At 54.3% G+C, this 57,671-nt stretch carries 49 protein-coding genes, 4 tRNA genes and 2 pseudogenes (2 of these 55 cut by a window edge); 22 read left to right on the plus strand and 33 right to left on the minus strand.

Annotated elements, in window-relative coordinates:
• On the minus strand, positions 1-508 hold the 5' portion of the coding sequence (locus BBOH_RS03725) for a PHP domain-containing protein (RefSeq protein WP_033521347.1). Its footprint begins 377 nt before the window's first position; 508 of the gene's 885 nt are visible here — the first part of the coding sequence; the start codon lies at positions 506-508; its stop codon lies beyond the left edge, outside the window.
• Between the two features lie 58 nt (positions 509-566).
• On the opposite strand from BBOH_RS03725, the gene BBOH_RS03730 reads away from it, so the two are divergent.
• Positions 567-1,271 (plus strand): vitamin K epoxide reductase family protein, encoded by a 705-nt coding sequence (locus BBOH_RS03730; RefSeq protein WP_081930317.1) that lies wholly within the window; start codon positions 567-569, stop codon positions 1,269-1,271.
• 217 nt (positions 1,272-1,488) lie between these two features.
• Here BBOH_RS03730 and dapF read toward each other — a convergent pair whose 3' ends face one another.
• Positions 1,489-2,394, minus strand: a complete 906-nt coding sequence (gene dapF, locus BBOH_RS03735) for a diaminopimelate epimerase (protein WP_033521348.1) — start codon at positions 2,392-2,394, stop codon at positions 1,489-1,491.
• Between the two features lie 464 nt (positions 2,395-2,858).
• Between dapF and murI the strand changes: the two genes are divergently transcribed.
• Both murI and BBOH_RS03745 read left to right on the plus strand, forming a co-directional pair.
• The gene (gene murI / locus BBOH_RS03740; RefSeq protein WP_033521399.1) at positions 2,859-3,641 is read left to right on the plus strand and encodes a glutamate racemase; all 783 of its coding nucleotides are present in this window, start codon (positions 2,859-2,861) and stop codon (positions 3,639-3,641) included.
• Positions 3,642-3,902: 261 nt separating this feature from the next.
• Complete coding sequence (locus tag BBOH_RS03745) at positions 3,903-4,748, plus strand: patatin-like phospholipase family protein (protein ID WP_033521349.1); 846 nt, start codon at positions 3,903-3,905, stop codon at positions 4,746-4,748.
• Between the two features lie 432 nt (positions 4,749-5,180).
• Here the strand turns inward: BBOH_RS03745 and BBOH_RS08235 are convergent, their stop codons facing one another.
• Entirely contained in the window at positions 5,181-6,230 is a 1,050-nt protein-coding gene (locus BBOH_RS08235) for a fluoride efflux transporter FluC (RefSeq protein ID WP_052118170.1), read from the minus strand.
• A gap of 460 nt (positions 6,231-6,690) precedes the next feature.
• Here BBOH_RS08235 and BBOH_RS03760 point away from each other — a divergent pair, with 460 nt between their 5' ends.
• Positions 6,691-8,088 carry an FAD-dependent oxidoreductase gene (locus BBOH_RS03760; RefSeq protein ID WP_033521350.1) on the plus strand — a complete coding sequence of 466 codons (1,398 nt, stop codon included), beginning with the start codon at positions 6,691-6,693 and terminating at the stop codon, positions 8,086-8,088.
• A 237-nt stretch (positions 8,089-8,325) separates the two neighbouring features.
• Here the strand turns inward: BBOH_RS03760 and BBOH_RS03765 are convergent, their stop codons facing one another.
• The 4 genes from BBOH_RS03765 to BBOH_RS03775 all read right to left on the minus strand — a co-directional run bounded on the left by BBOH_RS03765 (position 8,326) and on the right by BBOH_RS03775 (position 13,554).
• Positions 8,326-9,360, minus strand: coding sequence for a PLP-dependent transferase (locus tag BBOH_RS03765; protein WP_237743121.1), 1,035 nt, complete (start codon positions 9,358-9,360; stop codon positions 8,326-8,328).
• Positions 9,245-9,733, minus strand: a complete 489-nt coding sequence (locus tag BBOH_RS09220; protein WP_237743122.1) for a PLP-dependent transferase — start codon at positions 9,731-9,733, stop codon at positions 9,245-9,247. The genes BBOH_RS03765 and BBOH_RS09220 overlap by 116 nt, the downstream gene beginning before the upstream one ends.
• A gap of 436 nt (positions 9,734-10,169) precedes the next feature.
• A complete protein-coding gene (locus tag BBOH_RS03770; protein ID WP_033521351.1) occupies positions 10,170-13,052 on the minus strand; it encodes an ABC transporter ATP-binding protein/permease in 2,883 nt (960 codons plus the stop codon).
• A gap of 127 nt (positions 13,053-13,179) precedes the next feature.
• Complete coding sequence (locus BBOH_RS03775) at positions 13,180-13,554, minus strand: winged helix-turn-helix transcriptional regulator (protein ID WP_081930360.1); 375 nt, start codon at positions 13,552-13,554, stop codon at positions 13,180-13,182.
• 341 nt (positions 13,555-13,895) lie between these two features.
• Here BBOH_RS03775 and BBOH_RS03780 point away from each other — a divergent pair, with 341 nt between their 5' ends.
• Together BBOH_RS03780 and BBOH_RS03785 are read left to right on the plus strand one after the other, a co-directional pair.
• Positions 13,896-14,510: an NADPH-dependent F420 reductase gene (locus tag BBOH_RS03780; RefSeq protein WP_033521403.1), complete on the plus strand. Its 615-nt coding sequence runs from the start codon at positions 13,896-13,898 to the stop codon at positions 14,508-14,510.
• Between the two features lie 160 nt (positions 14,511-14,670).
• On the plus strand, positions 14,671-15,300 hold the full coding sequence (locus BBOH_RS03785) for an NAD(P)-dependent oxidoreductase (protein ID WP_033521352.1): 630 nt from the start codon (positions 14,671-14,673) through the stop codon (positions 15,298-15,300).
• A gap of 413 nt (positions 15,301-15,713) precedes the next feature.
• On the opposite strand, the gene BBOH_RS03790 is transcribed toward BBOH_RS03785, so the two are convergent.
• Together BBOH_RS03790 and trmB are read right to left on the minus strand one after the other, a co-directional pair.
• Positions 15,714-15,785: transfer RNA gene (locus BBOH_RS03790), tRNA-Glu, on the minus strand.
• A gap of 251 nt (positions 15,786-16,036) precedes the next feature.
• The gene (gene trmB, locus BBOH_RS03795; RefSeq protein WP_044098118.1) at positions 16,037-16,879 is read right to left on the minus strand and encodes a tRNA (guanosine(46)-N7)-methyltransferase TrmB; all 843 of its coding nucleotides are present in this window, start codon (positions 16,877-16,879) and stop codon (positions 16,037-16,039) included.
• 163 nt (positions 16,880-17,042) lie between these two features.
• Here trmB and BBOH_RS08240 point away from each other — a divergent pair, with 163 nt between their 5' ends.
• The 4 genes from BBOH_RS08240 to msrB all read left to right on the plus strand — a co-directional run bounded on the left by BBOH_RS08240 (position 17,043) and on the right by msrB (position 20,185).
• On the plus strand, positions 17,043-18,383 hold the full coding sequence (locus BBOH_RS08240; protein ID WP_161786417.1) for a DUF4190 domain-containing protein: 1,341 nt from the start codon (positions 17,043-17,045) through the stop codon (positions 18,381-18,383).
• Between the two features lie 188 nt (positions 18,384-18,571).
• Positions 18,572-18,645: transfer RNA gene (locus tag BBOH_RS03805), tRNA-Asp, on the plus strand.
• A gap of 45 nt (positions 18,646-18,690) precedes the next feature.
• Positions 18,691-18,766 (plus strand) — tRNA-Phe (locus BBOH_RS03810).
• Positions 18,767-19,192: 426 nt separating this feature from the next.
• Positions 19,193-20,185: a peptide-methionine (R)-S-oxide reductase MsrB gene (gene msrB / locus BBOH_RS03815; protein WP_044098198.1), complete on the plus strand. Its 993-nt coding sequence runs from the start codon at positions 19,193-19,195 to the stop codon at positions 20,183-20,185.
• A 144-nt stretch (positions 20,186-20,329) separates the two neighbouring features.
• On the opposite strand, the gene BBOH_RS03820 is transcribed toward msrB, so the two are convergent.
• The 5 genes from BBOH_RS03820 to BBOH_RS03840 all read right to left on the minus strand — a co-directional run bounded on the left by BBOH_RS03820 (position 20,330) and on the right by BBOH_RS03840 (position 25,007).
• Positions 20,330-21,061: an MIP/aquaporin family protein gene (locus BBOH_RS03820; RefSeq protein WP_033521353.1), complete on the minus strand. Its 732-nt coding sequence runs from the start codon at positions 21,059-21,061 to the stop codon at positions 20,330-20,332.
• Positions 21,062-21,623: 562 nt separating this feature from the next.
• Positions 21,624-22,223, minus strand: a complete 600-nt coding sequence (locus tag BBOH_RS03825) for an NAD(P)H-dependent oxidoreductase (protein WP_033521354.1) — start codon at positions 22,221-22,223, stop codon at positions 21,624-21,626.
• A gap of 61 nt (positions 22,224-22,284) precedes the next feature.
• Positions 22,285-23,250: an IS3 family transposase gene (locus tag BBOH_RS03830; RefSeq protein ID WP_081930319.1), complete on the minus strand. Its 966-nt coding sequence runs from the start codon at positions 23,248-23,250 to the stop codon at positions 22,285-22,287.
• A gap of 5 nt (positions 23,251-23,255) precedes the next feature.
• Positions 23,256-23,633, minus strand: coding sequence for a hypothetical protein (locus BBOH_RS03835; RefSeq protein ID WP_033521355.1), 378 nt, complete (start codon positions 23,631-23,633; stop codon positions 23,256-23,258).
• Positions 23,634-23,876: 243 nt separating this feature from the next.
• Positions 23,877-25,007, minus strand: coding sequence for an IS256 family transposase (locus BBOH_RS03840; protein WP_044098119.1), 1,131 nt, complete (start codon positions 25,005-25,007; stop codon positions 23,877-23,879).
• A 201-nt stretch (positions 25,008-25,208) separates the two neighbouring features.
• Here BBOH_RS03840 and BBOH_RS03845 point away from each other — a divergent pair.
• Positions 25,209-25,508: pseudogene (locus tag BBOH_RS03845) on the plus strand (transposase); the annotation flags it as partial.
• A 498-nt stretch (positions 25,509-26,006) separates the two neighbouring features.
• Here BBOH_RS03845 and BBOH_RS08765 read toward each other — a convergent pair.
• The 6 genes from BBOH_RS08765 to BBOH_RS08520 all read right to left on the minus strand — a co-directional run bounded on the left by BBOH_RS08765 (position 26,007) and on the right by BBOH_RS08520 (position 31,352).
• The gene (locus BBOH_RS08765; protein ID WP_143242524.1) at positions 26,007-26,399 is read right to left on the minus strand and encodes a hypothetical protein; all 393 of its coding nucleotides are present in this window, start codon (positions 26,397-26,399) and stop codon (positions 26,007-26,009) included.
• Positions 26,396-27,619 carry a radical SAM/SPASM domain-containing protein gene (locus tag BBOH_RS03855; RefSeq protein WP_081930320.1) on the minus strand — a complete coding sequence of 408 codons (1,224 nt, stop codon included), beginning with the start codon at positions 27,617-27,619 and terminating at the stop codon, positions 26,396-26,398. Before BBOH_RS03855 ends, BBOH_RS08765 begins: the two co-directional genes overlap by 4 nt.
• Before the next feature lie 443 nt (positions 27,620-28,062).
• Positions 28,063-28,572: a hypothetical protein gene (locus BBOH_RS03860; protein WP_033522615.1), complete on the minus strand. Its 510-nt coding sequence runs from the start codon at positions 28,570-28,572 to the stop codon at positions 28,063-28,065.
• An 8-nt stretch (positions 28,573-28,580) separates the two neighbouring features.
• Positions 28,581-29,786 (minus strand): ABC transporter permease family protein, encoded by a 1,206-nt coding sequence (locus BBOH_RS03865; RefSeq protein ID WP_143242526.1) that lies wholly within the window; start codon positions 29,784-29,786, stop codon positions 28,581-28,583.
• Between the two features lie 110 nt (positions 29,787-29,896).
• The gene (locus BBOH_RS03870) at positions 29,897-30,682 is read right to left on the minus strand and encodes a hypothetical protein (RefSeq protein WP_033522612.1); all 786 of its coding nucleotides are present in this window, start codon (positions 30,680-30,682) and stop codon (positions 29,897-29,899) included.
• Positions 30,672-31,352, minus strand: coding sequence for an ABC transporter ATP-binding protein (locus BBOH_RS08520; protein ID WP_074428620.1), 681 nt, complete (start codon positions 31,350-31,352; stop codon positions 30,672-30,674). Before BBOH_RS08520 ends, BBOH_RS03870 begins: the two co-directional genes overlap by 11 nt.
• A gap of 413 nt (positions 31,353-31,765) precedes the next feature.
• On the opposite strand from BBOH_RS08520, the gene BBOH_RS03880 reads away from it, so the two are divergent.
• The 4 genes from BBOH_RS03880 to BBOH_RS08245 all read left to right on the plus strand — a co-directional run bounded on the left by BBOH_RS03880 (position 31,766) and on the right by BBOH_RS08245 (position 35,683).
• Positions 31,766-32,896: an IS256 family transposase gene (locus BBOH_RS03880; protein WP_044098119.1), complete on the plus strand. Its 1,131-nt coding sequence runs from the start codon at positions 31,766-31,768 to the stop codon at positions 32,894-32,896.
• Between the two features lie 990 nt (positions 32,897-33,886).
• Positions 33,887-35,053 (plus strand): ImmA/IrrE family metallo-endopeptidase, encoded by a 1,167-nt coding sequence (locus tag BBOH_RS03885; RefSeq protein WP_052118210.1) that lies wholly within the window; start codon positions 33,887-33,889, stop codon positions 35,051-35,053.
• A gap of 83 nt (positions 35,054-35,136) precedes the next feature.
• Entirely contained in the window at positions 35,137-35,343 is a 207-nt protein-coding gene (locus BBOH_RS09540; RefSeq protein ID WP_420305082.1) for a DUF4411 family protein, read from the plus strand.
• Positions 35,309-35,683 carry a DUF4411 family protein gene (locus BBOH_RS08245; RefSeq protein ID WP_052118209.1) on the plus strand — a complete coding sequence of 125 codons (375 nt, stop codon included), beginning with the start codon at positions 35,309-35,311 and terminating at the stop codon, positions 35,681-35,683. Before BBOH_RS09540 ends, BBOH_RS08245 begins: the two co-directional genes overlap by 35 nt.
• Before the next feature lie 15 nt (positions 35,684-35,698).
• Here the strand turns inward: BBOH_RS08245 and BBOH_RS03895 are convergent, their stop codons facing one another.
• The 7 genes and pseudogenes from BBOH_RS03895 to BBOH_RS03925 all read right to left on the minus strand — a co-directional run bounded on the left by BBOH_RS03895 (position 35,699) and on the right by BBOH_RS03925 (position 43,592).
• On the minus strand, positions 35,699-36,301 hold the full coding sequence (locus tag BBOH_RS03895) for a TetR/AcrR family transcriptional regulator (RefSeq protein ID WP_033521817.1): 603 nt from the start codon (positions 36,299-36,301) through the stop codon (positions 35,699-35,701).
• Between the two features lie 150 nt (positions 36,302-36,451).
• Entirely contained in the window at positions 36,452-37,720 is a 1,269-nt protein-coding gene (locus tag BBOH_RS03900) for an MFS transporter (RefSeq protein ID WP_033521815.1), read from the minus strand.
• 263 nt (positions 37,721-37,983) lie between these two features.
• Positions 37,984-40,251 carry an exo-alpha-(1->6)-L-arabinopyranosidase gene (locus BBOH_RS03905; protein ID WP_033521813.1) on the minus strand — a complete coding sequence of 756 codons (2,268 nt, stop codon included), beginning with the start codon at positions 40,249-40,251 and terminating at the stop codon, positions 37,984-37,986.
• Positions 40,252-40,735: 484 nt separating this feature from the next.
• Positions 40,736-40,993 carry a hypothetical protein gene (locus BBOH_RS03910; RefSeq protein WP_033521811.1) on the minus strand — a complete coding sequence of 86 codons (258 nt, stop codon included), beginning with the start codon at positions 40,991-40,993 and terminating at the stop codon, positions 40,736-40,738.
• A gap of 368 nt (positions 40,994-41,361) precedes the next feature.
• The gene (locus BBOH_RS03915; protein WP_033521809.1) at positions 41,362-41,871 is read right to left on the minus strand and encodes a low molecular weight protein-tyrosine-phosphatase; all 510 of its coding nucleotides are present in this window, start codon (positions 41,869-41,871) and stop codon (positions 41,362-41,364) included.
• Positions 41,872-41,910: 39 nt separating this feature from the next.
• Complete coding sequence (locus tag BBOH_RS03920; RefSeq protein WP_033521807.1) at positions 41,911-42,576, minus strand: dihydrofolate reductase; 666 nt, start codon at positions 42,574-42,576, stop codon at positions 41,911-41,913.
• A gap of 145 nt (positions 42,577-42,721) precedes the next feature.
• Positions 42,722-43,592 (minus strand): annotated as a pseudogene (locus tag BBOH_RS03925) (thymidylate synthase).
• Positions 43,593-43,921: 329 nt separating this feature from the next.
• Between BBOH_RS03925 and BBOH_RS03930 the strand changes: the two are divergent.
• Positions 43,922-44,338 carry an OsmC family protein gene (locus BBOH_RS03930; protein WP_033521803.1) on the plus strand — a complete coding sequence of 139 codons (417 nt, stop codon included), beginning with the start codon at positions 43,922-43,924 and terminating at the stop codon, positions 44,336-44,338.
• 276 nt (positions 44,339-44,614) lie between these two features.
• Here the strand turns inward: BBOH_RS03930 and BBOH_RS03935 are convergent, their stop codons facing one another.
• The 3 genes from BBOH_RS03935 to BBOH_RS03945 form a co-directional block, all read right to left on the minus strand.
• A complete protein-coding gene (locus tag BBOH_RS03935; RefSeq protein ID WP_033521801.1) occupies positions 44,615-45,616 on the minus strand; it encodes a universal stress protein in 1,002 nt (333 codons plus the stop codon).
• A gap of 153 nt (positions 45,617-45,769) precedes the next feature.
• Positions 45,770-46,492 (minus strand): C40 family peptidase, encoded by a 723-nt coding sequence (locus BBOH_RS03940; RefSeq protein ID WP_033521799.1) that lies wholly within the window; start codon positions 46,490-46,492, stop codon positions 45,770-45,772.
• A gap of 110 nt (positions 46,493-46,602) precedes the next feature.
• Positions 46,603-47,541 (minus strand): CHAP domain-containing protein, encoded by a 939-nt coding sequence (locus BBOH_RS03945; RefSeq protein ID WP_033521797.1) that lies wholly within the window; start codon positions 47,539-47,541, stop codon positions 46,603-46,605.
• 566 nt (positions 47,542-48,107) lie between these two features.
• Here BBOH_RS03945 and BBOH_RS03950 point away from each other — a divergent pair.
• Together BBOH_RS03950 and phoU are read left to right on the plus strand one after the other, a co-directional pair.
• Positions 48,108-48,365: a hypothetical protein gene (locus BBOH_RS03950; protein ID WP_033521795.1), complete on the plus strand. Its 258-nt coding sequence runs from the start codon at positions 48,108-48,110 to the stop codon at positions 48,363-48,365.
• Between the two features lie 58 nt (positions 48,366-48,423).
• Positions 48,424-49,098 carry a phosphate signaling complex protein PhoU gene (gene phoU, locus BBOH_RS03955; protein ID WP_033521793.1) on the plus strand — a complete coding sequence of 225 codons (675 nt, stop codon included), beginning with the start codon at positions 48,424-48,426 and terminating at the stop codon, positions 49,096-49,098.
• Between the two features lie 426 nt (positions 49,099-49,524).
• Here the strand turns inward: phoU and BBOH_RS03960 are convergent, their stop codons facing one another.
• The 3 genes from BBOH_RS03960 to lysS form a co-directional block, all read right to left on the minus strand.
• Positions 49,525-50,271: a phosphoglyceromutase gene (locus BBOH_RS03960; protein ID WP_033521791.1), complete on the minus strand. Its 747-nt coding sequence runs from the start codon at positions 50,269-50,271 to the stop codon at positions 49,525-49,527.
• Between the two features lie 221 nt (positions 50,272-50,492).
• A complete protein-coding gene (gene menA, locus BBOH_RS03965) occupies positions 50,493-51,545 on the minus strand; it encodes a 1,4-dihydroxy-2-naphthoate octaprenyltransferase (RefSeq protein ID WP_033521789.1) in 1,053 nt (350 codons plus the stop codon).
• 113 nt (positions 51,546-51,658) lie between these two features.
• Positions 51,659-53,323: a lysine--tRNA ligase gene (lysS, locus tag BBOH_RS03970; RefSeq protein ID WP_033521787.1), complete on the minus strand. Its 1,665-nt coding sequence runs from the start codon at positions 53,321-53,323 to the stop codon at positions 51,659-51,661.
• A 164-nt stretch (positions 53,324-53,487) separates the two neighbouring features.
• Here lysS and BBOH_RS03975 point away from each other — a divergent pair.
• The 4 genes from BBOH_RS03975 to BBOH_RS03990 form a co-directional block, all read left to right on the plus strand.
• Positions 53,488-53,564, plus strand: a tRNA-Pro gene (locus BBOH_RS03975).
• Positions 53,565-53,792: 228 nt separating this feature from the next.
• Positions 53,793-54,980, plus strand: coding sequence for an MFS transporter (locus tag BBOH_RS03980; RefSeq protein ID WP_033521835.1), 1,188 nt, complete (start codon positions 53,793-53,795; stop codon positions 54,978-54,980).
• Between the two features lie 333 nt (positions 54,981-55,313).
• Positions 55,314-57,386: a DUF4037 domain-containing protein gene (locus tag BBOH_RS03985; protein ID WP_420305084.1), complete on the plus strand. Its 2,073-nt coding sequence runs from the start codon at positions 55,314-55,316 to the stop codon at positions 57,384-57,386.
• 99 nt (positions 57,387-57,485) lie between these two features.
• On the plus strand, positions 57,486-57,671 hold the start of the coding sequence (locus BBOH_RS03990; protein WP_237743123.1) for a DUF4125 family protein. 525 nt of this gene lie beyond the right edge of the window; 186 of the gene's 711 nt are visible here — the first part of the coding sequence; the start codon lies at positions 57,486-57,488; the stop codon falls past the right edge of the window.

Genomic DNA, 57,671 nt, shown 5'->3' on the forward strand with positions numbered 1-57,671 from the left:
CCGCCCCCCGGAAAGCTTCGGAACGAGTCCGATACACTCCGGCGGCCACCAGCGCATCAGCCATATGTGGGCGTCCTATCGTTGTCTGTGACCCCTCCTTGACCTGTTCAAGCACGCTCTGCCAGCTGATTGGAAAATCTTCCGACAGAAGTCCGACCATATGTTTGGCACGTTTGAGCCTGGCCTCGCGCGTGCAGCGGAAAAGCCCGGAAATGCCCTCATTGTTTGGATCGTATTGGTAAGCCAGCATATGTACCGAAACCGGACCGCATTCTGCAGTCACTTCAGTGCCACGTAAGACAGGAAACCCAAAACGACGCGAAGCCGCGGACGCATTTCGCCAGCCTGCTGTGGTGTCATGGTCGGTGATGGCCACGCCCTCGAGACCCTTGGCAACAGCTTGCTCCACCAATTCGACAGGGGTGTTGGTACCATCGGAGTAAACAGTATGGCAATGGAGATCCCATCCATGTTGCAACACAGTGCATACTCGCGCATTATTGTTCATACGACTATGGTAGGTCATTGGAACAAAAAACGTCAGTCTGTTGGGAGGCAAAGACGAAATGTCCACTAAACACACGCTGAATGCTGTCCGCAGCTCACAGCACAGTCAACGTGATCACGGGTCCTCGGAAATCTATGCCGCGTTGGATGCCGAAAGACGTCCATCGGGATTCTGGCACGGCCCGATTTCATACGTTGTAATGTGCATTGCCGCGGCCGTAGGACTCTTCGCCTCATTAATGCTCGCGGCCGACACCCTGAAATTGGCCCGTAACCCCAACAAAGCCCTCGGATGCGACATCAGCTCGGTTTTGTCGTGCTCAAGAGTCGCGGACTCCCCGCAGGCCGAAATCGTCAAGTTCGGGGGTCTGAGTTTTCCAAATGCATTCTTCGGCATAGCGGTTTTCAGCGTATTCGTCACGGTGGCCGTGGTCGGCATGTGCCGCATCATGCTTCCCCGCTGGTTTGCGTTCTGCACATGGGCCGGTTGCGCAATAGCGATTCTGTACTCATACTGGCTTTTCACTCAGTCCATGTTCGTCATCAAAGCGCTGTGCCCTTGGTGCATGACAATGATGTTTGCTTCGACGATTATGTTCATGGCCTGCTCACATGCCACGGTGACCATGCAACACATGCCACGCGAAGCGGGATGGCTCAATACTTACTATCGCATGCGCTACGACCTCATGCTCGACATTGTGTGGATTCTTGCGATCATAGCCTTGATCTTCGTCAAGGAGGGCGCAGCGATTTTCTCTTGATCTCAATCAAGGGACCTCAATCAGGGCATCGGTTGATGGCGGTCAATGACCAACACCAATGAGTCAAACGGCGGGATTGCTTCAAGGGAACACCATTCCCGCCGTTTGCTTTGCCGCGGGTCGAAGCGGGCAGATCACCGTCTCACATCCTGCTGTTTACAATGGCGACCAAACGATACCTAATCATTTTTACCGATACACCAATGGCATAAACCTATTACAGCAGCGAGATTTCGGCGACGATCGTGGCCGAACCGGTCAGAACGACTCCGGTATCGGTGACATCGACGCGCAACAACCCACCTCTTACGCTAATGTCCCAATGACTCACACCGGTCTTAGCCCGCAACGTCACGGCCGTGGCGCATAATCCGGTGCCGCAGGATAGCGTCTCGCCGCAACCCCGTTCGTAGACACGCATCGTGGCCTTGCCCGTTCCATTGGATACCGCCGTGTCATCGATTCTTACGATTTCAACGTTCTGATCAGATTCGATCATCGGAGTCACCACAGGCTTAACCGCCAAATCGAGATTCTCAAGTTCCGGCAGTGCACTGTTTTCGTCTCGCTCATTCAACACAGCCACCACATGCGGGTTACCCATGTCGACGAATGTGCCCCGCAACCGCCCTTGTAACCCGGAAATCGAAACCCGATAAGCGTCAGGCTCACCCATGTGCCATTGGCCGACTTCCACATGGAACACGTCTTTCCCGTACGGTTCAAGGTCACCCAGTGCCCGCAATTGCTTGACACCGGCACGTGTTCCCAACCGGAATGCCGCGCCGTGCGATAGATCGATCACACTTTCCCGTGCCGCAAGCAGCGTAATCGCACGTGTGCCATTCCCGCACATCTCCGCGTAACTGCCATCCGCATTGCGATAGTCCATGAACCACTGGGCTCCCCCGTCGGCGCAAGCCGCAATCTGCTCGGCAGTCAGGTCACTTACACACCCCACAGGCGCAAGGCGAATCAGCCCATCACCACCGATGCCGAAGTGCCGGTTGCATAGATGCCGTACTTCGTCAGCCGTGGGTTCACAATCCCCCTCACGGTCGACGTAAACGACAAAATCATTACCGGTGGCGTGCGCCTTATAGACTGTTTCAGGAAGGGTCATGGCACCAGTTTACCCATACCGCGAGGCCGAATGACGCGAATGGCCATAAAGCTCAACGCGAAGGCCATTGGTTTGCACCGCCGTAGAGCTCACCTCGTCGCAGTCTGCCCTATCGTCGTCGTATCGCCATTTAAGGCGCATTGAACCCATCGGGCACAACTCTGGAATTTGAATACATTGCAAGCTTTCGCAAACCGCCAAGAACCCATCAGACAAATGCGAGACATGGCAGCTTTTTGAGCGCATTCGTCGTGGCGACCCGTGCTATGACACTTTGCCCCACGCACATCGGCGTCCAATCCGACCACAGACGAAACCACAAATGAACGAAACATAGACATATCAAGACTATATTGTGTGAATTCGCGATGAGAGAGCAGCGAAAGTGCGTCGGTCGAGTATGCTGTAGCTCAGATTATCATCCATTCCGTCGCGTGACGGCAACCATGCAGGGAGAGGCAAGCATGACTTCCAACGCTCCGATCGGCGTCTTCGACTCCGGACTGGGCGGCATATCAGTAGTGCGCGAAATAAGACGGCAGATGCCCAATGAAAGCATCATCTACTTTGGGGATTCGGCCAATGCACCCTACGGAACCAAGCCCACCGAAGAAGTTCGTACACTTACACAAAACGTGGCCGAACACCTCGCCTCACAAGGAATCAAAGCACTCGTCGCAGCCTGCAATACGGCATCATCGGCGGCCGATACCTATCTGCATCAAACCTACGACTTCCCCATTGTCGAGATGGAGCCGGCATTGAAAGTGGCCTGCGATCGGGGTCACGGCAAACCTCAGCGTGTGATCGTTGCGGCCACGGAGCTGACGCTCAATGAACGGAAATTCTCCGCCCTCATGCAACGCTTCAGTTCCAAGCACACCGTCTACCGGCAACCTTGCCCGGATCTTGTAGAAATAGTGGAAAACGACCAGCTAGAAAACCATGACTTGGTAATGGCTACACTGCATCGTTATTTCGATGAATATGACCTCGCCTCAATCGACGCTGTGGTGCTCGGTTGCACACACTTCGTTTTCTACCGCGACTACTTCCGTGAGCTGCTTCCCGGCCACGTGGCCATTGTGGACGGAAACGCCGGCACCGTTCGCCAATTGCATCATCTGCTCGAAATTAACGACACATTGGCTGACGCGGAAGCACAAGGCGGTGCAAAGCTCGAGAATTCGGACACCAGCACGGCAATGGCGACCCTCATGCACAAGCGTTTTGAAGGCGACAGCTGAACGCCGCCGACCCCGCCCGCCCCTAACGTCCACCAATGTCCGCCAAGGTCCACGGAGACAGCTCGTCAGGTCGGTCGGGTGATACCCATACCCTTGTCAAACAGGGTTTCACCCGGCCGCGAACAGGACTCCCGCAATACGCTGAACCAGGCGGCATTGTCCGCGAGCGCGGCGTAAGCTGGAAACAAGTTTGCGGTTAACTTAAGTGTGCCATAGTCCAACCCGCCATGGCACGCGTGGGATTCCATATGAGGGGAAACAATGACAAGAACAGCAATGATCGACGTCGGCGGAGGCTATCGTTCGATTTTCGGCGCAGGTATCATGGACCGGATGTTGGATGAAGGCGTCACGGTCGACAAATGCTTCGGAGTTTCCGCTGGAACGGCAAACATGATTAACTATATGTCCGGTCAGCGCGGCCGCACCTATACGTTCTACACTGATTTTTCGACGCGCAAGGAGTACGCGAGCGCAGAGAACTTTGCCAAAATCCACAGTTACGTCGATCTGGATTATGTGTACAGCACTCTTTCGAACTCCGATGGGGAATTCCCGCTCGACTACCCCGCTTTCGCCGCAAACCCCACCGACTTTACTGTGGTGACCTGCGACGCAAGGAACGGTCATGCCGTCTATTTCAACAAATCCGATATTTCCCAAGACAACTACGACGTGCTGAAAGCCTCAAGCGCAGTGCCAGTGGCTTGCGAGCCATACCTGATTGACGACGTGCCATATTACGACGGCGGCATCGCCGATCCGATTCCGGTCGAAATGGCCGTGAGTGAAGGATACGACCGTATAATCCTCATTCTGACCCACCGTCGTGATTTCATTCGTCAGCCCAAGAAAGACGCGGCGCCGGCACGTATCCTTAGGCACCGCTACCCGGCGGCGGCCGAACGTCTCAAGAACCGGTACCGCACCTACAACGAAGAGATGCAGGTGGCTGCACGTCTGGCGGCTGAAGGCAGGCTGCTCATCCTCGCACCGGAGGACCTGCACGGGTTGAACACGTTGAGCAAGAACCTCGACGGGCTGAACGCCATGTACCAGGAGGGTTTGAGCGCAGCCAAGGCCATTCCGGGGTTTCTAGCCAGATAGCCGCTAGCTGAGGATTTCTCTGGCCCGTCTCCCATTGCATGGATGAGCCGATCAATGCTCTTGCCGGATGGTCGTTACTTGGTTCCCTCGGCCGTCGCCATCGACTTGGTCACCTCTTCGTACCGCTGCTGCGACACGACAGACCGACCGAAGACCACAATAACCAAGCAGGACAACCGATATGATTAGCCCAACCAATTGGCCATTCCTTTACGTTCTGGCCATCCAAGACTCAACCGGAAACCTAAGATGGAGTAGTATCAGAACCCGTATGCCATACATCAATCCGCAACATCTTCCCGAACATGACGGGACACCAAAAATGGCCGGATAAGTCACCGTGGACGTCAACCAGTCGCCGTTCCAAACGGGTGACAACCGCCATATCCACCCAAATAAAGCGACATTCCCCATTCACTCAAGGGCAAAGTTCTAACCAAGCGTCAACCCGGTAATCGTCGCCACAACACTGACCGCCAACATGCCGCCCGAATGAACCAAAACGCCCCAGCATCTGCCAGAACGAGCCATTCGTGCACCTTCGACGCCGGCAGTACTGAATGTCGAATAGCCTCCGAGCAACCCGGATGCAAGCAAATAGCGAATCACATCGAAACCGGCATGTCGGGCCGCCCATCCAAACACCAAACCAATGGCGAGACACGCCGTCACATTGACCACAAACGTCCCCACGGGAATGGAACCGGAACAATCGCGAGACACCCAGCCATCCACGGCATAGCGTATCAAAACCCCTAGGCCACCCAGTAATGACGCCGCAATCAATCGAACCAACGCACAGGGGTCACGCCAGCGGCCAACGCCGAAACCGAATGCCGGGATCGCCAATACAATCAAACCGATCATGCCGGCCTCTAGAGGGACACGCCAATCCGCCGTATAAGAAGCGACATCTTCTCCGACTTCGTCGCGGGCCGCCCCAACATCAAATGCGTCGGACGCAACACCGGCGTCCGCCAATCGAACATCGTGGGCCAAGGCACGATGACGAATGGTTTTAGGGCGCCGATTCAGAAAAGCATGCAATGCGCGTGCCAGCACGCCTCCGACTACAAGGCCAGCCCAAGCACAGACAAGCCCCAACCCCACACACGCCACCAAGTACGCCAAGCCCTGCGCCACGGCTCCGCTCATGACACGAGTGGTTCCTTCGAGCACAAAGGTGCTGTAGGTGGTAAAACCGCCGATCGCACCGGTGCCGACAACCAACCGGACCCGCCTCCAGGCACCCGAATCGGCTCCGAACGAAGCCATTACGACCGTCAGACATCCGAGCAGGAAGCAGCCCACGAGATTGACCATCATGGTTATCCAGGGCCAGTCCACGACACGCCCCTGCAAGGCAAAATATCCGAGACGTACCGCCGAACCACACGCTCCGCCTGCGAACAAACCGACGAACGTCCAAAAAATCATGCGCTTGGACGACCGATGCGACGCCACGATCGCCTTCTTACCCATTCGGACCATGACGCCATCCCTCCACCTATCGTATCAACATTCGACAGCCTCGCGTCCGCGATTCCATAAACCGGCTTGCTGCCACAAGCATGAAAACGGCAACGCCAACAGTGTAACATAATGCATTCTTGGAGTCGGAATACCGGACGGAAAAAGCGGCATGTACCATCAAATACCACCACCGGGTCGTTGAGTGGTTCGACGCACCGCATCCCCGGACCAGCCATCCGGAATGCCACCCGATATAACCATGCTCAACCATCAGACAAAAGGTCAGAAAACGTTTTCCACCACCCTCAATTAACCTTGGAAAGACAGTAGATAAAAGCTTTGAAAATAGATTGCTCGCCCATTGTACCGTCTCGTCTACCAGCTAATCTTGAATGACAGACTAAGAACCGCATGAAGGATTGGCCCCCTGACAGCAGACCAATATCGACCATCAAATACAGGAGTTCTCATGACCACAGTCGCCGTCATCGGTTGCACACACGCCGGAACGTTCGCCATCAAGTCGATTTTGGAGCAGCATCCGGACTGGCAGGTCGAGGTTTTCGAACGCAACGACACCATCTCCTTCCTTTCATGCGGGATCGCCCTTTGGGTCGGTGAGCATGTCAGTGACCCGAAACGCATGTTCTACTCCTCCCCGGAGGAGCTTACCGAAGCCGGCGCGCACATGCACATGCGCCACGAGGTCACCAACGTTGACATCAAGCGAATGACCTTAACGGCAAAGGATCTGACCAATGGCACGGAACGACGTCATGGCTTCGACAAACTGGTGATCACCACCGGCTCCGTGCCCGCCAAACCGTCAATCCAGGGCCTCGACGAGCTCATGGCAAGCGGTCATGTGATGCTCTGCAAGGACTATGAAGACGGCAAACGTATCGTAGATCGCTCCAAGCGCATCAAATCGGTAATCGTGGTGGGCGGTGGCTATATCGGCAGTGAATTGGCCGAACAGTTCAGCACACGAGGCATCAAAACGACTCTGGTGGACGCCCTGCCGCATGTGCTCGACCACAACTACGACAGCGTGGTCACCGACGCCGCCAACAAGGCGTTCGAGGAACACGATGTGACACTGGCGATGGGTCAGAAAGTTATCGCCTTCCGGTCTGCCACAGGTAGCGACGGCGTGGAGGACTCCGGGGTGACCGTAGTGACCGAGCTTGGCGAATACACCGCAGATTTCGCAATCATGGGCGTGGGACTGGTACCCAACACCCGACTAGTCTCTTCACAGCTCAATACCCTCGGCTACGGCGCAATCATCGTGGATGAATACATGCGGGCCTCCAACCCCGAAGGAGAAATACTCGAAAACGTCTTCGCCGCCGGAGACTGCGCGACGACACGCTTCAATCCTACCGGAACGAACGAATACCAGCCATTCGCCACAAATGCGATACATCAAGCCGGTCTCATCGGAGCCAACATCGAGCATCCGACGGTTGCGTATATGGGCACACAGGCCACCAGTGCCGTTCAACTCTACGACCTTTCCATGGCCTCAACTGGCATGACACTCGACTTGGCGCTTCGTCGACACAAGGACGTGACCGCAACCACCATCGAAGAGGACTACCGGCCAGACTTCATGCTTTCAACCACGCCCGTGCGAGCCACCCTCGTGTGGGAAAAAGGCAGCGGGCGGATCCTCGGGGCACAATTCGCCTCACGGCACGACATCTCAATGGCAGCCAACGCGGTGTCGATAGCGATTCAAGCAGGTTTTACGATCGACCAGCTGGCCGGCACGGACATGCTCTTCCAGCCGAATTTCGACCAGCCAATCAACTTCATCAACTCACTGGCGATGGCTGCGGTCTCGGAACGCAACGGTCAGTAGACAACGTTCACGTCGCCGGATACCGCACTCACGGCCGGCTCGAAGGCCGTGTGCACAAAACCCCGCATGAATCGCATTGCATCAGTGTCCAGCTTGCCTCGGATCGAACCTTGACCTAGTCACTCGTGACCCGTTTTCGCGAATGTCGTGAAAACGGACGGAATTTACCGGCCAGACAGGTCGGTCGGCGATGTCACGGACAAATTGAAGCCTTGGAACAAGGGTAGCGCGAATCGATCAATCGCAATAAGCCACGACAATGGCTTGGTCGAGGTCCGCGATGAGGTCTTCAGCGGATTCCAAACCGATTGACAGGCGCAACAGTCGATCGTCGACTCCCGCAGCCTGACGAAAAGCGCACGGCACCTCGCGATGCGTAATGCGAGCAGGATTGACGATTAACGAGTGAGTATCTCCAATATTGGCCGCATAGCAGAACACTCTTACCGCCTCGACCACACGCGCCACCCGAGATTCATCGCCTTCAAGTCCGAAAGACAGCACCTGGCCAACGCCATTGGGCGTGTAACGGTCGGCAAGAAGCTTGTCCTGACTGGAATCCAGACCGGAATAGTTTACACGGGTCACGTGAGGCACATGCTCAAGATGCCGGGCGATGCGCAACGCACTGTCAACCTCCTGAGTCATACGCTGCGGCAACGTCTCCAGGCCAATCAATTGCAGATACGCATTGGCAGGCGACATCACCGCGCCCAGATTATGCAGGTACGCGTTGCGAACTCGCCCCGCGAACATGGATGCGCCATAGCGTTCGGCGTACGTACACCATACGCCGCCCCGCTCGTCGCTGACCCCTAACTCCTTACGGGTGAACTGCGGGAAACGGCCATTGGCCCAGTCGAACCGTCCGGAGTCGACAACCGCCCCGCCCAGTGCGTTGCCATGCCCTCCGATACCCTTGGTCGTGGAGTGCACCACGACATCCGCACCGAATTCGATGGGACGCAACAGGTACGGGGTGGGCACGGTGTTGTCAACGATAAGTGCCACGCCATGGCGGTGCAACATGGCCGCCAAAGGCTCGATATCGAGGATCTTGGTGGAGGGGTTTGCGACAGTCTCCGCGAAAACCGCTCGAGTATCCGGTCCGATCCTCGACTCGACCTCCGCCAGATCGTTGATATCGTTTACAAAATCAGTGTGGATACCGAACTGCGGGAAGAAGTCGCTCAACGCATCCACGGAGGCACCGTACAGATCCTTGGCGGCGATGAGGCGACCGCCCCCCCTCCGCCGCGCACAGCAGAGCATAGGAAACCGCCGCCATCCCCGACGCGAGCGCCACCGCTTCGACCCCTCCTTCCAGGCTGGCGATTCGACGTTCGAGGGCGTCCACAGTGGGGTTGCCACAACGGGAGTAGGAAAAACCGTCAATGTCACCGGAGGAAAGCCCGTCTCCACGATCGGCATCATGCAGTGTGAATGCGGCGCTCTGATAGACAGGCACACTCACCGCGGCACCATGTTCGTATGGATCGTAGCCGGCGTGCAAGGCTCGCGTGGCGAAGCCGGGTACGTTGTGGCCTAGGAGGTTTGCCGCATCGTCGACCGCCGATTGTCGCTCGTCCTTGCCCAAGTACGCGTTGCCTTGACATCCTGTCTTGTCATGACTTTCACCAACCATGATCGCCTCCTGAACCCCTCAATGACTCCGATGACCCCAAACCACACCGATCGTAGGCAATTACCGATGTCCCACATTTGGCAATCAGCATATCTCGCCGCACCGGTAGGACGCGACGCGGCATCATCGTTATAAGTTATAGGCAGTTCTCAATTCCAAGGAACACAATGCCGCTGAAATCAACATCACTGCTCAGAAGCCGCAATCGACAAGTAACGTCCCATGCCCGCCGTTGCATGACATAACAGCTGCTCGAGGAAACTGCAAGACACCGGATGAACCGCGAAACCGGCGACCCGGACCAACCTCGGTTGAACCTCGACCCGACCTAAGCCGCCTTTGCCTGATCCTCCCAGAGCAGAATCGTACGACGGCGGTTAATCAAACGCCTGCGACACAACACGCCGCCGACGTCGATAACGATTTCCGCGTCGTCTCACTCGGTGCGCAACGCCGTGGCCGGATCCTGTCTGGCGGCCTTGCGCGACGGAATAAGCCCGCCTATCAGGGTGAGCACCACCGAAAGCACGATGAGGATGATCGCCCCGGAAACCGGCAACATGGCGTTGACGCGGTTAGTGCCCATGAAATGATGCATCACCGCATTGCCCGGAACGATGAGCAAAAGCGTGACGGCTATGCCGATGAGACCCGCGCAAAGGCCAATGATGCCCGTCTCGGCGTTGAACACGGTGGAAACGTTGCGCTTCGACGCGCCCATTGCACGCAGAATGCCGATTTCCTTGGTGCGTTCGAGCACCGAGATATAGGTGATGATGCCGATCATGATCGAGGAGACGACCAACGAGACACCGACGAATGCACTCAACACGTAAGTGATGACGTTGATGATCGTGGTCACGGAGTTCATCATCAGCCCCGCGTAATCGGTATAAACGATGCGGTCCTTCTTTTTGGCTCCGTCATTGTATTTCCTGATCGCGTCCTCGATGGCGTTCTTGGCCTCGAAACTGTCGGCGTAGATCTTGATGGAGCTCGGCGCATCACGGCCGATGACGCCGAAATCCGCCAAATTGCCGTCGTATGTGCCAGTGGAGACGTATTGGTTATAAATCGACACCAACACATTTTCCGGAGCTGTGGCGAGATAACGGTTGAAGGCATCCGCGGTCTGCTGCTCGCCCATGCCGGAAGCGGCGTTCTGCGGATTCGCAGCAGCCGCCGGGTTGCCCGCGGCACCAGCCGCTGAGTTGCGTTGCGCGGTGACATCGGCCGGTTGCGAGGGGCCGGCCGCCCCCATGCCCCCGGGGGTTTGGGTCATAATGTTCTTGGCCATGCTCGCCTGTTGGGAAACCGACAGCGAGGCGACGTACGCCTTGGCGTTCGCGGCCTTGGTGGAATCATCGGAAGGAGCGAAGGTCATGCCGTTAAGAATGTTGCGAGTGCGGTCGGCCTTCTGACTGGCGACGATCTGGCTTGAGTCGGCGTGCGCAATCAACTCGTCGGTAAGCATGCGCGTATAACCGATGCCGGGCGTCAATGGCGTGGTCTTGGCGTCCTCGTTGGCTCGGATGACCCCCACCACGTGTAGTTTCATGGCATTGGGCGAATCCATCAGTTTGCCGACTTCGGTCGCGTCGTCGCCGACGTACCTGTAGCGGCCGTCCCCGTCTTTGACGTACTGGTCCGCGGCGGGCAGCAGGGTCAGCGGCTGATCCATCGCCTTGGCGTAATCGATGCGATCGGTGTTCGTTTTGACCTTTTCGCCGCTTTGCAGCCGGTTCATCATATCGTTGTAATCGGCGCTGGGAAGCAGCCCCAGTTCGTAGATCTGAGCCAGCGGAATCTGATTGCTTTTGTCAAGCACCAGCACGACTTGGTCGCTGGACTTGGGCCAGTGCCCCTTGACGACCTGATAGTTATCGGTAATCACAGAACTGATCGGCTGCTTGTCGGGATGCCGACCGGGCATGATTTCAGCGAACGCGGCCGGCGCCTTGTTGTTGTCGGCCTTGCCTGTGAGCTTGGAAATCTGAAGCGATTGGAAGTGACCAATGTCGTTCGACGAGGAATCCAGACCGGCCAAAGTGCTGGCTCCGGACTCCGTGGTCACGGAGCTTCCCCCTACTTTCACACCGTCAACATCCACAAGTGTGCCTTTGGCATCGTGAGTGAATACGGAGAATTTGGGAGCATAGGAATATTGGATGCCCACATCACCCACGTGTGCGCGCACCTCGTTGCCGGGTTTGTCGAGATATTGTTTGAAGGGGCTGAGATTGTTGCTGGCGATGCCATTGGTCAGCGAGGCCGCGCCTTTGATGCTCGAATCGTCAGGATAAATGCCGTTACGTGGTTTCGCATGCTCCTTCGAATCGGCTGTTGCCTGGGCGGTATCCAGGATCTTGTTCATGTCGAAGGTCTGCTCGTTGATCTCGATGGGATACGAGGTCAACGTCTCCTTCTGAATATCGGTGATATAACGGTTCACGCCCGTGGAGACCGAAAGGATCAGAGCGATCCCGATGATGCCGATTGAACCGGCGAACGAGGTGAGGATCGTCCTGGCCTTCTTGCTCCTGAGATTGTTGAAGCTCAAGGCGACGGACGTGGCAAACGACATTGACGCCTTGCCCATCCTACGATGCATGGCTGCCGTCTCGTCGCCCGTCTCCTCGCGCTCAACGGGCCGGGAGTCACTACGAATCACGCCGTCCTTCAGCTCGACGATACGGTTGGCGTACTCGTAGGCAAGCTCGGGATTGTGAGTGACCATAACGACCAGACGGTCCTTGGCCACCTCTCTCAACAAATCCATGATCTGCACCGAGGTTTCCGAATCGAGTGCACCGGTGGGTTCGTCGGCCAGGACGATACGCGGATCATTGACCAAGGCTCTGGCGATGGCCACACGTTGCATCTGTCCGCCGGAAAGCTGATTCGGCTTCTTATTAATATGTTCGCCCAGACCGACCTTGTTCAGCGCCTCCGTGGCGCGTCTACGCCGATCGACCCGGGAGACACCGGAAATGGTCAAAGCGAGTTCGACGTTGGACAGAACGCTCTGATGCGGAATCAGGTTATAGCTTTGGAACACGAAACCCACCGTGTGATTACGATATGAGTCCCAGTCCCGATCCTTATATTGCTTGGTTGAAATGCCGTTGATGACAAGATCGCCTTGATCGTACCGGTCCAGTCCGCCGATGATGTTCAGCAACGTGGTCTTGCCCGAACCGGACGGACCCAGAATGGCGACGAACTCATTGTCGCGCAATGTCAGGCTGACATCGTCAAGCGCACGTTGGACGAAGTCACCCGTCTTGTACTGTTTGCTGATGTCTTTGATTTGCAACATTTCATTCCCCTGCCGCTCACGGTCCAAAACGCCTTACGCCTACGTGTGCAACTTTACTCTGATACCCCCCCCTTAAGCCGCGAATTGTTCAAACCGCAAGAAACCGGCCACCTCGGATTCGTTTCGTTCAACGACCCATGGCTTGCTGATAACCCCTTCCCCAATCTGCCATGGCTTTGATGACCGTTTCAAGACTGCGGCCTGTTTCCGTCAAAGAATACTCGACGCGCGGAGGCACCTCGGCGTAGACCTTGCGGTTAACCAGGCCGTGAGCCTCCATTCCACGCAGATTTGCCGTGAGCACTTTCTGCGAGACGTTGCCGACCGAGCGACGCAATTGGCTGAATCGCTTCGTTCCTTGCAACAAGTCACGCACGATCAGGACGGTCCACTTATTGCCGATCAGCGTCATCGTCGTCTCGATTGGGCAGGCGGGAAGTGCCTTGAACGGTTTGGCCGCACCTCCGTCTCCTCTTGTCGTCGCATTCGCGGCATTATTCATTCCAGCACCTTCCACGCGCATTGTTTCCTTAGGTTTATCGCGAACATCAAACCATACTCAACCTTGGGTTCGTATCCTGGTTGCTTTTTGTCACTTGCATTTTCCCGACTCCATATCCGCATATCACCATTCATCCTGTAGCATATTTTATACAATTCTAGGTTCGCTTCCGTTGCAATCAGGCTAAGGGTCCATTTAGGTTACTAAGAGACAATATTGTAACTACAGACTTTCATTGCCGTTCTCCGGTATAGTTACAGTTAACGCATATCAGATTGCAGGAATCCAAAGACTCTGATATTACGCGCCGCAAAAATTCGTTGCACGAAAGAGAGCGCATCATGACAAGCATTACCGTTTTGGGATCAGGAAGCATCGGCACGGCCGTGGCAGGCATCGGCGTTGCGGCCGGAGCGGACGTACAAGTCATTGACCGAGACAAAGCGAAAGCGGCGGCGATCTCAAGCGTCACGGCATCAGAGTGGGGTGAGCCCATCACCGGCGAAATCGTCGTTCTGGCGCTGCCCTACCCAGCCCAAGCCAGTGTTGCGGAGCAATATGCCAGTCAGCTTGCAGGCAAAATCGTGGTCGATCCGAGCAATCCCGTCGATTTCAGCACCATGGATTCGGCGTTGCCGCAGGGTGCTCACTCCGCAGCCGAACAGTTGGCGAACAGCCTGCCCGATTCCAAAATCGTCAAAGCCTTCAACACCGATTTCGCCGCAACGCTGGCGAGCCGCACCAATGACGGCGCACCCACCACGGTGATGGCCGCCTCCGACAGCGATGAGGCGAAACGGGCACTGCAAACCATCGTGGAGAAGGCAGACCTTAGATTCGTGGATGCGGGACCACTGAAGCGGGCCTCCTACTTGGAAGGCTTCGGAGCGTTGCAGATGGCGGTCGCCACGAGCGGCGGCACGCAGTGGACCAGCGGTTTCAAAGTCGTCAAGTAGACATCCCCACCTAACCCGACATCCGTATGGCGATCGCGAAACATGCCCAAAGGTGCAAAAATCCTCGATGGCCGCAACCCGGCGCAAAGCCTTCGCACGTCAAGAAAATCGATAACCAATAACTGATAGGCGTTCACCAACTATCGGAAAGAACAACATTATGAGCAAACACATCGCAGTGGTCGCCGCAAACGGCAAAGCCGGAACGGCAATTGTCGAAGAGGCGACCCGACGTGGCATGGACGTAACCGCCGTGGTTCGCGGTGGCAACAAAACCAATGCCCAGCATGTCATCATCAAGGATCTCTATGATCTGGGTGCCGGTGATCTGACCGGTTTCGAGGCGGTCGTCGATGCATTCGGCGTCTTCGACCCCGCAAAACTGAGCGAGCACGGCACATCGTTAATGCTTCTGGCCGATGCGCTCTCAGGCAGCCAGACACGACTGCTGGTGGTCGGCGGGGCGGGCAGCCTTTATACCGACAAAACCCATACCCACCAGCTTTCCGACTCGTTCCCGGAGAGCATCAAAGGAGTGCCGTTGGCGATGGGCGCAGCCCTTGACGCATTACGCAAGCGCGACGATGTTCATTGGACGTACGAAAGCCCGGCAGGCGATTTCCAACCGGATGGTCAACGAACGGGAACATACGTTCTGGCTGGCGAGGAATACACCACTGATGAGAACGGCAGGAGCGCAATCAGCTATGCCGACTATGCCGTTGCGATGGTCGACGAAATCACCACGGACAAACCGCACGATCACGAACGTATATCCGTGCGCTGGTGAAAAGCAGGAAACGAACCGTTCCCCCGTGTGTTCCCTACAGGTTGAACCGCCCACTTGCCGTCAGATCGTTAAGGAGTTTACGAGTTCAAACGCGTTTTTGCGATCAGGTTCCAGTGCGACAAACACACGGTCGGACTGGGGCCTGATCGCATTCGGGGAGGCCAACAACGGCGCTTTGCCGACGTAGACGGTTACGTTTCTCCGCCATTTGGGCTATCGACCGCATGCTAGTCGAAACGGAATCCAGTCGAGTCTTTAAGTACATGACGGGTCATTCAGACTGCTTTCGAGTGATCTGACCTGTCAGCGCCTATTATTCGTACGCCCGAATATGGACTTTTATGTGACGCAAAGTCTATCAAAAGGAACCAACACAGGCTCCTGTCTTTTAGTGGCCGAACCGGCCTTGGAAGTACCCCCTGAGAGAGTCGAACTCTCGTTGTCAGATTGAAAGTCTGGTGTCCTAACCGTTAGACGAAGGGGGCCAACAACCTTTTAAGCATAAGATATATAGCGAACGGATGCAAGTTATGGCGTGTTGAACCGACTTAGAGCCCAAAATCAAGCCTATGCCCACCGCATGCGAGGCCGCGCCCTGAAAGGAAACTACCGGCGCAATCGCCCTACTCCCAGCTGAAACAAGACAATGCGCCGCAAATCATGTACAACATTTGCATCGGAGCAGTTCGTAAGCCGCTGCTAGCGTTTCGCCATGACGAGCCGGTTCAAGCCACCATCACAGTGCACGGTATTCAAAATCATGAATGACGCGGCCAGCTTCCATTCCCTTGCGTTCGAAATTCGTCACGACCCTGCCATCGAACCGCTGCGACTCCGCAAAATCCGCATGATGCAACGCATCCGCTCGATCCGCCGTACCCTTGCCCACATGCTCGACAGGCAGCGATACCACAAGATCACCGGCATTGCAAAAATCGTCGCGGGAATCCATCACCTCATGTATATGCAATGCGTAATCCTCGATGTCGGTGGCGATCCGCCACGCCCCTCCGGGGCGCAAAATCGCGTGCACCTCCTTCGCGAACGCCGGTTGCACGATGCGCCTTTTATGATGCCTCATCTTAGGCCAAGGGTCAGGGAAAAAGGTCCACACCTCTTCGGCGATGTCAGGAGCGCACGTCTCGAACAACTCCGGGGCGTTGGCTTGCGCGATGCGCAGGTTCGCCAGCCCCAGCTTGCCCGCCATAAGCATCGTGTGCGCCACTCCAGGTCCATAGACTTCGACCGCCAGAAAATTAACGTCGGGATGGGCCTGTGCGGCAGCCACGACGTTCTCACCCTGACCGGTGCCGACCTCCACAATAAGCGGTGCCGAGCGCTTCCATACATCGGCAATGAACGTAGGATCAAGACTAAGGCCGGACCGCAGGTCAAGCGAATTCGGATTCACGTTGACATCCAGCAGATATTCAGGTGCATACCGACTCCAAGCGCGTTTGAGACGCTCGTCGAAATGACCCGAACGTCTTACAAACGAAAGCACCTGACGGCTGTGCGATGATGTATTTTCTTCCACCGTACCAGTGTAACCGACGGCCGAACGAAACGGCTTGCACATGAGCCGCTACACCCACTTGCGCTCCGGGAGAAGCCCCTGGTCGACCAGCCAGCCAACGGCGGGAATGCCGCTTTAGGTATCACGCGCGAATTCCTAAGCCACGTCGCGCAAACCGACGATGAAAGTACGACACGAATCACCCATAGCAGGTAGACTCGAAACCATGAACGAAAACGATATGGACAACATCTCCGGGCCTGACGACTCCACGACAGACGCGGATCATAAGCCGGACCAACCGCCAAGCGAAAACCATACTATTGACACCCCTGCCGACGACAACAAAAACAGTACTGCAAACACTGTCGTCAACCCTCCTTCAGAGCCCCCGAAAACCTCGGGTGCGGGCGAACAGGTGGACAACCAGGCATACCCCACCTCCCCGGATTCCTTCAGTCCACAGAACCACGCCAAAAGCGACAAGCACCGGCACGGGCAAAGAAAGGATGATTGGAGTCATTCACCATACATTGCTTCACACACGGCATCGGAGCCGACACCGATTTTCGCAGTGCCGCAACAATCTGCACCATATGTGACAAATCAGCTACCGCCGCAAACACCGATTCCAAACGCTCCGACGGGCACACCGAATCACGGCACGGCACAGGCCGACACCGCTCGACCGCAGCAAACTCCGAACCAGTACACCGCTCCTCCAGCGCCATACAACACGCCACAGCCGTATGACACCATGCCCACGGCGCCCGGCACCTTTGGCGACGCCTATCAGCGCGCTTCCCGACACGCCATGCGCACTGCCGTTCAGCCGCCTGCGGCCTACCCCCATCCGGGCAATCCCGCAGGCTCCGTTCACTACACGACCCCGGGGAGCACCGGATACCAGACTGCTGAATCCAATGCGTTCAATGCCGCGCGCCCCGCTATGGCCAATTACGGCAACCCGAACACGCCGACCTATGGCAGCTCCTACGACAACACGCCCTCAGGCTACCCAAACGGCCTTCCACCCTACTCCGGGCATGGAAACAAAGAGCGATGGAACGTGCTGTGCATCATCGGCTTCATACTTGCGTTCTTTTTCCCTATCACGGGTTTGGTACTTTCGATCGTCGCCTTGGTGCAGATGAAACGCACTCACGAACGCAGCAAAGGGATGTCCATCGCGGGAATCATCATCAGTGCACTCAGGTTATTGTTGAATATTGTAATAATCGTCATCCTTTTGTCTTCCGTTGGCGTTTTCGGCAACCAGCACTCATACGGTTACACCTACTCCAACGATGATTGCGACACCTACGGGGACTGCCGTGAAGACTCGCGACCTGATTTCAACGACAGGGACGACGAGGACAACGAGAAAAATCAAGACGATGATAACCAACACAACGAGGACAACGACCAGAGAGACGACAACAGCGACGATTACAATGGTGAGGACGAAGAGGACATCTCGCACGAGGCGTCCAGTTCAACCCGCGTGAACGACACGGACACCGGACGTACCGTGTTTCATCAAGTCCGACCCAATGCCGTGCACTAACGAAAGACGTTCGCAAGGATAATCACCGGCGACGCACGATTCGAGCGAGTTTCCCTTCACGTTAACGTTCGGCCATCGGCCAGAGAGCCCCGGAAAATCAGGTTTTTCAGGGCGACACGCTGGAATGTTGCAAGTATCCCAGTTCTCGGGTATTGTAAACATTCGGTTGCTTGATGAAAGCAAGCCACGGCTCCGTAGCTCAGTTGGTTAGAGCGCCGCCCTGTCACGGCGGAGGTCACCGGTTCAAGTCCGGCCGGAGTCGCTTGAATAATTAATGCCCGGTTTATCCGGGTTTTTGATTGTTCATGGCTCTGTAGCTCAGTTGGTAGAGCGAACGACTGAAAATCGTTAGGTCAGCGGATCGACGCCGCTCGGAGCCACCACTCAAGCCTCGAAGTCTTGCCATCGCAACGGTTTCGAGGCTTTTGTTTTTCGTTGTTTTTCGTTGTTTTTGGTTTTCAGTCACCGATCCAGCGTTTACCCAACAGCTTCGCCCTGAGCGCTACTCCACGCTTGGACAGCTCCCCTGACCATGCTCGGTGGTTACGCTTCACAACTGACGAATAACGAGGCACGACCCGCTTTAGGAGCAACGATGATCTCTGATATTTGAGCCGCTACCAGCATGAAGCCCCTCAAAACATTCGTCTTAGCGTCTGCAACCGCTCCTAACGCCGTTTTGGCGACACAACACCGAGTATAGGAGTGTCACTGAATGATGTCTTTCACCTTTCAGCAAGGATGGCTGAAAAGGCAACGAATCTGATGTAATGTCAACAGCAATCGGCATGAACAGAAGCAGGTGGGAAATGGCACAACCAATAAACTCAGTCACACCAATTCCATCGTCGTCTCTATCGACCGCATATATGGCCGGTGGTTGTTTTTGGGGCATCGAGCGCTACTTCCAAGCCCTAGACGGTGTAATAGACACGCAGGTTGGATATGCGCAGTCCAAACTTCCCAATCCCAGCTACGAGCAGGTCTGCTCCGGCACGACGGACGCCGCGGAAACCGTCAGAGTTGAGTTTGACCCGCAAGTACTGCCCCTGCGAACCCTGACGTTACTTTTTCTGGACGTCATCGACCCATTCTCCATCGACCGCCAAGGCCACGACGAAGGCCGTCAATATCGCACAGGCATGTTCTTTACCAACGACGACCAGCATTCCTGCTACCTCAAGGCCAAAGACGAACTGACCAAGCTCAGCGGGAAACGGGTTGAGGTCCTTGTGGAAGGACTACGGAACTTCTACCCCGCCGAGAAGGTTCACCAGGATTATCTGATGAAGAACCCAAGTGGATACTGCCACATCCCGATCACTAAGATCGCCAAGGCGCCCCAACGGCAAACAATGATAGAACGAATCTGGCAACTGAGCCCGGAACAGTACCAGGTGAGCCAGCTTTCCGCCACAGAGAGACCTTTTATCAATGCGTATGACCAGACTTTTGCCGATGGTATCTACGTGGATGTCGTAAGCGGGCAGCCTTTATTCGCTTCAACGGACAAGTTCGACTCGGGCTGTGGCTGGCCGGCGTTTTCCAAGCCGATTCAGTCCGATTCGCTCACCGCACACAAAGACCTGAGCCTGTCCAGTCAGACACGCGTCGAAGTGCGGTCAGCCGAGTCGGGCATCCATCTGGGGCATGTCTTCGACGACGGACCGGCAGCCGGCGGAGGGTTGCGTTACTGCATCAATTCGGCCTCTTTGCGGTTCATACCTCGAGCCGACATGGAGCAGGAAGGGTACGCCGAACACCTTCCTCTGCTCGACAATGAAGATAACCCGGAACGTTAGCACCTGGGCGTTACCGAGGGAAAACGTCATCACGTCGACATGACACGGTCCGGTCTCTGACTGCTGAAAACAAGTCAGAGACCGAACCGTTAATGTTTCCGTTTCACTTCAGAAGACTTAGCCTACTGCATTAATCCTGCGCAATCAGGCGAATAGGCTCTTGAAGAGGAAAGCACCGACGATGGCGCCCAGAATCGGGGCGACGACCGGAATCCAGGCCTCGTCCCAACGAGATGTCCCCTTGTGCTCAATCGGCAGAAGCTGATGTAGTATACGCGGCACCAAGTCACGCGCGGGATTAAGGCCGGGGCCCGTGGGCCCGCCCAGAGAGGTGACCAGACCCCAGACGATGAACCCTACGACGATGGCGGCCGAAGCCTTGTTCTTGGAGCCCCATGCGCCTTCCAGGCAGCACAGGGCACCGAGTACCAGAACCAAGGTGCCGACGAACTCGTTGATGAAGTAGTTGCTCTTGGACTCACTCGCATCCGTGGTGCAGAAGGAGGCAAGAATAGCAGCAGGACTGTCCGTCTGATTGTAGTGAGGGTAGTAAGCGGCGTAAACGATCAGCTGGCCGACGGCGGCGCCCAACAGCTGAGCACTGACGAACGGCAAAACCTGACCCCACGGGAACATGCCGTTGACCGCTTGGGCGATGGTCATGGCCGGATTGATCTGGGCGCCTGAAATGCCGCCGAACATCAACACCGGGAACATGACGCCGAATCCGTAGCCCATGGCGATGGTCAGCCAACCGGAGTGGTGACCTTTGGTTGCGTTCAGCTCGACATTAGCCACAGCACCGTTGCCGAAAATCATCAGAATTGCGGTTCCGACGAATTCGGCCGCCAGCTTGGTCATCAACGAGTAACCCATAATAGTTCTTTCCCTTGCACATCGTCACTGATATTCATCATTGAAGGAACGAGCCGGTATTGAACGGAGAACAATAACGTCACGTCCGTGTATCGATTGTACATGATAAAAACGGTAGCAGGTGACAATATAGCAAAACGTTCTACGTCTAGTTGATATTTCAGTCGTTATTCACCGTGCCACTCGGGCGTTTCGTGAGCTGTCATAGGTTGGATGGGCAACGATGGAAGCCGAAACGATTGTAACGTTTGACGACCTTCGAGATCGGAGATACCCCTGCGTGCCGTGCCCTCCCGAATTTGTCGTGCACGCTCGGACTCAACCCTCACGTAACGGTCAAAAGATTTGCTCCCTCGGTTTGAGACGACGCAAGGGCTGGATCCGGTAATCCATTGCAACGACCGAAAACCTGATCTTCATAGGACCATGAGGACCTTATCGACGTCAACATTGCATCCAGAATCGCGATTCTGAGCCGTACCGACGACCGCTTGCACATCTTAAAACGACGACCGACGGCACTGAGTCAACAGCATCTCGAAATATGTCGTCAATACCCTTTTCACACCAGCGACGAGCCCAAAGCCTTGATACGCTCCAAGTGCCGGGCCGCAGCTTGGCGCGCCTCGGGCGAATCATCGCCCATCTGAAGGTTGTCCACATAGACCAGCTCGGCATCGTCTACGCCGCAATAATGATGGAACATGTAGTAGATGATCTGCTTGTATAAGGCGTCGTGGATGCCGTTGTCGCGGTACCACTGCTCCGAACTGCCGGTCAGCGCGATGAACCGGAACGTCTTGTCGGCTATCGCCGACTTGCTGTGGTCGAGGTTGTAACCGAAATGACGGCAGAGCACGCGCTCCGTAAAGCCCTTCATCATCGCGGGCATCTGGCACCAGTAGATTGGGCATACCAGCGCAATGACGTCCGCGTCGAGAATCTTGCCTTGCAGTTGCTCCACATCCTCCGGCATTGGCCCTTGCGCGAGGTACTGCCTGCGGTCCGCCATCGTGTAGGTCGGGTCGAAGCCGATGGCGTGCAGGTCGACGAACTCGGTGCCCGCTCCCCCGCTGACCGCGCCCTCAAGGAACGCCTTGCCGACCGCCTGGGTCATTGAGTCAGGATCCGGATTTGCCGTGATTGCCAGAAAATTGCTCATACGGTTCATTGTAGGGGTGCGGACGGAAAGTTGGAGATGTTTTCGTTGTTTCGATGCTTGATTATGCCATGAGGCCGAGAGACCGGCGGTGCTCGTCCGGGCCTTGGTAGCCCAGGCCGGCCTTGACTCGGGTCGTGTTGTACCAGCTGATGTATTCGCCGGTCTTGTCGATGACCTCCTGGCAGGTGAGCTTCTCCCGGTGCTCGGGGTAGGTGGCCTCGGTCCTCATCCTGCCGAAGAGCCCCTCCATCGCGCTGTTGTCCGGACTGCATCCTTTTTTGCTCATCGACCGGCGCAGCCCGGCCTGTTCCATGAGCCTTATCCAGCCGGGCCACCGGTAGTGGCAGCCCCGGTCGGAGTGCACGACCGGCCGCCAGCCGCACCGGGGCAGCGTGGCTATCGCCTTCTCCAGGGACGAGTTCGCCGGCTCCGCCGTGGGGTGCAGGCCGATGCCGAAGGCCACGATCCGGCCGTCATGGCAGTCAGGCACGGGACTCAGATACACCTTGCCGTCGCTCGCGTTGATCCGGGTGATGTCGGTGAGCCGCTTCTGGTTCGGCGCCTGCGCATGGAAGTCGCGGTTCAGGAGGTTCCGGGGCGCGGGCGAGCACTCGCCCGGATACGAGCTGTAATGGAGACCCTTTCGTGACGACCGGGCCTTCAGGCCATCCTGCTTCATGACCCGACGCACGACCTTCTCCGAGACTCTCACCCCGTCCCGTTTCAGCATGGCGTGTATGCGCCTGGAGCCGTACCGTTCGTTGGAATCATCGAACGCGGCACGGACCAGCGGCCGCAGCCGATTGTATTCGTCATGTTCGAGCCGCTTGTGGTGGCAGTGGTAGGAGCTCAACGCGAGCTTGAGCCTAGAGGCCAAACAGGTCGGCGAATGCGTCGGGCGCAGCCGGTCGGCCATCATCGTCTTCTCCCGGTTGGTCAGCCGCCCCGGGTCGGCGGCCGGGTCTTTTTTTACCGGATCCACCACCTCCCGCATCAGATCCAGCTCCAACCGCTGGTCGCGGACCATGCGCCTCAACGCGGCCGGGTCGTCGGCAGGCCGTCATCTTCGCTGTCGGTCGTCATGGCAGCGCCCTCCGTCGTCGGGCCGGCCACGGCCGGCGAACCGTACTCGTCGGCCCGCCGCTCCACCGACGCCTTGCTCACGCCATACTCGCGCGCGGTCTCGCGCAGGCCCATGCCATTACGATACGCCACGGCCACGGCGTTCCTCACCGCCATGGGCGTCCGAGGCCTGCCCCGCCGTGGACGGAACCGCGGGTCGGCACGCACCCAGCCGGCCAGCGCGTTCGTGCCCGGACGGCCACCCAACCGTTCCACCGTCGCCCTCAGACCGACGTCCCACTCGAAATACGCGTCCACCGCGCGCCGCCGCTCGGACTCGCTATACAAGACCAGACCCTTTCATCCAGTCTCCAACTTTCCGTCCGCATCCCCGTTATATCAATAGATTACAAAAATCTGGTATGAAGTAACTTAATAGCTTTAAAAAGAATATTTAATTAGTTATTTTAAAAAGTAGATAACGTCCGGTTTGTTGCGCACTTTCGGTTTTCAGCCTTGATCGCCTGCGTGCGGGTTTTCGACCGTTGGTTCGATTGTGGGTTCGAGTAGGGACATGTCCAGGTAGCGGCGTTAGGGCCAGTTTTGGGTGACGTGGCGGATTCTCCGGGTGACGAGCATGAGGGCGCTCCTGCCGTCGGGGAACTGGCCGACGACCCTTGTCCTGCGGCGTATCTCGCGGTTGAGGCGTTCGACCATGTTGTTGGTGCGGACCGGCCGCCAGTGCTCCATGGGGAATTCCGGCAGCTGGTAGGCCGTCGCCTCGCCGATGCCCTCGCGCAGGCAGGACGCCGCCTCCTTCGGCTTTTCCGAGTCGAGCTCGGCGGCGACTGATCCCGCCTTCTCGAGCGTCCTGGCCCTGTCCTCCATCGCGAACACGGCCTTGAGCTTGGCGGCGACGGGCTTGCGCCTCCGGCGGGGCGTCTTGGCGAGCACGTTGCGTTCGAAGTGGACCATGCACCGCTGGCGGCGCGCCCCGGGCAGCAGCTCGCCGACGGCGTGCAAGAGGCCGGGGTTCCGGTCGCCTATGGCCAGGCGCACGCCTTTCAGACCCCGTTCCAGAAGTCCGCGGATGAACGACTCCCAGCTGGCGGTGTCCTCCTTCATGCCCTCATCGACGCCGATGACCTCACGCCGCCCGTCGTCGCCCACGCCGATGGCGACCAGCACCGACACGTTCTCGATGCTGCCGCCCCAGCTGCGTTTCAGCCAGATGCCGTCCATGAACACATACGGGAACGTCCGCTCCAGCGGCCTGTTCCGCCATTCGTCGATGTCCTTGTAGACCCTCTTCAGATCGTCGGAGAGGGTCTGGGGCGGCATCCGGTCGCCCCACAGCCGCTCGCCGACCGCGTCGACCTGACGCGTGCTGACCCCGCTGAAGTACATCTCCATGAGCGCCTCCTCGACGCTCGACTCGCGCGTCCGGTGGCGCTGGATCACCGCCGACTCGAACAAGGCGCCCTTGAGCCTGGGCACTCTGACGGTCATGCCGCCGGCCTTCACCGTCAGCCTGCGCTCGTAATGGCCGGCGAGATAGGCTTTCCTGCCGTCGGAACGCTCGTACCTGCCGGCCCCGGCGACCCGTTCGGCGTCGGCGTCGAGCATCGCGTCCAGAATCTCCTCCACCTTCCTTGACACCATCCTGTCGAGCTCCGTCTCGAACATGGCCTGGTCGACCTGTATTATCTTCTTATCGGGCATGGCACCCACCTACTTTCCAATAGGATCGTTCTTTCTTGGCGATTGAAAATCCTACACAGGAAAAAGGCGCTATGCCCCCTTCAAAGTCCAAAACCTATTTGCGCAAACTACCGGACACTACCCCGTCCACGGCGGGGCAGGCCTCGGACGCCCATGGCGGTGAGGAACGCCGTGGCCGTGGCGTATCGTAATGGCATGGGCCTGCGCGAGACCGCGCGCGAGATAGACGAGGCGACCGCCTACATGCTGGACGAATACCCGCCGGAGCGCTGGCGGCTGATCCGCACCAACAACATGATCGAACGGCTCAACAGGGAGATACGGCGGCGCACCCGCAAGATCGGCGCGTTCCCCGACGGCACCAGCGCCTTGATGCTCATCACGGCCAGGGTCAGGGACGTCACCCGGGACTGGGGCGACAGACGCTACCTTGACATGTCCCTGCTACAGCCCACAATCGAGGAGACGAACGAGAACCCGCACACCGGCAGCCAAGGCTGAAAACCGAAAGTGCGCAAAACTCCGGACGTTATCCTATATAATCAGAGAATTGAGATTAAAAATCAATCTTTTTGCCCAATCATAAAAATCATTCACAATAGACACAAGTCTTATATAAATTTTAAGATTATAGCACAAACTTTCACCACTATAAAAATCCAAGAAACAATAACAACAATGTAATAGCCAAAAATAACTTTACTCTGCTTAAAGATTACTTGTGGCTTGAAGAAATTTCCAAGAACTATCCGACGAAGATTATAGATTTCCAACAACTCTTGTAATATATTAAAGCCGTCAGTAAATAAAAAGGGATATAAATTAAACACAAAAAGAATCAGATTTGTCTGAAAAACAACTCGCAGCAAGTAAGGATCAAATTTACTGCTTACAATAAAAGAAAGACCCCAAGCCAACAAAAAAATAATTAAATTTGTGGTTATTCCTGCCGCATAATAGCAAATACGCTGAATCTTTGTTCGTTCATATATCGTTTTATTAGATATATAAAACATAAAAAAAAATAACATATTTAATTTTACAGCCAAATATTAATCTATCTGATCCAGTAAAAGCCGCAACTGCCATATGAGTAAATTCATGTAAGTTCATGCTCCAAAGCAACACAACAAGATATACGCTAATATTCACTAACCACATTGACAGAATAGCGCAAATACCTATATATATTAATAATTTTACAGGCGTAATTGCAAATTCGAAAAACTTTATATCCCCATCTGATTTAATCTTGATACTTGGAATATTCTTATTATATAAGACCGAAGGATCAGAAATCTTGCTTTTTGGAACTAAAAAGTACTCTCCATCCTCACAACGAATATAGTTATATTTATTGCTAAATTTTCCAAATTTAATTGCCTTACTCATCGTTTAACGTCACCAACCAATTGCGATACGCCTCTAAAATATCCATTACGAACAAAGGCACATTGTGTTTTCGCGGATTTACGAAAATCCCCATTCTCAATATAGTTCGCTCCAATACACATATTACAAATATCCTTAACTGGACAAGCTCGGCATCCCGGCTTCTGATTTTTTGTATTATTTTCCAATTCAACAAGAAGCTGCTTATTGGTTATTCCATTATCAATATTTCCAAGAAGGAAACTTTGTTTATTAATAAACATGAAACAGGGATATATATCCCCATTTATATCTACAGTGATTTCATCCAAACCCGCTCCACAATAGGCATTATTGCAGAGCTTTTGAGACAAAAAATGACTAGCTTCAACTGTCTTATTATCTTGAATCTTATTACGCCGCAAAGCAAGCATTAAATCACGCTGAAACTCCAACAAAAGAATTTTTTGTTCTCTGTTAAAAGCGAACTTGCTTTTCTTCTCCGCCATTACCGGAGCAAGATGAACATATCTAATTCCTAAATCTTTAAGACTTTCGGCAATCTTTTTAGGATCCAATTCACCCTTCCCGTAATCAGAAACCATTTGATTACTAATTGTAAATTGGACAAAAACCTCTATTCCATTCTTCCTAAATTTTTGTATATTTTTGGTAACTAGGTCATATGAACCTTTCCCATTAATCTTAAAAGTCCGGAATAAATCATGATATTTTCTAGTGCCATCTACACTGACAGTCACTAGAATATTGTGCTTTTTTAGCATAGAAATAATAGCATTATTTGCTATTGTTCCATTGGTTACTATTGTCTTATTAGCATTCTGTAAGATTCGAGAAGATTCCATATAAGTACAAACAAACTCAATAGCTTTAGGCTCTAGAAGAGGCTCTCCACCGAAAAATTGAAGTTGCTCAATACCTTCAGGAAATTGATTCTCAAGATAATTTAAAATCTGCTCTAAACGAGCTTGCTTAATCCTGTTAATACAATCTTTCCCATACCCACCTTGTGCAGCATAACAATAGGAGCAACCTAAATTACACATGTTCGTTAACACTAATACCACTCTATGAGCATGTTTCTTTTTTGTTATTTCAGAGCGATCTTTCCATTTTTGATGAAACTCATCTTTTTTATTTCTTAGTTCATAAGGCAAATTATCTTTATAGACTCTATGATTTCTAGTATCGTAATACAGTTTGCCATCTAGATGTTCCATAATTACCTCCCGATACCCGCTAAAATAATTTTATTTTTAATTAACGATGTTTTTTTACAAGTTTTGAATAAAACCTCAGTTCATAGCGAAGTATCAACGCATATAAACGGCAAAATGATTTCCACTGTTTTTCAGTTGTTTTAGTAGTCTTGTATACGCCAATAAACAAATAAGCTAATAAAACATAACAGCCATAAATCATTTTAGCTGTAGCGCACGGAATCATCAGTCCTAATTCCCGGAAAAACAGATAATTTTCAAATCTTCCGTTTTTCTTATAGAAATCCGAATTAATTATTCCGCCAATTGCAATCTTTAAATAAAACCTACAAAGCCGCGGATCCTTAACAGGAGTTACGGCGAATCCACGGATCTTGTCCAAAGATGAATATAGATAATCAACTCTTTTCGAGAGTATTTTTTTATAAACTTTTCATTTAGATCTAAAGAAGAATTCTCTGTCTGAGAGTAGAAAACCGTGTATCCCATATACTCATAGGGATGTTCAGGTTTCTCAGTTGCTTTCTCAAAAATTTTAAGTGATAATTCATGCATCTTCTTATCAAAGAAGTCGAGATATCTGATCCTAGAATCAGTAATTGCCTCAACAAAGACATAATGCGCACCCATATGGCGCCTAGGCGTAATGTAATCAAGATAATACCGGTCGAATGGGGTAACAATGCCCCCCCCTCTTCAATCTTTCGCTTAATGAATGAAAGATAAGTTGAAAAATCTCTAAATGTCTCTTTACACAACGCTGGGCACAACTCTCGAATATCATCATCGTTAGGAAACCACTCAGGGAATATAACCGGTACTTCAAATGTTGATGAAGCCTCTGTATCAATCCAGGCATTCGTAATCGAATAATTAGTTAAGAACGCAAATTCATCTTCTGATAATTTACCCTTAGCTAAAAGCTCCTGCATCGCTAGGATATAGCAATCCATAATCTCAACTACCTTTCTGAAGATGTATGCAAATATTGTTGATAAATCGATTCCTTGCATATATTCTTGTACGAAAGCAAAATCACAATTCCAATAACAAATAGAAACTCAATCATTGTTATTACGAAAAAAAACAAATTATAAGTAATAGGAAAATAAGAGTCCGTCGTATTAAAGATTAGATCTGTCAACAAACCGGAAAAACGATCAAAGACTACAACAACAACATAAAATGCTGAACCTATAATAGCTAGATATTGCAAACTCACAGCTTTCGCATATTCCTTAAAAGACATTCCGAAACCTCGCAACATATTCAGCTTCCATATGATAAAATTAATAAAAATTGCAAAAATCTTATATGCGATAAAAACTCCTACAAGAAGAATCAAAAAATCAATTGAATAAAGTGTTAAAATGATTTGCGACATCGAATTGCGATAATATTTACGATAATCGGCTCTAGTTTGAATCTTATTAGTCTTAAAATGTTTTTTTACTTCATTACCACTTAAATCCGTACCATAAAATACATTTCCGGTCATACCAAAAACTTTCTTAAAAGTACTGTCAGAAATATAAATCATCATTCCTGCATATTGCTCAGTCTCAGCAATATGCGTTACATGCAATCTCTTACCATTGATGGTAATCTCGCTGCCAACTTTGGCATCAGCCTTTCGAGCAAGCACATGACCAATAATCACAGAATCATTGCTAATCGCATCTCCAGAGATGCAGTATTTACCGTATCTATTTAAATCGGTTGAATATATCAGAGGATAAGTTCTCTTTCCATTGAGCATTACCCCATCTATAGGATTGATATACCAATGCTTATGATACAGACTTCTATTATTAACTTCCGATGGTAACGTTGTCGAAATAATTTGTGTCTTGTAAGGCATAGTAGTCTCTACCGTTAGCTCTTCACGATTACTCGTATCTTCCCAAATCGATAATATTGCTGCGTTAACCATAATGATCATACTTAGCACCACGAGAAGGGATGCACTGACTACACCCATGTGTGCAAATAAAGATTTAGTTATTACAGATTGGTTCTTTAACAATATCAATAATAATAATGAAATTAGAGCTATAAATACAATAACAATCGACTTACGAGTAAAACATACAGTAAAAACAAATAAGCCGATTGCCAAAACATAAGGAATCCAAGCGACGCTCAAATTAATTTTTAAACGAGACATTCCCACTTTTGCAACAACCGCAATACCTATCGTACAGATTATCAGCAAAACGCAAACAGCTAGAACTAAATTAACCGACAACAACCAATGTACGTGCAAAAAATAACCAGCTACAGATGCTGCAATATTATAAACAATGAACGACTCAAAAAAAAAACTCTCAATAAAGGTTTTCTATGCAAATATAAATAACCCAAAACAATTTCATACCATTTTGCCCCAAAAGAAGTAAATATTTGAAGTATCTTAACAGAATCGTTTATTTGTTTAGTCAAAAAACTCAACCAAGAAATTACGGCCATAAATAAAAGCACAATCGAAGACAGCTTCAGGATCAATCCTATCGTTTTATAGGATTCAGCATTAATCTGACGTTCAATATTTTCTCTATTGATCTTTACGAATCCTTTATCTTTTAGCAATTTCTTCTGGCCAAAGTTGATAGATGATTGGAGTTCAATCTCCTTTACACGGAGCTTCATGCCGGGTTGTATCCTATAAATACGACCTAAGCCATTCGTTACAAATGTTTCTTTATATGTTCCAACCTGTCGATTGCCGCCTAGAGATACTTTGCTAATCTTTCTAGAGCTCTCAGGCGCAACAAACTCACCAATCTTTTGAGGATATCTTCCATTACACAACTGAATCGCGTGAAAATTAGAAATAAAAAGCCGACCGTCATTATCAATAGCGGAAACCGTAGCTGTCTTTTTATTAAAAGCATTCAACAGGATATCAGTATCTTGCTCTACCCCCTGAGGATTATTTGTCACATAATAAGAATCATTCCCCTCGTATCTGGATTTTTGAGTATTAACAATAGTAGTTAGAGATAGTATGCTTACACAAAAGATAAGAACTATCGTGAAAATAAAACGTAAATTAGCTTTCATGAGAAACATCCTTGTTGGCACACAAAACACCTTGCCGCAACCAGCATATCTTAGAAAACTCATTTGCAACCATCATACTGTGCGTCACCATAATTACCGTACAACCATCATTATGACTTATATCCTTCATCAAATTGATAACTTTATAAGCATTTTCTTCGTCTAAGGCACCGGTAGGCTCATCAGCTAGTAAAAGATTTTTCCCTGACACAACTGCTCTAGCAATAGCTATACGCTGCTTTTCTCCCCCACTTAATTCTGCAGCAATACTATTCCGACACTGCAAGAGGCCAAAGCGTTCTAGCAATGCGTCAATCGACACCTGCCATTTCCTTCTCGGAAGACTACTGAAATGAAGAGCTAAACGTAAATTGTCATTAACTGACAAATCATCGAAAAGACGAATATCCTGATATACGTAACCGACATTATTCCGAATAATATGCCGTGTTTTAGCTGAACTTAATCCACTTACAATTTGACCATCATAAAAAACTGATCCAGAATCTGGAGGTTCATATAAAGAGAGAATATTTAAGAGGGTAGTCTTCCCTGAACCACTTTCCCCAAGAATTACATTTACTTCACCCTCGGCGAAAGTATAGTCCAAATCAGTGAACAGGACTCGTTGACCGAAAGATTTATCAAGCTCTTTTATACTAACCTTCATATTACCCACTTTTATTAAAATAATGTGCCGCCACCACCCCCACTATGGACGGTAACGGCACACACGGAGCTATCAGCAAAGACCGCCGCAGCCACCACCAGTAGCCGGAGAAGCATCTTCCTCGAGCCGTACCAATTCACTCAAATCAATTTCATTATCCACTGGTTTAATCGGTTTGTTATTCATTTAACTCACCTCCCTCCGTCACATCTTTGTAATCATGAGCAATACGCTCAGTTAAATAATAACACCATTATTATAGATTTGTTACATATTTCACATATACTTTTTGGTAGTGTCCGGTAGTTTGCGCAAATAGGTTTTGGACTTTGAAGGGGGCATAGCGCCTTTTTCCTGTGTAGGATTTTCAATCGCCAAGAAAGAACGATCCTATTGGAAAGTAGGTGGGTGCCATGCCCGATAAGAAGATAATACAGGTCGACCAGGCCATGTTCGAGACGGAGCTCGACAGGATGGTGTCAAGGAAGGTGGAGGAGATTCTGGACGCGATGCTCGACGCCGACGCCGAACGGGTCGCCGGGGCCGGCAGGTACGAGCGTTCCGACGGCAGGAAAGCCTATCTCGCCGGCCATTACGAGCGCAGGCTGACGGTGAAGGCCGGCGGCATGACCGTCAGAGTGCCCAGGCTCAAGGGCGCCTTGTTCGAGTCGGCGGTGATCCAGCGCCACCGGACGCGCGAGTCGAGCGTCGAGGAGGCGCTCATGGAGATGTACTTCAGCGGGGTCAGCACGCGTCAGGTCGACGCGGTCGGCGAGCGGCTGTGGGGCGACCGGATGCCGCCCCAGACCCTCTCCGACGATCTGAAGAGGGTCTACAAGGACATCGACGAATGGCGGAACAGGCCGCTGGAGCGGACGTTCCCGTATGTGTTCATGGACGGCATCTGGCTGAAACGCAGCTGGGGCGGCAGCATCGAGAACGTGTCGGTGCTGGTCGCCATCGGCGTGGGCGACGACGGGCGGCGTGAGGTCATCGGCGTCGATGAGGGCATGAAGGAGGACACCGCCAGCTGGGAGTCGTTCATCCGCGGACTTCTGGAACGGGGTCTGAAAGGCGTGCGCCTGGCCATAGGCGACCGGAACCCCGGCCTCTTGCACGCCGTCGGCGAGCTGCTGCCCGGGGCGCGCCGCCAGCGGTGCATGGTCCACTTCGAACGCAACGTGCTCGCCAAGACGCCCCGCCGGAGGCGCAAGCCCGTCGCCGCCAAGCTCAAGGCCGTGTTCGCGATGGAGGACAGGGCCAGGACGCTCGAGAAGGCGGGATCAGTCGCCGCCGAGCTCGACTCGGAAAAGCCGAAGGAGGCGGCGTCCTGCCTGCGCGAGGGCATCGGCGAGGCGACGGCCTACCAGCTGCCGGAATTCCCCATGGAGCACTGGCGGCCGGTCCGCACCAACAACATGGTCGAACGCCTCAACCGCGAGATACGCCGCAGGACAAGGGTCGTCGGCCAGTTCCCCGACGGCAGGAGCGCCCTCATGCTCGTCACCCGGAGAATCCGCCACGTCACCCAAAACTGGCCCTAACGCCGCTACCTGGACATGTCCCTACTCGAACCCACAATCGAACCAACGGTCGAAAACCCGCACGCAGGCGATCAAGGCTGAAAACCGAAAGCGCGCAACAAACCGGACGTTATCTCCTAGACACAAGAAGAGCATTCAATACGTCGATGAATTACATATTTAAAATCAAAAGCAAAAATCAAAAGAAGAGGATATCACAAAAACTTTATCAATAGGATTATGCGCAGCATATAACGACCTCGATAGGCAACTACCCTCTTTACTAATGCTAATCAGATTTATTGGCTGCTCAAGCTCATTAGATTTGTGGAAGCGACCAGCAGGAGTCAATTTCTGTTTACAACCACTCTTACAGCAACTTACTTCACTCCTTGTTAACTGTAATTTTCCAAGTCCACATGAACCGGAGGATGCCCAATCTCTAATTGACGGGTATCTAAAAAGATCGTTAGGGAACCAATTGGTAAAACGCTAAGATCAAACCCCTGAAATCAAGAGCAGAAAACTAATACCATAAACTCATGTCGCATATCTCTATGGGAACTGAGTCTACAGTTCATCGGCCTTCAGCACGAACGTCTTGGCTTCTGTGACTTATACAAGCACGTTGCCCAAAGCTTATTGTCACATCTTGCCCAAGATGATGCAGCTGTCAACCAGCGAGATGTCGCATACGTTTGCATACACCTTGGTCTTAGCCAAATGTCTGTTGATCGAGACGAAATTAATCCCTGAACGTGGTGAGATTTATCGGTGTGAACAGGCTGACACCGAAGAAAACAGACGATGCTGAGTATCGTTATACCAGTGCACAGTACCTACTAAATCACTTACGAACGCTCATTGAGTAACCACCCAAGACGACTCGCCAAAAAGCAAAAAGACCAATTCCCCGCTCTGGCCCGTTTGGTATATTGGCATCAAAATATAGACAGCAAAACTACGCACTTAACAGATATCTGAGTACAAGTGGTTGAACAGGGAGGAATGATGACTTCACCGATAACTGTCGCCATTCCTGTTGATATTTTGCAATGGATTCTTTCAATCGGTGATACAGCGCGACTCAATGACAAGCAACAAAAAGATGTGGAAAACTGGTTAAATGGAACCAGTCAGCCCACCGTCACCAAGGTGCAAGAACTAGGGGAAAAACTTCGCGTCCCATTCGGGTATTTTTTCCTACCCCATCCAATTGACGATACACCGGCCGTCTTCGGAAAACGTACTGTCGGCAGCACGAACAACCAAGCAAAGCCTTCCCGCGATTTAATTGATACCGTCAATGAAATGCTCGCTCTGCAGGATTGGGCGCACGAAGATGCCAAACAGGCCGGCGACGAACCACTGTCCTTTGTCGGAAGCGCGACACTGCATACTTCGGAACTCCGTTTTGTCGCGAACATTCGCAAACAACTCAACCTCTCCGAAGAATGGTACGCGGAAGAAGATTTGAATCAACCCACAAAGGCATTCAAATTGTTACGGGAACGCATCGAGTCCACCGGAACCATCGTGATGATGAATGGAATTGTAGGTCAGAACACTCATCGTCCACTTGATCCTGAGGAATTCCGCGCTTTTGCGTTGACTGACTCACGAGCTCCATTGATCTTCATCAATCGTAGCGATCCATCTGAGGCAGGCCGTGTTTTCTCTCTCTTACACGAATTCGCGCATATCTGGTTAGGCAGCGAAGAGTTGTACAACGATAGCGGAAATTCAGACCTTGTTTCCCCCACTGAACAACTATGCAATCAAGTTGCCTCAGAATTCCTTATGCCACAATCCAAATTTGAGGCGGCTTGGAACCGACACGATAATCTGGACAACAATAGACGTATCGAAATCCTGTCCAAAGAATTCCCAGTGTCATATGTTTCCGTGGCACTCCGTGCATACAACAGCAAATTCATCAGTCGGGCGGTCTTTGAACAGACACGGAACGATTCAGTATCCGCTTGGAGAGAAACGCCACACGATAAATCTTCTGGAGGAGATTATTACAAGACTAAACTCTCTCGCATCGATTCAAGATTGCTGGACCGTATAGCCACAAGCATCGCAGAGGGCAGAACCACATATACCGAGGCATACCGCCTAACGAAAACAACACGCGAAAGTTTTCCGAGACTATTGGAAAAGACGCAATCATGAATGACTCGATTTCAGCCCAAGGGTCTCTCTTTGACCTAACAAGCGACACTGAAAACAACACCGCTGCACAGCTACAGTCCGCGATGCCGACATCAGGTTCAACACCGGAGCCGAGATACCTTATTGATGCCAACTGTCTGATTGCGCCATACAATGACTATTATCGACCGTCATTCAAATTATCCGAATCCTTCTGGAATACGCTATATGAGTTGGTCGAAAATCATACGGTTGGATTGCTGAGACCTGTTTGGGATGAAGCCAATCAGGGAGGGGAAACATTTAGATGACGATTTGAAGCATTGGCTTGAGAGCGTCAAGTCTTACGTGATTGAACCATTACAAATTGTCACCATAATGGACAAATACAGACGCGTATTGGCCTGCCTGTCTGACCGGCGAAACTTCAAAGAGAAGCTCAACAGCAATTGGTACGACCAGGCCACAGCAGACCCCTGGCTCATAGCCGTGGCCATAATCTACAATTCGTCTATCATCACTTTTGAAACGCCAATGGCCCCCACAGACCCAAAGCCATGGAAGAAGACAAAAATACCCAGCGTTGCCGAACTGATGGAAGTAAAATGCGTCAACCTTTACCAATTCATGGAAGAAGTAGGGTCGTTTTAGCGCAGAAAGCCCGACCTACCGATACCCGTCCCACATGGGCAGCGGCATCAGCTGGTCCTCGCACTGGGCCCACAGCTCGTTGAGGTCGCTTTCAGGATTCCTCAGCCACCGCAACTGTATGCCGTCCATCATGCTGAACCCCGCGTTAAGCAACTGCTCTACGTTCACGCCCTCGGGCACGTCCCATGGCACGTCAAGCATGAGGTCGATCGTGTCCCGGTCACGCTCGAGAAAGTACTGGTGCGCCGGATGATCGGGGTCGATGGACTCGGCATCGAGCGTGGAGAACATATGCACCTGTTCGGGCCGTTCCGCGTTCATCGCCACCACGTCACGCCACATCTGCGCCATCAACGGCCGTTCCTTCGCGAGGTAGCGCTCACGCATCTCGTCGTTATGGTTGTCGTAGACCTCATCAAGCACGATTTCAAGGAGCCCTTCCTTGCTGCCCACATGGTGCAATACGCCTGCTTTGGTCATGCCCACGGCGGCGGCGATCGTCTGTAAAGAGGTGCCATAATAACCGCGTTCGCCAAACAAGACAACGGCCGCATCGAGAATGGCCGCCCTCCTGTTTTCGTTATTCACTGGTTTCCCGGCAAGACGCAAAGATTGCATACCACACACTTCTTTAAGATTTAAAATCGCATCATTCGGCTTCATTGTCCCCGTTGAGGTAGACGAAGGCAACTGCAACCATAAAAGGCGAAAAATGCGGATCCGCAGGACCTGAGCCGGCGAAATCCGCATTTTAGAACGGCCTGGCGATTACTTCACCTTGCGAATCATCATGATCGCGATGGTTCCCACGAGCAGGAAGGCCGCCGCCGCAGGGAAGACCAACTTGTAACCACCGAAGGCACCGAAGATCACGGTGGTGCACCATGGGGCGAGCGCCTGACCGATGGTGTTGGACAGGTTCAGGATGCCCAGGTCCTTGCCGGCCTGCTCCGCGCTCGGCAGCACATCGACGTTAAGTGCCTGATCCACGGACATGTAGCAGCCGTTCCCGAGGCCGCCAAGCACGGCATAAAGGTACATACCCGTGGTGGTGGGCATGATCCACGGCATAAGCAGACCGAGTGCCGTCAGGATGCAGCCGAGGGCGACCATGACCTTACGACGTTGCAGGAAATCCGAAAGCGGGCCGGACACCACCGATGCGACGATGGTGGCGACCATGGTGATCAGCGATATGATCTGGATGGCCGAGCTTGCCTGGTCACGGGTCAAATGAATGTAACGCTTAAGGATCAACAACTGATAACCCGATATCATGAACATGCCGATGGTGAACGTCAGTCTTCCGATCAGGGCCAGATAGAAGTCGCGGCTGTTCTTGGTCGGTGGGATGAACGAACGCAGAATATCACCGACGGAGGCCACCCGGGTATTATCCTCAGCGGACTTCTCGCGGGGCCAGATGATCACGGTGATCAGACCGGAGAACAGGAAGAGCAATGTGCCGATGACCAAGCCGGCGTTGAGCTTGGCGAGGAAGAAGCTCCCGATGAAGTTGCCTAGCTGCATGCCGACGATCTGCCCTGCGCCGTAAATGGCGGAGAAGGTGCCACGGGTCGCTTCCGGGATACGGTCGGAAAGGACGGCGACGGCAGGAGCGATGATGCAGTTGATGCCGATCTGGACGATGCACCATCCGGTGACGATCCAGAATAGAGTCTTTGACTGCGCGGTCAGGAAGTAGCCGGCACCGCCGATGATGCCGCCCAATACGATCCAAGGGGTGCGTTTGCCGATCCTGAATTTGGAGATGTCGGAGAAGGTGCCGAAGACGATGTTGGCGATAAGTGCGAAAATCACACTGATGGAGTTCATCGATCCAATGGCGTTTTCAGCCGAGATTCCGGGAATGGTGGTGAACAACTGGGGCAACAACACGCCGGACCCCATCGCGAACGGCACGCACCACAACACTGACACAAGAGCGAAGCCGATGCCGAAACGCACTTTGTTTTCCAATGGCTTACCTGTGTCCGGAGCCAAATTCGCTGACTGAGGTAAAGTATATGCTTCCATCGCATTCCTCCTTGATTTACCAACAACTCCCATAGTTGCCGAACGGTCGGTAACCCAAGTATCCTATCACCAAAAACGGCGATCCACAACCGTTCATTTCGCCAGGGAACCTGTTCGATGGTCCGCTTCTACCAACCTCGCCCCATTGCAGCCGGTCTTGTTCGCCCACCATCCAAAAGGCGATGGCCCATCATGCAATGAACGACGCATGACGGGCCATAAAAACTGATGCGACTCAACTCCTCGAGTCGCATCAGACGATGCTAGCGCCCAATCTTGGCGTATTCGGCGAGCGCGCGCTCACAAATATCCTGAGCCTCGTTCGCCCCTAGCACCATCGACATACCACCCAGCGGCGCCGACTTGAGGAACATGATGATCAGCTGGCTGTCAGGAATGATGGCGTGCCCGTACTTCGCCTCAAGCTCGGAGATGACTTTGTCAAGGATCTTGTTGCCGTCGGGGTCTTCCCTCCACTCGCCATATGTGGACCACTTGGTCAGTTTCATGCGCTTGCCGTCGTCATCGAGCTGAACCGGTACGGTCTGTGCGATGCTACGCGATGAATCACCGACCTCGATGCCGTATGAGCCACCCTCGACCTTCCAATCCTCGAACCGCTCGGACCAGTATGCGAACGCCCTGGAATCGAGGTCGAAGCTGACCTCCTGGGACTGGCCGGGCTCCAGGAAGACCTTCTTGAAGGCCTTAAGCTCGTGCACCGGTCGATCCACCCTGCATGCCGGCGGAGCCACATATACCTGCACCACCTCGGCGCCGGCCATCGAGCCGGTGTTGGTCACCATGGCGGTGACGTGAACCGACTGCGGGCCGGACTTCTGTGCATTGACTTCTGAAATATCGAATGTGGTGTAACTCAGGCCATAGCCGAACGGATAAGTGACCGCCTTGTGGAACGAGTCGTAATAACGGTAGCCGACGAATACGCCCTCGCCGTAATCCACATGGCCTTCCTCACCCGGCCAGTTGAGCATGGACGGATCATCGTCGAGATTGTTGACGATGGTCTGGGCGAGTTTGCCGGACGGGTTCACGTCTCCGAAGACCACGTCGGCCGTCGCGGCGCCACCGGCCTGCCCGAGCAGCCAGCATTCGAGAATGGACTTGGCTTGGTCTGCCCAAGGCATGGAAACGACCGAGCCGTTGGAAAGAATGACCACCACGTTCTTGTTGACCGCGGACACGGCTTTGAGCACCTCGATCTGCTTGGCAGGGATATCGAGCGTGGTGCGGTCGAAGCCTTCGGATTCGGCTTCGGCGGGAAGTCCGATGAACAGCAGCACTGTGTCTGCGGATTCAGCGGCGTTCACGGCCTCATCGGTGAGCTCCTGGCTCTGCTCGTCACCGTCGAGCGTGAAGCCGGGTGCGAACTCGGCTTCCACGCCACGGTCCTTCAGCGCGTCAAGGAAGCTGGTGAGCTTGTTGGGGTTGATCAGCGAGGATCCTGCGCCCTGGTAACGCGGCGTACGGGCAAACTCGCCGATGACGGCGAGCTTGGTGCCGGGTTTGACGGGCAGTAGCCCGTCCTCGTTTTTGAGCAGCACCATTGCCTCGCGGGCTGCCTCACGCGCGATTTCGTCGTGCTCGTCGACATCGTAACGATAGCCGGCAGCGCCCTTCTCCATGGCGGGCTGAGTTTTCGCGACCAGATCAATCATGCCTTGGGACATGGCCTCAAGCTGTTCGGGCTTGACCTGTCCATCACGCACGGCCTGCACGATTTTGTCGTCCGTATGGGTCGGCGGCATTTCGAGGTTCAGGCCCGCATTCAGAGCGGCCGCGCGATCATGCACGGCGCCCCAGTCGGACATGACGATGCCCTTGAATCCCCACTCCTTGCGCAGCACGTCCGTAAGCAGCCAGCTGTTTTGGGAGGCATATTCGCCGTTGATGCGGTTGTAGGAGCACATCACGGTCCAAGGTTGGGCGTTCTTGATGATGTGTTCGAAGGCGGGCAGATAGATTTCACGCATCGCGCGCTCGGAAATACGTGCGTTGACGCGCAGACGGTCAGTCTCCTGGTTGTTCGCGGCGAAATGCTTCAGCGACGTGCCGATGCCTTTCGACTGGATACCTTCAACCTCGCCGATGGCCTCATGGCCCGCAAGGTACGGGTCTTCGCTCCAGAATTCGAAGCAACGCCCGCCGAGCGGATTGCGCTTGATGTTCACACCGGGTCCAAGGATGACGGCGACCTGTTCCTGGACACACTCCTCACCCATCGCCTCACCGGTCTTCTTAATCAGTTCCGGATTCCAGCTGCTGGACATGCCGGCTGCTGGCGGGAAACAGGTGGCGGGAACGGCAGCATCGACATCCATCCCGTCAAGATCGCGGGCTTTGCGCAATCCGTGGGGCCCGTCGGTAATGGTGTAATTGGGAAGCCCCTTCCCCTCGACCCGGCCAATGCTCCAAGGATTGGTGCCACTGGTCAGAGCGGACTGCTCCTCAACGCTCAGGTCCTTCGCTTGCGGCAACGTCGCCTTCCGCTCCGAATTCTGCTCGCTCATCGTACATCCTTTCGTTTTTGGTCGCCTCGCACTGATATCGACTTCGATGCCGCAGGCGTTGGCACAACGCACACTATTGGTGTGCTCCCGCCAGGTCATCTACAGGCGGCTTCCTTGCGAAATCCGCCCACAGTTACCGAACGGTAGGTACTATTAGGATACCACAGACCGTCGGATTATTAACCGGATGTTGCCAGCCTCATCGATGAACCATCAGCCGTGCGACAAAGCGCAACCAACGAACCCAACCAGATGCAAAAAACAGATATTGACGGACCGAGGAAAAGCAGGCCGTCAGAGTGGCACACGCTCAATTTTACAGCCGATTCGAGCGTTGCATCGTGGGACCCACCACCCATATATAAAAACAACGATCCGGCCGCGGCACCCAACTTTGAAGTGAGTGCACCCCGACCGGATCCGTCGTTTATCGAGCCTTATTCGGACTCTACGACCGCTCTAGATGACCATGTAAACAATGGAACTAGTTCTTCGCCTGATCCACTGTCTCCTTGGCTTTGTCAGCAGCTTCCTTACCCTTTTCACTGGCCTTATCAGCAGCTTCCTTGCCCTTGTCGCCGACCTTGTCAGCGGCATCCTGCGCGTTGTCCTTCATTGAGCTGGCCGCATCCGCCGCCTTGTCCGCCAAGTTGTGAGCAGCTTCGGTTGCGGAATCCGCAGCCTTCTGTGCACCGTCTTCGATCTTGTGAGCAAGCTTCGTAGCTTCGTTCTTGATGTCCATGTTAGGGTCCTTTCTACGCTCGTACATTAGACTCTTTAATATTACATCTTTTTATACCTTTTTGTCGAATTGCGCTTTTCGCTACGTTTTACTAAAAATACCGGAATTGTCGATATATGGTGCTTCACCACGGTTGACACACGTAACCGTCGCTCCATACAGCCAGAAGAGCGCAACGCCAGACGGACAATCACCGGAAGCCTTAACCGGACCGCAACCCGAAACCACGGCGATAGAACCACGTAACCATGAGTGACACCGACCGAAAACAATAACCCGGCAAGAAGCGGGATGGACGCACGCCCCTTGGAGCTGGACAGGAACCGTCAGGTGGCGCCTGAACCGGCAGGCCGGCAAGAACTGATGTCCTATAGGCGTTCAGCGACCCAATCCACGATGTAGGGAGCCACACCGTCGATTTGGTCAATGGCAACCTCGAAGTCGCGCGGACCGCCGTACCACGGATCGACCAGGTCAATATCGCTTTCATGCCCAGGCGCAGGTTGAGGCAGGTTTGGGTCGAAACTGCGATACAGATGCGCTTCAGCGCGTTTCCCGGCTGGCAGCAGACGCAACAAACTATGCATATGCGAGGCGGTCATCGGCAGGAAAAGATCGCTTTCGTCGATCTCGTCAGCGGTGATACGGTGCGCAAAATGATGGGACGGAATCTCATAGCCCCTCCCACGCAACACGCGCACAGCCCGCGGATCAATCGGATGCCCGTATTCCTCGTCGCTCACGCCACTGGATATGACACGAACCTGATCGCCCAAGCCACGCTCTTCAAAGTTGGCTCGCAGGATGATTTCCGCCATCGGAGACCGGCAGATATTGCCAGTGCACACGGTCATGACGGTATACGGGTGTTGTGACATGGTTAAACCTCACATTCAGAGCCAGGCCTACAGGCCGACTCAGGAGTTCTTACGGTACGTGACGAAACGATACGCCTCGATGCCGCTTTGATCTGCGGCGGGCTTGAGCCACTGTCCCGCGTCCTCGACGCTCCACGCGCCTTGCCGTTCGAGGGATTGCATATCAGGCGCATACGTATCGGTCTGCACGCGAGTCCGGAGATACGTGACGTACGCCCTATTCGCGAACGGCAAAGCGACTTGGAAAATCTGCGCCCCGCCGATAATCCAGATCTCGCTGCGGTCAATGCCATCGTCGGGTATGGCTTCCTGACGCGCCAAGCCCAACGCGTCCTCGATGCTGTCGACCACCGTGGCTCCTGTGGCACGGAAATTCGGGTCACGCGAGACGACGATATTGTCGCGGTTGGAGAGCGGGCGAAATTCCGGGTTCAACGACTGCCAGGTCTTGCGGCCCATAATGACCGGATGGGAAACGGTCAGTTCCTTGAAGCGGCGCATATCCTCAGCCAGGTGCCAAGGCATCCCGCCTTCGAAGCCTATCGCGCCAGGCCGGCCTTCCTCGTCGGAGGCACAAGCCCAAATGCAATTCACCGAGAACGTTTTGACTTCGTCATCGCCCCAATCCTCGCTCTCATCCACACGCCCGGCCGCACCGGGCTTGAGTTCGTGATAGCCACTACGGCTATTACTGTCATGCTCCATTTCATTTACTCCTTGTAGGTGATAAGACCTCATTCTATAATTCACTTAAGACGGTTTGCGCACAGGCAACCCGCCGCGCGATCTGCATGTGGCGCAAGCCACACATTGCGCCCGCCGACCACGACTAACAACGCGAGCCCGCATCTCACACCGCCACAGGCGCCTTAATCGCTGGATGATGCCGATAATCCACGACATGGAAATCCTCATACCGATAGTCGAAAGATGGAATCGGCCTTCTCTATCCGCATTGTCGGGTATGGGTACGGTTCGCGGCCAAGCTGGGTCAGCACCTGCTCAATATGATTGTCATAGACATGACAATCTCCTCCGGTCCACACAAACTCCCCCGGTTCAAGCCCCGCCTGTTGCGCCATCATCAAGGTCAACAGCGAGTATGAGGCAATGTTGAAGGGCACGCCGAGGAACATATCACAGGAACGTTGGTAAAGCTGGCACGACAGACGGCCATCGGCCACATAGAACTGGAAAAGCGCATGGCACGGAGGCAGCGCCATCTGATCGACTTCGGCAGGATTCCAAGCCGTCACGATCATGCGCCGCGAGTCCGGATGGGTCTTGATCAGATTCAGTACATTGGCAATCTGGTCGATGGTACGATGCGGATCATCGGCGGTCGGTGCCGGCCAACTGCGCCACTGCACCCCGTACACCGGCCCTAGATCGCCGTTTTCGTCAGCCCACTCATCCCAGATGTGCACGTTGTTTTCCTGTAGCCAACGCACATTGCTTGACCCTTTAAGGAACCAGAGCAACTCATAGGCGATTCCTTTGAAATAGACGGTTTTAGTGGTCAGAAGAGGAAAACCCTGAGCCAAGTCAAAACGCATCTGCTGTCCGAACAGCGAAATGGTGCCGGTGCCAGTACGGTCTGTTTTGAGCGTGCCCTCGGAGAGAATTCTGCGCACCAGGTCCTCATAGGGGGTGGGAACGTCGGTTCGCGGACGCTGAGGAATACGCCGTCGGATATCGGCAAGGTGATCATTGGTAAGCATGAGCATCGATTCTAACAAGCAGGGTGGGCGGCAAACCTCGGCACCATCTGCGAATTAGTCGTTCCTCGTCGCATGAAAGCCCTACCTTCGCTCGCAAAACGCGGTAGAACCCTCTATCGATTATCCGGAGGTCTTCACGACGATTAAGCCTTGGTCGATTGCTGTCTCCCAACCCGCAAAAACCGTCACTGCGTCCATGCCGGCAGATTACCGGCCACATGGAGGCGGTTTACGCTGTAGGAGGTAGACATTTCATCAGGTTTGGGGATAGTCTAGGAATACTGCACCCGGAATGGTGCGGAAAACGATACGCAGACAGGAGACATGGCATGGCCAAGAAACTATGGGTCGAACGCAATGAAGACGGTTCATGGGATGCATACAGCGACGATGGCGCACACATCAAGTTCGGCCACGGCAAGGGTCTGTTCAACCCCGGCGACCTGATGAAAGTGGCACTGGCCGGTTGCGCCGCACTTTCCAGTCAGTTCCCCATCGAAAACGCGCTTGGAGAAGGCAAGGGGGCTCGCATCACGGTGGACGGCGACTACGACGAGGCCACCGACGGCTATACCGCCTTCCGCGAACAGGTGGTCGTGGACGCACAGAGCGCCGGAATCCACGGCGACGACGCGGAGAAGCTCAAAGATCGCGTCGAACGTCATATCGAAAAGTCCTGCACGGTCAAGCATACCTACGAAGTGGCCACTCCGGTGACCATGAAAGTCAAGGTCATCACCAAATAATCCGACTGGCTTTTCACTGATTCGTACGTCTTCTGCTCGCCGTGCATCAATGAGAAGATATACGGTATTCCGATAAGCCCCTACTTGGATCTTTTCAACAGGGGCTTGTTGGAGTACCGCCTACTCACCCCTCCCTGTGCGCAAATCGCATAACGACCCCCCCCCATCGGCGTTTGCATCAGACTAACCGTTCATAAAACGACGATGTCCGCCCTCCCCGTTTCGAGAAGACGGACACCAAAACCGAATTGCAATCAACAATCCGAAGGCAGAAACCTACGCCTGGGAATCAATCGAAGATTCAAGTGCTTTAACCTCTTCGCTGTCCAAGGCCTCAACGGAAACCCTTTTAACACCACTGACGGAATCAACGTTGCCCGCAGAACTTGACTTCTCAGCCTCAACGAACTTGCGAGGCACCACGAAAACCGGGCCGGCGGCGTGTTGCAAAAGCCCCTGGCTAGTCGACCCCACCAGAAGACCGGTGAATCCTCCCCTGCCACGCGACCCGACGACAACCAGATCATGGTCGAGGCTGGCTTTGGTCAGCGCACTGACCGACGATTCAGGCACAATCGTTTTGGCGATTTTCAGATCCGGATGCGCCTGACGGGTGGGAGCGAGCACCTCTTCCAAATCCTCCATATAGGATTCGTAGACGCCGTCCTCCTGCCCCACGCCCTGCAAACCAGGAACGGCGTCGATCACATCAAGCTCGGCGCCATTGTCCGAAGCCAGATCCGCGGCCATTTGGAGAGCCTTGAGACCCCAAGGACTCGAGTCAGTGCCGACAGCGACTTTCTTGATGGTGTTATTCAGGTGCATGGCTTTACCGTTATCGTCGGTGTAAGGCACCACGATAATCGGACAGTAGGCGTATGCGGGCAGCGAAGAGCTTGTCGTTCCGAGCAAACGCTCCGCAAGCCCACCCTTGCCACGGTTTCCGATGACAATGAGATTGTAATTGCGCGAAAGTTCAACGAACACGGACGATGGATCACCAGTGACGATCAGCGTTTGCGCCTCGACGCCCTGCTCATTGGCGATGGCTTTGGCCTTGGCGAGAATCTCCTGCGCATCAATGTGAGCTGCGTTGTCGTCGCCCATGGATGTATACGTGGAATCAAACGAAACCGCGGCATAGCTCGGCAGTGAGTACGCACAAACGATTTGCAACATCAAACCCGCGTGCTTGGCATAGTTCGCCGCCCACCACGTTGCCTTATAACTGGCTTGAGAACCGTCCACACCGACCAGAATCACTTTGTCGTTGCTCATGATTGCCTCCTTCTGCACGCATCGTGCGATACTGATATCTCCAAGGATACCTCAGCAACGGGGACGGATTGGGCAATCTTCACTCAACGACGGAAAACACGCCCGACGGTCAAACGCACCAGACGGACATAAGCACGAAAATCCACCGACGAACTACATCACACGACGAATTGAGTACGCACCGGGGAACACGCTCTTCAGGGACGTGGTTCCGGTGCCTGACTCCGGCGTCATGGCATTCATGACCATGCCGTTGCCAATGTATATCGCGGCGTGGCTGCCATTGGCGATGATGTCTCCCGGTACGGCGTAGCTCAAATCCTGCACAGCCTTGCCGACTTTCGCCTGCTCTCCGGAAGTACGTGGCAAAGAAATCCCAAATTGGCTGAAAACGTACTGCACAAACCCTGAGCAATCCCAACCTGCAGGCGTATTGCCACCATAGACATACGGATAGCCTTGGAATTGCAGAGAGAACTTGACCAGCGCATCCGCAGTCTTGGCATCAGGCGGCGTAATCGTGTAATTCTCGACCTTTTTTAGTTGCTCTCGAGAGGAATTGCGCGAAGCTGCGGCATCGGCGGCATCCTGAGCAGCTTTTGCCGCAGCTTTCTCCGCGTCTTTTTCCGCCTGAGACTGGGTCTGGGGAACATTCAGGCTCTCGATGCCACCCCAGTTCGAGTTGGAATCAACATTGCTGGAGATAGATTCGCGCATGAAGTCTTTTCGCACGGTGTTCATCTTGCGGAAGGAACGCGATGAGGTCATCGGCTGATTCGCCGTATCGGCGAACGAAACGGGAAGCACAGCAAAGGAGGCGGTACCCAACAGGGCCGTAGCAATCAAAGTTGCACAGGACTTCTTGGCTTTCATCATTCCTCCATGCTACCAATTGGCTGATACAAAACTTTCACGACCTGGGATACACTTATCCGGTACAGCTTTCATCCCTTAATGAAGCAGCCCCGTCATCTCGCCTGCCGTCTTCAGTAATGGATGATTTCATGCTCGGCCGCCTGTGCGGCCGTATAGGTCTTGGAATATGTCTTTCCATGGCAGACATCGCCGCATTCGGATGTCACTATGGATCCGTCCGGGTTGATCTTCTCGATGATCGCAACATGTCCGTATTCGGGATGCGCACCGTTTTGCCCGGGAGCGAAAACCAAAATATCGCCGGTATGTCGCGGGACATTGTCAACCCAGTAACCAAGCTTACGGGCGGTAGCCCCCCAATCCGCTCCGTTACCCATATGGGAGCCGACCGGAAGCCCCAATTGGACGCGCCGCGTATAGGCCCACCAAGTGCACTGGCTGAATTCGTAGGCGTTGCCGACATCACCAGTGGGATGGTTGGGATCAAACCCCTGCGGCAAGGACTGCGCATCCATATCCATGAACTCGGCCACATGCGGATTGTTCGCCAAGGACTTGGACATTTTATTGACATCAAGTGCGGAATTGGCGCCCCCCAGGCTCCATCGCCCCTCGTCCCGCACAACGCCACCGTCGCTTGGGCCATCGTTCAAACGGGCGCGGCTTTCCGATCGTGAAGCCGCAGTGCCGGCAGATGGAGTGAGGGTGGTGGAGGTAGTCACCGTCCGCTCGGACGCCAACGAGGTCCTGCCATTCGAATTCGTCATCGAAAGCGTCGTGGTGGCCACCAGCGCAGCCAACGAGACCGAAGCGACCGCATAGCGACGACGGGTCTGCCCCTCCCGCTCTAAACGCAAGGCACGCCTCGTCGGCGGGGCGACTTCATTGATTTTGTCAATCACCGCGGAGCTGAGACCGACTACGGCCCCGTCCGCAGCCTCCGCCTGAATTTTGCCCACGGCTCGCACGGAATGCACCGCGCGGGGTGCGGTGGCTCGGTTGGACCTGCGCTTCGCCCCAAAAGGCGCTTTGTGCGCTGGACGACTCATAACAGTTGACTCCTAAAGTTTCGCAATCGCTGCGACGGACAGCCACACCACAACAGGCGTTAACGCTGCAGGCACTCGAGCAGTCCGCACCACGACACTTCCATCACCACTTTTCCGTCTGTCAGGATACCCCAATTCAAGGATTTCCGACATCTCGAATTCCCGAGCAATCGCCGGATGCCACAAAACAACACGGCTTTCCGGCGTGTCTGGCAATAAGCTGAGAATTCAACCTGCCCAGGTATTCCCCGCATCGTCGAGTCAAAATCAACGTCGTCGCCACTGAATCGTTCGCGGCTCGCTAAAAGACGTCGTCGTCCAAGACGTGCCCCTTTCAACAGGCATTGAGCACGTCTACATACCGCACGGGCATTGTATTGTTCTCCGGACAAACCGTCGCAGGAAGTGCTTGTCCGTCATCGTTCAACCCCGATTCCAGACGGCCCTGGACTTCCCGTTCCGTTGAACCTCGAGACGACACCAACCACCGGCATGCCTTTCCGCTCGTCGTCGGGCATCGGGTTTCAATCCGTGCGAGGTTAACCCTTGCGGCTAGAGTTGTGGATATGAAGTTTGCACCGATCATCAACCCTGACGTATGCAAAACGCCGCCCAAACCTGTGCGCGTCGATTTGCGTAAGACATTTCTTATCATCACCAGCTGGTGGATCGTCGCACTGGTGGTTTTGCTAATTCTTACCACCTTGGGTTTTCATGTAGGTAAAGGACTTATACTCTGCGGATTCGGTATCTTCATCGGCGTGCTTATGCTTATTTGGGAGCATTTCGACCGCGCGGACTATCGGCGGCTTGGAGCCGACTGAAAATTAGCGGGCGGCCATTGGCCGTCCATCAATCATTATTAACAGCAAGGGAGCCGACATGCGGGTGATTTACAACCAGGAACTCAAGGACGTGGCGGACGACGTGGAGCATCTGACCCAAGCGGTCAGTCAGGCAATGCACGGAGCGGGAAAAGCGTTGATCGACGGTGACATGGACACGGCCCGAGCAGTGGCCAACGGCGACAAAGCCATCGATGAAATCGCCAAACGCGTAATCGACCAATGCGTGCGATTCCTTGCCCAGCAAAGCCCCGTGGCGACTGATTTGCGCGTGATCGTGGCCACCCAGAGGCTGTCAACCACCCTTGAGCGCATGGGAGATCTCGCTCAGCATATCGCCTTGACCGTGTTGCGTACATCGCCGAGTTCCCCATTGCCTGATGACGAGGCCACAAGAGCCGTTTTCCAACGTATGCGGGAATTTCTGGATATAACCGCCGACCGCTTGCCCGGCATGCTGGCGGACCGTGACACCGGCACCGCGGAAGAGGTCATCCGCGACGACAACCAGCTTGACGAAATGCATGATCGAACCTTCGACGTGGTGCTCAGTGATTCATGGAACGGCACCAAGCAGCAGCTCATTGATGTCGTATTGTTGGCGAGGTTTATGGAACGCCTGGGAGACCACGCCGTCTCGGTGGCAAGGCAAGTGGTATACATCGTCTCCGGCTTCGACCCGAGCAAGGAACCGCAAGGCCTCGACGACTGAAACATCGTTGCCCCCTATCTTCTGCCGACAGCTCCTTCGTTGCCCGCATCCTTCAGCAACCATTCCGTCATTAAAGGACGAGGGCAACGATCTGAGATATTACTGAATCCACCTGCGATCAAAACAGTTCGACGTCTGGCCAAGCTCTTCATCTATTGTGAGCGATGTTGTTACCTTCCATAATCGGATACAGAACACCCGAATCGGACTCCGGCGCCGATACCGACCAGGACCGTACATCACCGCGCACATCAGGCGCGCGCAGCTGGAGGTGTCTCCGCATACCTCCTATCCGAGCTTTATAGGCACCGGTGCAATGTAATCGCAAAGTGCAATCGACATGAAATACAGTAACGGGACGAGACGCCATTCAGACGTTTCGTCCCGTTACTTCTACGCCTTGAGCCTAGCGAGCCGACCAGTCTATCACTTCTTGGACTGACCTTGTGCTGCGACGGCAGCGGCACCAGCTGCGGCGGCCTCCGGGTCGAGGTACTCACCACGTGGCTTGATCGGCTTCATGTCTTCATCAAGATCGTAAACCAGCGGAATGCCGGTGGGGATGTTGACCTTGGCGATCTCTTCCTCGGTAAGGTTGTCAAGCATCTTGACGATAGCACGAAGCGAGTTGCCGTGCGCGGCAATCATCACGGTCTTACCGCTCTTGAGCTCGGGAACGATGTCGGACTGCCAGTAAGGCTCCACGCGAGCCACGACGTTGGCCAAAGCCTCGGCTTCGGGCACCGGGTCACCCGCATATCGCGGATCATGGTTCTGTGAGTACTTGTCGTCGGGATCAATCTCTGGCGGCGGGGTGGCATAGGAACGACGCCACAGCATGAACTTCTCGTCGCCGTACTCTTCGCGGATCTCTGACTTGTCCTTGCCTTGAAGGGCGCCATAATGACGCTCGTTCAAACGCCAGCTGCGCTTGACCGGAATCCACAGGCGATCAGCCTCATCCAGCGCGTAGTTCGCGGTGTTGATGGCGCGACGTAACAGGGATGTGAAGACGATGTCAGGAAGGACGTTCTTCTCTTTGAGGAGCTCACCACCATGCTTGGCCTCTTGAACACCCTGCTCGGTCAGCGGAACATCGACCCAGCCGGTGAATTGATTGGTTTTATTCCATGCGCTCTGGCCGTGCCGGAGCAATACTAATCTATATGACATAGTACCAGTCTAGGCCATGAATACGACGGCACGGCCGTAAAATGTGAACGCACACAATTTATACTTGACACAGCCACGTTCAACAGCGACCGTCATCCTTTTAACGAAGCAGAACAATCGCACAAATATTACGATCGTCAGACAAAAACAGGCAAATAGCACGATCCACTGGTACGCTTGAGACTCTACTTAACCATTCCGAAACCTCATGGAATATCCGTTCACAAGATAATCGCGATCTCGCCAAACACGAAAATCACGGCGAACAGCAGCAACGTCATGCTGCACATCGGCAGGGCTTTGACAAAGTTACCGGCCTGCACCGCCGCGGTAAAGACAACCGCCAAGCGGATAACCACAGCCGCCAGTAACAGCGCGATCACAGCAAGTCCGATACCGATGATATCGATACCAGTAACGCTATGCAGCACGCGCCAAAGAGGCCCAAAAGCCACGACAACCGTCGCCACCACGCACACAAGGTAAGTGACCAGCAGCACAATTCTGGCCGAGTTCTTACCTAAGCGGACACCAAGGGTGATCTTGCCGTTGACCTTGTCCTCATCCACATCACGCAGATTATTGACCATCAGTACTGCGCAGGAGTAAAACCCGCAGAGCATTGCACCAATAACACCCCAAAGGTCTATGGCTCCAAGCGTGGTGACGAATTGCGTGCCAAGCACCGCCACAAGCCCGAAGAAGACGAAAACCGCCAACTCGCCGAAACCGGCATAGCCATATGGGTGCTTGCCGCCGGTGTAGAACCAGCCGGCGATCAGGCACAATGCACCAAGGCCGATGAGCCACCAGTGGCCCGTAATGGCAGCGATACCCAACCCCGCAACACACGCAATTCCAGCGCTGATCGCAGCGGCAAACAACACCTTACCTGGCTCCACAAGTCCAGAGGCCGTAATCCGTTGGGGTTTGCTCGTCTGCTTTTCGACTGCCCCGCGCCCCTCATCAGTACCACGAATACCGTCGGAATAATCATTGGCGAAGTTCACCGCGATCTGCAAAAAAAGCGCCACCAACACGCATAGTACGCTCAGTAACGCGAAGATAGGCCAGTCGGTCTCCTGCGGAGCGACGGCAGACGGTGCCACGCAACCGACGGGTTGCCGTTGCACAGGTGCGCAAGACGCGTCAGTCGGAGCCTTGATCGCTGTGACGATTGGCAGAGCGGCCGACACGCCGACTATCACTGGCGCGATCGAAGCCGGCAAGGTTTTCGGTCGTAACCCTGATATCCACAGCGACATATTACTCATCTTCCACTCCTATACATCCGCTCGTCCATCTTATCAAATCATGTCTTGGACTTCTTGTGGGGCAAGTGTCGTCTCGCAGCGGCAGAACCGGCCTTAGGAGACGCACCATCACATCAATTCAAAGGCTTGACCAGCGGGAACGTGATGGTCTCGCGAATCGTCGCACCAGTCAATGCGATCAACAGTCGGTCGATGCCCATACCCATGCCGCCGGCAGGAGGCATACCCACGCCAAGGGCCTCTAGGAAGTCCTCGTCGATGTCCATCGCTTCGACGTCTCCGGCAAGGGCGTCCTTGGCCTGCGCGACAAACCGCTCACGCTGGACCACCGGATCGTTGAGTTCGGAGTATCCGGTGGCCAGTTCGAAGCCACGCACATACAGATCCCACTTCTCGACGACACCGGGCTTGGAACGGTGGGCCTTGACCAGCGGGCTTGTCTCCACCGGGAAGTCACGCACGAAGGTCGGTGTTTCGGCACCCAGGTCAGCTTCATAGAAATGCTCCCAAAGATGCTCGATCAGCTTTCCGTGGTTCTCGACTTCGTCACGTTCCACACCAAGCCTGTCTGCGATGGCCCCCAGCTCCTCAACGGACGTCTGCGGCGTAATCTCCTGACCGAGCGACTGGGACAGCGACTCATACATTGAGATTTCTTTCCACTCACCGCCGAAATCGTACTTCGTTCCGTCCAGCAGGGTGACGTTGAGCGTACCAAAAGCGTCAAGCGCCGCGTTCTGGATGAGTTTCTTCGTCATCGCGGCGATGGTGTCGTAGTTGCCATATGCCTGATAGGCCTCAAGCATGGTGAATTCCGGAGCATGCGTGCCGTCGACGCCCTCGTTGCGGAAGTCGCGATTGATCTCGAAGACGCGCTCGATGCCGCCGACCAGGCAGCGCTTGAGGAAAAGTTCCGGAGCGATACGCAGGTACAGGTCAATGTCAAAGGCATTCATATGGGTGGTGAACGGACGAGCGGCAGCGCCACCGTGCACGGTTTGCAACATCGGCGTCTCAACTTCCAGGAAGTCGTCTTTTGCGAACGTGTTACGCAATGAGGTGACGACCCTCGACCGCTTACGCACCATGCCACGAATGTTTTCGTCTGCGATCATACCTACGTATGGCTTGCGCGTGCGAATATCCTCGGTCAGCTCCTTATGCAGGGCAGGCAAGGGCTGCAACGATTTGGAAGCGATCTTCCACTCGCTGGCGAACACCGACAGTTCACCGGTCTTGGAAGCGATGACGCGGCCTTTGAGCCAAAGATGATCGCCCAAATCAACCAACTGCTTGAACGATTTAAGCGAATCCGCGCCAATCTCCTTTTTGGAAATCATGCCTTGAATCGTCGCGCCGTCTCCCGATGCAAGCTGAACGAAGCACAACCCTCCGCCATTACGCAAGAACAGTACACGTCCGGCGACGGCCACCACGTCCTCGGTCTCCTGCCCCGGTTCGAGCTTGCCTTCGTACTTGGCACGCACCGCAGGAATCGTGTCGGTGACCTCGACAACAACCGGGTACGGCGAAATGCCGTCTTTGAGCATCTGTGCACGCTTGGCCACACGCATCTGAACCTGCTCGGGATTCGCTTCGGGGCCGAACTCCTTGTTCGAGGGGTCTATCGCCTCGTCAAAGGACTTGCCCGCCTGGATACGAGCCGCGATTGCCTCGTCCTGCTTCAGCCGCAGTTCGGCACGCTCGACAGTGGTCATTCGGGGAGCGGCAGCCCCTTCTTCGTTTTGGATGTCGCCGGTTTCATTCGTTTCGCTCATAGGTTTTTAGTTTACCGACCAGCCGATACACCGACGACGGCAAGTGTGAGACATACCACTTCAACCCATTTTTCACACGCAACGACCATTCAAGCTCGCTCAAACCACGACACACAGAACTTGCTCGTCCACCCGTGTGAGGTATAGTTAACGATGTTGTTCATCGGGCTGTAGCGCAGCTTGGTAGCGCGCTTCGTTCGGGACGAAGAGGCCGCGAGTTCAAATCTCGCCAGCCCGACCAACTGAAACCCCTTGGTTTTCAAGGGGTTTCATCATTTTCAGAACAGCCAAAAACGGTTCTATGTTACTACCGTGTTGTTAAAAAGGAACTGTGGGCCGGCCAATACTGAGTCTCCCATGCGGGTCCGGAAAACGGATTCGCGAAGCCAACAACGACAGCGGATCTCATTAGCTTCCGACGACATGGAAGAAAAACGGGCTTATAGGGCTGTTGCTATCGTTGGCAATCATGAAGAAAAGTCTGCTGGCGCTGGCATGCGGGGCGTTTGCGTATGGGGCCGCCGAATTCGTGATGATGGGCATTCTGCCACAAGCCGCGCACACCATGAACGTGAGCATCCCCACCGCCGGCAACTTCATCTCGGCCTATGCCATCGGCGTGTGCATAGGCGCCACGATGCTCGTTTTCGGGCGGAAGACCGGCCCTAAAAAACTGGTCCTCCTGTTCATGGCCATAGCGCTTGTGGGAGATGTGTTCAGCGCCCTTGCCATCAACGCGCCATTGCTGATCATCGGACGTTTCATCGCCGGCCTGCCGCATGGCGCGTTCTTCGGTACCGCAGCGCTGATCGCCAAAACTCTTGCGGAACCCGGCAAACAAGCCAAGGCCGTTTCCCTCACCATCACCGGACAGACCGTAGCCAACATGCTCGGGGTGCCTGCGGGAACCCTGCTGGCGGAACATCTTTCATGGCGCCTCGCCTTTCTGATCCTCGCAGGCGTAGCGGCCCTGACCATCGTCCTGGTTGCGGCTTGGGTTCCTTACATCCAGCCCGTAAAGGACGCCGGCATCGCGGGTCAATTCCGGTTCCTGACCAAGCCCGGTCCTTGGATGATACTCGGGGCGACCTTCACGGGCAACGTCGGCATCTTTTGCTGGTGGAGCTATGTGTCACCTTGGTTGCAGCAGGTGGGTGGATACCGGTCGGGCACCGTGCCACTGTTGATGATGCTGGCGGGTTCGGCCATGGTGATCGGCGGACTGATCGGCGGGCACATCACCGACCGCTGGCGCAGCGCCGGAACCGCGGCCTTGGGACAGCTCGTCGCCGCCGCCGGTCTGATGCTTGTGTTCCTGCTGCCCGGTTCCCGGCTGAACACCGCCGTTCTGACGTTCATCATCGCTTTCGCGCTGTTTTTCGTGTCCACTCCCCAGCAGCTGCTTCTGGCCGAAGCGGGTAAGGGCGGAGGCGAACTGATAGGCGGCGCCGCCGTCCAGATCGCCTTCAACTTCGGCAACGCCGTGGGCTCGGCTGTGGGAGGGGCGGCGCTCAACGCCTCCAATATGAACTACCACTTCCCCGCACTCGGCGGGTTGCCATTCGCCGTTATCGCCGTGGCACTGCTGGTCTGGTATTCGGCGAAATTCGAGACACAGACCGACGCATTGGAGCGGATGGAAGTGATTGAAGTTTAAAGCACCTTGTTCGTTTAACTCTTGATTTCCGTCATTTACCTTCGTACACCCCGATGGCCCCATTACACCGAAGAATGGGCCCGGGTTCACAGGCGTGACCCTTCGAACAGGCAAGATTATGCGATACATCTTATGTCTGTTCGCGAACGCCAATCGCCGGTACGCAATAGACTGAATGTAGTTACTTGAAGTATCCGGCATAAAGGGGTGGCTATGGATGACAAAGGGCGGGAACTACTTAAAGGGTTCGAGAACGAACATTCGCATATAGCGGCACCCGATGACCAGGCCGGCACCCAGGCGCCAAAAGAGCAATCCGTCGCCGCATCGGATATGGCCGGATCGCACACCAACCAGCCAGCCACCTTCGACACCGACGCGTTCCTTAGCGGACTCGACGCGATTTTCGAGGCGCATCAGGCCGGCACGAAGGCGGAACCCTACCTGTTGCAAGCCATGGAAGACGCGGAGGAAGCCGGCGATGAAGCAGGCCTACTCACCGTACTCAACGAAACGATGGGATTCTACCGCTCGCAGGGCAGGCATGACGACAACCAGTGGGTGATTCAACGGGCACTCGAACTTGGACTCAAGATGCGGATTGAGGGCACCGAGGCTTGGACCACCACACTGATCAACGCCGCCACAGGCATGCGCGCGGCCAAACGTTACGACCAAGCCGAGGCGTTGTATACGCAGGCCTTGGCATCGGCGGCAAAAACCCTCAGCCCTAACGACCGACGCATGGCGGCACTGCACAACAACATCTCCATGCTCTACAGCGAAACCGGCGATCTGGCCAAAGCGCAGACGGAACTCGAGCAGGCCTTGTCCATTCTGACGACGGCAAGCGTTGACCCGGCAAGCGATATCGATGTGGCCTCCACCCATACGAATCTGGCTCTGGTGCTGATCGAACGCGCCGGCAAAGCCGGAACGGCAGAGCAAATCCCAAACCCCGAGCGTGACGCCCTGCTTGACCAAACCATGACGCACGCCCGGCAAGCTCTCGAAATCTACCGTAATGGTCATTTGGAGCACAGTGCACACTACGCCTCGGCGCTGGCCGGATATGCACAAGCTTGCTTTGCAACCGGCCGATTCGCAATCGCCGTGACGAATTACCGTCACTGCCTCGACGTAATCACCGAATGCTACGGCGCTGATAACGACTATTACCGAACCACCGTGTCGAATCTCAAAGCAGCGGAAGAAGCAGCCGACCAGGCTGGCTTCGGCCCCGGTGAACCAATGCCAACGAGCGACGCGTTGAACGCCGGAAGCAACGGCAAAAAGACAGATACCTCAGCCGTGAATTCCACATCCTATGCACCCCCGGACACCGCCCCAACAGCGACCGGCGCATACGCAGACACCGGCACGACGCCGCACGATATTTCGGGGCTTAAACTCGCTCGCGCCTATTGGGAACGGTACGGCAAACCCCTCATAGCGCAACGATACCCCGAATATCAGGGACGTATCGCCGCGGGTCTGGTCGGCCACGGCTCGGAATGCTACGGTTTCGATGACGCTTTTTCGCATGACCATGACTTTGGTCCGGGCTTTTGTCTGTGGCTCACCGAAGAGGACTACGCGGCCATCGGTGCCGAACTTCAGCATGGCTATGAGGCGCTGCCCGAGCAATTCATGGGCTTCGGCCCGCGTGCGTCGACGGTCCGGACGCAAGGGGCCGGGCGGCGTGTAGGCGTTTTCAGCATCGGAGACTTCTTCCAATCCCTGACCGGTTATCGCAAGGCACCGGCGGCGGACAAGCCTCACGAATGGCTGTTGTTCGATGAGGGAACCTTGGCCGCAGCGACCAATGGCGAGGTGTTCGCGGACCCACTCGGCGCCTTTTCCAAGACTCGGCAGGGTTTCAAGATGATGCCCGATGACGTGCGCTTGTCACTGATTTCACGACGACTTGGCATGATTGCTCAAGCCGGACAATACAACCTGCCGCGCAGTCTGGGTCGAAATGACGGAGCCGCCGCATGGTGCACCATAAACGAATTCACGGAAAACGTCTGCTCGCTGGTGTTTCTGATCAACGAGCCCATCCGCGCAGGATACATGCCATACTACAAGTGGCGATTCGCCGCACTCCGACGCCTCAGCGGCCGAATGAGTACGGTTCTGACGGATGTGTGCCCCAAGCTGGAAAGTATTCTACGCCTCTCTTCGGCTGCATGCTTCGGTGGAGCCGGATTTGGAGAAGGGGGCAAAGGGGCGGCGCCGGCACAAACTCAAATTCAACAGCTTGTGGAAGGTATTTGCGCCAGCATTGTCGCGGAACTGCAACGTGAAGGGCTTACCACAAGCGACGAAACGTTCCTCGAATGGCAACGGCCGTACATCGAGGCCCATATTGCCAGCGACGACCCGGTGCTGCGCAGCCTCTAAGGACGGCGAACGTTTAAACACCGACACCGCCACGCCCACTACAAGCAACGAACCAGTTTCACACCTACAGCCACCAACGGCAGGAAGCACACAACCATCATGAACATGAGCAACTCCGACAATTCCTGTAACACCAGCACTGACGCCTCCCCCAACGACAACGAGACGAACGGTCGCGACGCGTGCCCGACCACCGTACCGTCCGACGAGCTTGACGAACGCTTGGTGCGCCACGAATGGGATCAGTTCCAAGACACCAACAACGAAGGTGGACGCGCCGCCTGC

It is taken from the genome of Bifidobacterium bohemicum DSM 22767, from assembly GCF_000741525.1.
GTDB classification, from domain to species: domain Bacteria; phylum Actinomycetota; class Actinomycetes; order Actinomycetales; family Bifidobacteriaceae; genus Bifidobacterium; species Bifidobacterium bohemicum.

What these genes read in the sequence shown, in the direction of transcription:
- BBOH_RS03730 (WP_081930317.1), top strand. Translation starts at nt 567, where the DNA reads ATGTCCACTAAACACACGCTGAATGCTGTCCGCAGCTCACAGCACAGT.
- dapF (WP_033521348.1), bottom strand. Translation starts at nt 2,394, where the DNA reads ATGACCCTTCCTGAAACAGTCTATAAGGCGCACGCCACCGGTAATGAT.
- murI (WP_033521399.1), top strand. Translation starts at nt 2,859, where the DNA reads ATGACTTCCAACGCTCCGATCGGCGTCTTCGACTCCGGACTGGGCGGC.
- BBOH_RS03745 (WP_033521349.1), top strand. Translation starts at nt 3,903, where the DNA reads ATGACAAGAACAGCAATGATCGACGTCGGCGGAGGCTATCGTTCGATT.
- BBOH_RS08235 (WP_052118170.1), bottom strand. Translation starts at nt 6,230, where the DNA reads ATGGGTAAGAAGGCGATCGTGGCGTCGCATCGGTCGTCCAAGCGCATG.
- BBOH_RS03760 (WP_033521350.1), top strand. Translation starts at nt 6,691, where the DNA reads ATGACCACAGTCGCCGTCATCGGTTGCACACACGCCGGAACGTTCGCC.
- BBOH_RS03765 (WP_237743121.1), bottom strand. Translation starts at nt 9,360, where the DNA reads ATGCTCTGCTGTGCGCGGCGGAGGGGGGGCGGTCGCCTCATCGCCGCC.
- BBOH_RS09220 (WP_237743122.1), bottom strand. Translation starts at nt 9,733, where the DNA reads ATGGTTGGTGAAAGTCATGACAAGACAGGATGTCAAGGCAACGCGTAC.
- BBOH_RS03770 (WP_033521351.1), bottom strand. Translation starts at nt 13,052, where the DNA reads ATGTTGCAAATCAAAGACATCAGCAAACAGTACAAGACGGGTGACTTC.
- BBOH_RS03775 (WP_081930360.1), bottom strand. Translation starts at nt 13,554, where the DNA reads ATGAATAATGCCGCGAATGCGACGACAAGAGGAGACGGAGGTGCGGCC.
- BBOH_RS03780 (WP_033521403.1), top strand. Translation starts at nt 13,896, where the DNA reads ATGACAAGCATTACCGTTTTGGGATCAGGAAGCATCGGCACGGCCGTG.
- BBOH_RS03785 (WP_033521352.1), top strand. Translation starts at nt 14,671, where the DNA reads ATGAGCAAACACATCGCAGTGGTCGCCGCAAACGGCAAAGCCGGAACG.
- trmB (WP_044098118.1), bottom strand. Translation starts at nt 16,879, where the DNA reads ATGTGCAAGCCGTTTCGTTCGGCCGTCGGTTACACTGGTACGGTGGAA.
- BBOH_RS08240 (WP_161786417.1), top strand. Translation starts at nt 17,043, where the DNA reads ATGAACGAAAACGATATGGACAACATCTCCGGGCCTGACGACTCCACG.
- msrB (WP_044098198.1), top strand. Translation starts at nt 19,193, where the DNA reads ATGGCACAACCAATAAACTCAGTCACACCAATTCCATCGTCGTCTCTA.
- BBOH_RS03820 (WP_033521353.1), bottom strand. Translation starts at nt 21,061, where the DNA reads ATGGGTTACTCGTTGATGACCAAGCTGGCGGCCGAATTCGTCGGAACC.
- BBOH_RS03825 (WP_033521354.1), bottom strand. Translation starts at nt 22,223, where the DNA reads ATGAGCAATTTTCTGGCAATCACGGCAAATCCGGATCCTGACTCAATG.
- BBOH_RS03830 (WP_081930319.1), bottom strand. Translation starts at nt 23,250, where the DNA reads ATGGTCCGCGACCAGCGGTTGGAGCTGGATCTGATGCGGGAGGTGGTG.
- BBOH_RS03840 (WP_044098119.1), bottom strand. Translation starts at nt 25,007, where the DNA reads ATGCCCGATAAGAAGATAATACAGGTCGACCAGGCCATGTTCGAGACG.
- BBOH_RS08765 (WP_143242524.1), bottom strand. Translation starts at nt 26,399, where the DNA reads ATGAGTAAGGCAATTAAATTTGGAAAATTTAGCAATAAATATAACTAT.
- BBOH_RS03855 (WP_081930320.1), bottom strand. Translation starts at nt 27,619, where the DNA reads ATGGAACATCTAGATGGCAAACTGTATTACGATACTAGAAATCATAGA.
- BBOH_RS03860 (WP_033522615.1), bottom strand. Translation starts at nt 28,572, where the DNA reads ATGGATTGCTATATCCTAGCGATGCAGGAGCTTTTAGCTAAGGGTAAA.
- BBOH_RS03865 (WP_143242526.1), bottom strand. Translation starts at nt 29,786, where the DNA reads ATGTCTCGTTTAAAAATTAATTTGAGCGTCGCTTGGATTCCTTATGTT.
- BBOH_RS03870 (WP_033522612.1), bottom strand. Translation starts at nt 30,682, where the DNA reads ATGAAAGCTAATTTACGTTTTATTTTCACGATAGTTCTTATCTTTTGT.
- BBOH_RS08520 (WP_074428620.1), bottom strand. Translation starts at nt 31,352, where the DNA reads ATGAAGGTTAGTATAAAAGAGCTTGATAAATCTTTCGGTCAACGAGTC.
- BBOH_RS03880 (WP_044098119.1), top strand. Translation starts at nt 31,766, where the DNA reads ATGCCCGATAAGAAGATAATACAGGTCGACCAGGCCATGTTCGAGACG.
- BBOH_RS03885 (WP_052118210.1), top strand. Translation starts at nt 33,887, where the DNA reads ATGACTTCACCGATAACTGTCGCCATTCCTGTTGATATTTTGCAATGG.
- BBOH_RS09540 (WP_420305082.1), top strand. Translation starts at nt 35,137, where the DNA reads ATGCCGACATCAGGTTCAACACCGGAGCCGAGATACCTTATTGATGCC.
- BBOH_RS08245 (WP_052118209.1), top strand. Translation starts at nt 35,309, where the DNA reads ATGAAGCCAATCAGGGAGGGGAAACATTTAGATGACGATTTGAAGCAT.
- BBOH_RS03895 (WP_033521817.1), bottom strand. Translation starts at nt 36,301, where the DNA reads ATGCAATCTTTGCGTCTTGCCGGGAAACCAGTGAATAACGAAAACAGG.
- BBOH_RS03900 (WP_033521815.1), bottom strand. Translation starts at nt 37,720, where the DNA reads ATGGAAGCATATACTTTACCTCAGTCAGCGAATTTGGCTCCGGACACA.
- BBOH_RS03905 (WP_033521813.1), bottom strand. Translation starts at nt 40,251, where the DNA reads ATGAGCGAGCAGAATTCGGAGCGGAAGGCGACGTTGCCGCAAGCGAAG.
- BBOH_RS03910 (WP_033521811.1), bottom strand. Translation starts at nt 40,993, where the DNA reads ATGGACATCAAGAACGAAGCTACGAAGCTTGCTCACAAGATCGAAGAC.
- BBOH_RS03915 (WP_033521809.1), bottom strand. Translation starts at nt 41,871, where the DNA reads ATGTCACAACACCCGTATACCGTCATGACCGTGTGCACTGGCAATATC.
- BBOH_RS03920 (WP_033521807.1), bottom strand. Translation starts at nt 42,576, where the DNA reads ATGGAGCATGACAGTAATAGCCGTAGTGGCTATCACGAACTCAAGCCC.
- BBOH_RS03930 (WP_033521803.1), top strand. Translation starts at nt 43,922, where the DNA reads ATGGCCAAGAAACTATGGGTCGAACGCAATGAAGACGGTTCATGGGAT.
- BBOH_RS03935 (WP_033521801.1), bottom strand. Translation starts at nt 45,616, where the DNA reads ATGAGCAACGACAAAGTGATTCTGGTCGGTGTGGACGGTTCTCAAGCC.
- BBOH_RS03940 (WP_033521799.1), bottom strand. Translation starts at nt 46,492, where the DNA reads ATGATGAAAGCCAAGAAGTCCTGTGCAACTTTGATTGCTACGGCCCTG.
- BBOH_RS03945 (WP_033521797.1), bottom strand. Translation starts at nt 47,541, where the DNA reads ATGAGTCGTCCAGCGCACAAAGCGCCTTTTGGGGCGAAGCGCAGGTCC.
- BBOH_RS03950 (WP_033521795.1), top strand. Translation starts at nt 48,108, where the DNA reads ATGAAGTTTGCACCGATCATCAACCCTGACGTATGCAAAACGCCGCCC.
- phoU (WP_033521793.1), top strand. Translation starts at nt 48,424, where the DNA reads ATGCGGGTGATTTACAACCAGGAACTCAAGGACGTGGCGGACGACGTG.
- BBOH_RS03960 (WP_033521791.1), bottom strand. Translation starts at nt 50,271, where the DNA reads ATGTCATATAGATTAGTATTGCTCCGGCACGGCCAGAGCGCATGGAAT.
- menA (WP_033521789.1), bottom strand. Translation starts at nt 51,545, where the DNA reads ATGAGTAATATGTCGCTGTGGATATCAGGGTTACGACCGAAAACCTTG.
- lysS (WP_033521787.1), bottom strand. Translation starts at nt 53,323, where the DNA reads ATGAGCGAAACGAATGAAACCGGCGACATCCAAAACGAAGAAGGGGCT.
- BBOH_RS03980 (WP_033521835.1), top strand. Translation starts at nt 53,793, where the DNA reads ATGAAGAAAAGTCTGCTGGCGCTGGCATGCGGGGCGTTTGCGTATGGG.
- BBOH_RS03985 (WP_420305084.1), top strand. Translation starts at nt 55,314, where the DNA reads ATGGCCGGATCGCACACCAACCAGCCAGCCACCTTCGACACCGACGCG.